At 71.0% G+C, this 55,104-nt stretch carries 53 protein-coding genes, 1 pseudogene and 1 riboswitch; of the genes and pseudogenes, 25 read left to right on the forward strand and 29 right to left on the reverse strand.

The features are described from left to right. Positions 1-125 precede the first annotated feature (125 nt). The 3 genes from ACWCPI_RS17815 to ACWCPI_RS17825 all read left to right on the forward strand — a co-directional run bounded on the left by ACWCPI_RS17815 (position 126) and on the right by ACWCPI_RS17825 (position 1,937). Positions 126-1,001: an undecaprenyl-diphosphate phosphatase gene (locus ACWCPI_RS17815; RefSeq protein WP_451038995.1), complete on the forward strand. Its 876-nt coding sequence runs from the start codon at positions 126-128 to the stop codon at positions 999-1,001. A gap of 141 nt (positions 1,002-1,142) precedes the next feature. Then, positions 1,143-1,322 (forward strand): hypothetical protein, encoded by a 180-nt coding sequence (locus tag ACWCPI_RS17820; RefSeq protein WP_388794044.1) that lies wholly within the window; start codon positions 1,143-1,145, stop codon positions 1,320-1,322. A 30-nt stretch (positions 1,323-1,352) separates the two neighbouring features. Further along, positions 1,353-1,937, forward strand: a complete 585-nt coding sequence (locus ACWCPI_RS17825; RefSeq protein ID WP_451038996.1) for a chloramphenicol phosphotransferase CPT family protein — start codon at positions 1,353-1,355, stop codon at positions 1,935-1,937. A gap of 15 nt (positions 1,938-1,952) precedes the next feature. Here the strand turns inward: ACWCPI_RS17825 and ACWCPI_RS17830 are convergent, their stop codons facing one another. Further along, positions 1,953-2,606 (reverse strand): DUF4291 domain-containing protein, encoded by a 654-nt coding sequence (locus tag ACWCPI_RS17830; RefSeq protein ID WP_451038997.1) that lies wholly within the window; start codon positions 2,604-2,606, stop codon positions 1,953-1,955. A 60-nt stretch (positions 2,607-2,666) separates the two neighbouring features. Between ACWCPI_RS17830 and ACWCPI_RS17835 the strand changes: the two genes are divergently transcribed. After that, a complete protein-coding gene (locus tag ACWCPI_RS17835) occupies positions 2,667-3,152 on the forward strand; it encodes a nuclear transport factor 2 family protein (RefSeq protein ID WP_451038998.1) in 486 nt (161 codons plus the stop codon). 70 nt (positions 3,153-3,222) lie between these two features. Continuing rightward, positions 3,223-4,803, forward strand: coding sequence for an apolipoprotein N-acyltransferase (gene lnt, locus ACWCPI_RS17840; RefSeq protein ID WP_451038999.1), 1,581 nt, complete (start codon positions 3,223-3,225; stop codon positions 4,801-4,803). Here the strand turns inward: lnt and ACWCPI_RS17845 are convergent. Both ACWCPI_RS17845 and ACWCPI_RS17850 read right to left on the reverse strand, forming a co-directional pair. Beyond that, positions 4,727-5,632, reverse strand: coding sequence for a Gfo/Idh/MocA family protein (locus tag ACWCPI_RS17845; RefSeq protein ID WP_451039000.1), 906 nt, complete (start codon positions 5,630-5,632; stop codon positions 4,727-4,729). The genes lnt and ACWCPI_RS17845 overlap by 77 nt on opposite strands. Next, on the reverse strand, positions 5,604-6,830 hold the full coding sequence (locus tag ACWCPI_RS17850) for an FAD-dependent monooxygenase (RefSeq protein ID WP_451039001.1): 1,227 nt from the start codon (positions 6,828-6,830) through the stop codon (positions 5,604-5,606). Before ACWCPI_RS17850 ends, ACWCPI_RS17845 begins: the two co-directional genes overlap by 29 nt. A gap of 91 nt (positions 6,831-6,921) precedes the next feature. On the opposite strand from ACWCPI_RS17850, the gene ACWCPI_RS17855 reads away from it, so the two are divergent. Together ACWCPI_RS17855 and ACWCPI_RS17860 are read left to right on the forward strand one after the other, a co-directional pair. Continuing rightward, entirely contained in the window at positions 6,922-7,557 is a 636-nt protein-coding gene (locus ACWCPI_RS17855) for a TetR/AcrR family transcriptional regulator (RefSeq protein WP_451039002.1), read from the forward strand. A gap of 14 nt (positions 7,558-7,571) precedes the next feature. Further along, positions 7,572-8,081: a DinB family protein gene (locus ACWCPI_RS17860; protein ID WP_451039003.1), complete on the forward strand. Its 510-nt coding sequence runs from the start codon at positions 7,572-7,574 to the stop codon at positions 8,079-8,081. Between the two features lie 781 nt (positions 8,082-8,862). Here the strand turns inward: ACWCPI_RS17860 and ACWCPI_RS17865 are convergent. The 5 genes from ACWCPI_RS17865 to fabG form a co-directional block, all read right to left on the reverse strand. Then, on the reverse strand, positions 8,863-9,318 hold the full coding sequence (locus ACWCPI_RS17865) for a hypothetical protein (RefSeq protein WP_451039004.1): 456 nt from the start codon (positions 9,316-9,318) through the stop codon (positions 8,863-8,865). 121 nt (positions 9,319-9,439) lie between these two features. Next, positions 9,440-10,123: a uracil-DNA glycosylase gene (locus ACWCPI_RS17870; protein ID WP_388794011.1), complete on the reverse strand. Its 684-nt coding sequence runs from the start codon at positions 10,121-10,123 to the stop codon at positions 9,440-9,442. 139 nt (positions 10,124-10,262) lie between these two features. After that, complete coding sequence (locus ACWCPI_RS17875; protein ID WP_451039005.1) at positions 10,263-11,843, reverse strand: ABC transporter substrate-binding protein; 1,581 nt, start codon at positions 11,841-11,843, stop codon at positions 10,263-10,265. A gap of 205 nt (positions 11,844-12,048) precedes the next feature. Then, a complete protein-coding gene (locus tag ACWCPI_RS17880) occupies positions 12,049-12,810 on the reverse strand; it encodes an SDR family oxidoreductase (RefSeq protein WP_451039006.1) in 762 nt (253 codons plus the stop codon). Positions 12,811-12,829: 19 nt separating this feature from the next. Then, on the reverse strand, positions 12,830-13,591 hold the full coding sequence (fabG, locus tag ACWCPI_RS17885; RefSeq protein WP_451039007.1) for a 3-oxoacyl-ACP reductase FabG: 762 nt from the start codon (positions 13,589-13,591) through the stop codon (positions 12,830-12,832). 297 nt (positions 13,592-13,888) lie between these two features. Here fabG and ACWCPI_RS17890 point away from each other — a divergent pair, with 297 nt between their 5' ends. Further along, the gene (locus ACWCPI_RS17890) at positions 13,889-14,398 is read left to right on the forward strand and encodes an excalibur calcium-binding protein (protein ID WP_451039008.1); all 510 of its coding nucleotides are present in this window, start codon (positions 13,889-13,891) and stop codon (positions 14,396-14,398) included. Between the two features lie 34 nt (positions 14,399-14,432). Here the strand turns inward: ACWCPI_RS17890 and ACWCPI_RS17895 are convergent, their stop codons facing one another. Beyond that, positions 14,433-14,849 carry a DUF3037 domain-containing protein gene (locus ACWCPI_RS17895; protein ID WP_451039009.1) on the reverse strand — a complete coding sequence of 139 codons (417 nt, stop codon included), beginning with the start codon at positions 14,847-14,849 and terminating at the stop codon, positions 14,433-14,435. Then, the gene (locus ACWCPI_RS17900; protein ID WP_451039010.1) at positions 14,846-15,610 is read right to left on the reverse strand and encodes a HipA family kinase; all 765 of its coding nucleotides are present in this window, start codon (positions 15,608-15,610) and stop codon (positions 14,846-14,848) included. The genes ACWCPI_RS17895 and ACWCPI_RS17900 overlap by 4 nt, the downstream gene beginning before the upstream one ends. Before the next feature lie 220 nt (positions 15,611-15,830). Between ACWCPI_RS17900 and ACWCPI_RS17905 the strand changes: the two genes are divergently transcribed. After that, complete coding sequence (locus ACWCPI_RS17905; RefSeq protein WP_451039011.1) at positions 15,831-16,322, forward strand: Rieske (2Fe-2S) protein; 492 nt, start codon at positions 15,831-15,833, stop codon at positions 16,320-16,322. Here the strand turns inward: ACWCPI_RS17905 and ACWCPI_RS17910 are convergent. Beyond that, positions 16,309-16,959, reverse strand: coding sequence for a cysteine hydrolase (locus tag ACWCPI_RS17910; RefSeq protein WP_451039012.1), 651 nt, complete (start codon positions 16,957-16,959; stop codon positions 16,309-16,311). The genes ACWCPI_RS17905 and ACWCPI_RS17910 overlap by 14 nt on opposite strands. Positions 16,960-17,097: 138 nt before the next feature. Between ACWCPI_RS17910 and ACWCPI_RS17915 the strand changes: the two genes are divergently transcribed. Further along, on the forward strand, positions 17,098-17,565 hold the full coding sequence (locus tag ACWCPI_RS17915) for a pyridoxamine 5'-phosphate oxidase family protein (RefSeq protein ID WP_451039013.1): 468 nt from the start codon (positions 17,098-17,100) through the stop codon (positions 17,563-17,565). Between the two features lie 19 nt (positions 17,566-17,584). Here the strand turns inward: ACWCPI_RS17915 and ACWCPI_RS17920 are convergent. Then, a pseudogene (locus ACWCPI_RS17920) lies at positions 17,585-17,734 on the reverse strand (IS5/IS1182 family transposase); the annotation flags it as partial. A 181-nt stretch (positions 17,735-17,915) separates the two neighbouring features. Between ACWCPI_RS17920 and ACWCPI_RS17925 the strand changes: the two are divergent. Continuing rightward, the gene (locus tag ACWCPI_RS17925) at positions 17,916-18,329 is read left to right on the forward strand and encodes an alpha/beta hydrolase (protein WP_451039060.1); all 414 of its coding nucleotides are present in this window, start codon (positions 17,916-17,918) and stop codon (positions 18,327-18,329) included. 301 nt (positions 18,330-18,630) lie between these two features. Here the strand turns inward: ACWCPI_RS17925 and ACWCPI_RS17930 are convergent, their stop codons facing one another. Further along, the gene (locus tag ACWCPI_RS17930; RefSeq protein ID WP_451039014.1) at positions 18,631-18,894 is read right to left on the reverse strand and encodes a hypothetical protein; all 264 of its coding nucleotides are present in this window, start codon (positions 18,892-18,894) and stop codon (positions 18,631-18,633) included. A 756-nt stretch (positions 18,895-19,650) separates the two neighbouring features. Between ACWCPI_RS17930 and ACWCPI_RS17935 the strand changes: the two genes are divergently transcribed. Continuing rightward, on the forward strand, positions 19,651-20,619 hold the full coding sequence (locus ACWCPI_RS17935) for an SGNH/GDSL hydrolase family protein (RefSeq protein WP_451039015.1): 969 nt from the start codon (positions 19,651-19,653) through the stop codon (positions 20,617-20,619). A 285-nt stretch (positions 20,620-20,904) separates the two neighbouring features. Here the strand turns inward: ACWCPI_RS17935 and ACWCPI_RS17940 are convergent, their stop codons facing one another. After that, positions 20,905-21,807: a LysR family transcriptional regulator gene (locus tag ACWCPI_RS17940; protein ID WP_451039016.1), complete on the reverse strand. Its 903-nt coding sequence runs from the start codon at positions 21,805-21,807 to the stop codon at positions 20,905-20,907. A gap of 74 nt (positions 21,808-21,881) precedes the next feature. On the opposite strand from ACWCPI_RS17940, the gene ACWCPI_RS17945 reads away from it, so the two are divergent. Beyond that, positions 21,882-22,817, forward strand: coding sequence for a DMT family transporter (locus tag ACWCPI_RS17945; protein WP_451039017.1), 936 nt, complete (start codon positions 21,882-21,884; stop codon positions 22,815-22,817). Positions 22,818-22,921: 104 nt separating this feature from the next. Here the strand turns inward: ACWCPI_RS17945 and ACWCPI_RS17950 are convergent, their stop codons facing one another. Then, entirely contained in the window at positions 22,922-24,253 is a 1,332-nt protein-coding gene (locus ACWCPI_RS17950; RefSeq protein ID WP_451039018.1) for an aminotransferase class I/II-fold pyridoxal phosphate-dependent enzyme, read from the reverse strand. A gap of 35 nt (positions 24,254-24,288) precedes the next feature. Between ACWCPI_RS17950 and ACWCPI_RS17955 the strand changes: the two genes are divergently transcribed. After that, positions 24,289-24,972, forward strand: a complete 684-nt coding sequence (locus ACWCPI_RS17955; protein ID WP_451039019.1) for a pyridoxamine 5'-phosphate oxidase family protein — start codon at positions 24,289-24,291, stop codon at positions 24,970-24,972. Further along, complete coding sequence (locus ACWCPI_RS17960; protein ID WP_451039020.1) at positions 24,972-25,625, forward strand: FMN-binding negative transcriptional regulator; 654 nt, start codon at positions 24,972-24,974, stop codon at positions 25,623-25,625. Before ACWCPI_RS17955 ends, ACWCPI_RS17960 begins: the two co-directional genes overlap by 1 nt. Before the next feature lie 48 nt (positions 25,626-25,673). Here ACWCPI_RS17960 and ACWCPI_RS17965 read toward each other — a convergent pair whose 3' ends face one another. The 3 genes from ACWCPI_RS17965 to ACWCPI_RS17975 form a co-directional block, all read right to left on the reverse strand. After that, positions 25,674-26,621, reverse strand: a complete 948-nt coding sequence (locus tag ACWCPI_RS17965) for a DMT family transporter (protein WP_451039021.1) — start codon at positions 26,619-26,621, stop codon at positions 25,674-25,676. A 207-nt stretch (positions 26,622-26,828) separates the two neighbouring features. Next, positions 26,829-27,833 carry an EamA family transporter gene (locus tag ACWCPI_RS17970; RefSeq protein WP_451039022.1) on the reverse strand — a complete coding sequence of 335 codons (1,005 nt, stop codon included), beginning with the start codon at positions 27,831-27,833 and terminating at the stop codon, positions 26,829-26,831. Between the two features lie 228 nt (positions 27,834-28,061). Continuing rightward, positions 28,062-28,619, reverse strand: a complete 558-nt coding sequence (locus ACWCPI_RS17975) for a Clp protease N-terminal domain-containing protein (RefSeq protein WP_451039023.1) — start codon at positions 28,617-28,619, stop codon at positions 28,062-28,064. A 326-nt stretch (positions 28,620-28,945) separates the two neighbouring features. Between ACWCPI_RS17975 and ACWCPI_RS17980 the strand changes: the two genes are divergently transcribed. Next, complete coding sequence (locus ACWCPI_RS17980; protein ID WP_451039024.1) at positions 28,946-29,377, forward strand: type II toxin-antitoxin system Rv0910 family toxin; 432 nt, start codon at positions 28,946-28,948, stop codon at positions 29,375-29,377. Between the two features lie 128 nt (positions 29,378-29,505). Here the strand turns inward: ACWCPI_RS17980 and ACWCPI_RS17985 are convergent, their stop codons facing one another. Both ACWCPI_RS17985 and ACWCPI_RS17990 read right to left on the reverse strand, forming a co-directional pair. Beyond that, the gene (locus ACWCPI_RS17985) at positions 29,506-30,123 is read right to left on the reverse strand and encodes a PadR family transcriptional regulator (protein WP_451039025.1); all 618 of its coding nucleotides are present in this window, start codon (positions 30,121-30,123) and stop codon (positions 29,506-29,508) included. Between the two features lie 279 nt (positions 30,124-30,402). Then, positions 30,403-33,384, reverse strand: a complete 2,982-nt coding sequence (locus tag ACWCPI_RS17990; protein ID WP_451039026.1) for a BTAD domain-containing putative transcriptional regulator — start codon at positions 33,382-33,384, stop codon at positions 30,403-30,405. A 165-nt stretch (positions 33,385-33,549) separates the two neighbouring features. On the opposite strand from ACWCPI_RS17990, the gene ACWCPI_RS17995 reads away from it, so the two are divergent. From ACWCPI_RS17995 to ACWCPI_RS18005, 3 genes are all read left to right on the forward strand, one after another. Further along, positions 33,550-34,752, forward strand: coding sequence for a tryptophan dimethylallyltransferase family protein (locus tag ACWCPI_RS17995; RefSeq protein ID WP_451039027.1), 1,203 nt, complete (start codon positions 33,550-33,552; stop codon positions 34,750-34,752). A 33-nt stretch (positions 34,753-34,785) separates the two neighbouring features. Further along, positions 34,786-36,153, forward strand: coding sequence for a tryptophanase (locus ACWCPI_RS18000; RefSeq protein WP_451039028.1), 1,368 nt, complete (start codon positions 34,786-34,788; stop codon positions 36,151-36,153). A gap of 378 nt (positions 36,154-36,531) precedes the next feature. Then, positions 36,532-37,341: a PhzF family phenazine biosynthesis protein gene (locus ACWCPI_RS18005; RefSeq protein ID WP_451039029.1), complete on the forward strand. Its 810-nt coding sequence runs from the start codon at positions 36,532-36,534 to the stop codon at positions 37,339-37,341. A 74-nt stretch (positions 37,342-37,415) separates the two neighbouring features. On the opposite strand, the gene ACWCPI_RS18010 is transcribed toward ACWCPI_RS18005, so the two are convergent. After that, positions 37,416-38,216, reverse strand: a complete 801-nt coding sequence (locus ACWCPI_RS18010) for a CPBP family intramembrane glutamic endopeptidase (RefSeq protein ID WP_451039030.1) — start codon at positions 38,214-38,216, stop codon at positions 37,416-37,418. Between the two features lie 314 nt (positions 38,217-38,530). Continuing rightward, on the reverse strand, positions 38,531-40,048 hold the full coding sequence (locus tag ACWCPI_RS18015) for a glutamate--cysteine ligase (RefSeq protein WP_451039031.1): 1,518 nt from the start codon (positions 40,046-40,048) through the stop codon (positions 38,531-38,533). Between the two features lie 562 nt (positions 40,049-40,610). On the opposite strand from ACWCPI_RS18015, the gene ACWCPI_RS18020 reads away from it, so the two are divergent. Together ACWCPI_RS18020 and ACWCPI_RS18025 are read left to right on the forward strand one after the other, a co-directional pair. After that, the gene (locus tag ACWCPI_RS18020; RefSeq protein WP_451039032.1) at positions 40,611-41,222 is read left to right on the forward strand and encodes a hypothetical protein; all 612 of its coding nucleotides are present in this window, start codon (positions 40,611-40,613) and stop codon (positions 41,220-41,222) included. 491 nt (positions 41,223-41,713) lie between these two features. Then, positions 41,714-41,920: a DUF5999 family protein gene (locus tag ACWCPI_RS18025; protein ID WP_451039033.1), complete on the forward strand. Its 207-nt coding sequence runs from the start codon at positions 41,714-41,716 to the stop codon at positions 41,918-41,920. A 157-nt stretch (positions 41,921-42,077) separates the two neighbouring features. Here the strand turns inward: ACWCPI_RS18025 and ACWCPI_RS18030 are convergent, their stop codons facing one another. From ACWCPI_RS18030 to ACWCPI_RS18045, 4 genes are all read right to left on the reverse strand, one after another. Then, entirely contained in the window at positions 42,078-43,121 is a 1,044-nt protein-coding gene (locus ACWCPI_RS18030; protein ID WP_451039034.1) for an endo-1,4-beta-xylanase, read from the reverse strand. 53 nt (positions 43,122-43,174) lie between these two features. Continuing rightward, positions 43,175-43,939, reverse strand: a complete 765-nt coding sequence (locus tag ACWCPI_RS18035) for a carbohydrate ABC transporter permease (RefSeq protein WP_388797175.1) — start codon at positions 43,937-43,939, stop codon at positions 43,175-43,177. 74 nt (positions 43,940-44,013) lie between these two features. After that, a complete protein-coding gene (locus ACWCPI_RS18040) occupies positions 44,014-45,012 on the reverse strand; it encodes a carbohydrate ABC transporter permease (protein ID WP_451039035.1) in 999 nt (332 codons plus the stop codon). A 6-nt stretch (positions 45,013-45,018) separates the two neighbouring features. After that, the gene (locus ACWCPI_RS18045; protein WP_451039036.1) at positions 45,019-46,314 is read right to left on the reverse strand and encodes an extracellular solute-binding protein; all 1,296 of its coding nucleotides are present in this window, start codon (positions 46,312-46,314) and stop codon (positions 45,019-45,021) included. A gap of 1,107 nt (positions 46,315-47,421) precedes the next feature. Here ACWCPI_RS18045 and ACWCPI_RS18050 point away from each other — a divergent pair. Beyond that, positions 47,422-47,940, forward strand: a complete 519-nt coding sequence (locus ACWCPI_RS18050; RefSeq protein ID WP_451039037.1) for a hypothetical protein — start codon at positions 47,422-47,424, stop codon at positions 47,938-47,940. Here the strand turns inward: ACWCPI_RS18050 and ACWCPI_RS18055 are convergent. After that, positions 47,918-48,520: a DUF1707 SHOCT-like domain-containing protein gene (locus ACWCPI_RS18055; RefSeq protein WP_451039038.1), complete on the reverse strand. Its 603-nt coding sequence runs from the start codon at positions 48,518-48,520 to the stop codon at positions 47,918-47,920. The two genes, ACWCPI_RS18050 and ACWCPI_RS18055, sit on opposite strands and share 23 nt — an antisense overlap. Before the next feature lie 130 nt (positions 48,521-48,650). Between ACWCPI_RS18055 and ACWCPI_RS18060 the strand changes: the two genes are divergently transcribed. Continuing rightward, positions 48,651-49,046, forward strand: coding sequence for a TOBE domain-containing protein (locus tag ACWCPI_RS18060; RefSeq protein ID WP_451039039.1), 396 nt, complete (start codon positions 48,651-48,653; stop codon positions 49,044-49,046). A gap of 89 nt (positions 49,047-49,135) precedes the next feature. Then, positions 49,136-49,555 carry a TOBE domain-containing protein gene (locus ACWCPI_RS18065; RefSeq protein ID WP_451039040.1) on the forward strand — a complete coding sequence of 140 codons (420 nt, stop codon included), beginning with the start codon at positions 49,136-49,138 and terminating at the stop codon, positions 49,553-49,555. A gap of 100 nt (positions 49,556-49,655) precedes the next feature. Here the strand turns inward: ACWCPI_RS18065 and gcvP are convergent, their stop codons facing one another. Continuing rightward, positions 49,656-52,541: an aminomethyl-transferring glycine dehydrogenase gene (gene gcvP, locus ACWCPI_RS18070; protein WP_451039041.1), complete on the reverse strand. Its 2,886-nt coding sequence runs from the start codon at positions 52,539-52,541 to the stop codon at positions 49,656-49,658. Positions 52,542-52,717: 176 nt separating this feature from the next. After that, positions 52,718-52,813: riboswitch (glycine riboswitch) on the reverse strand. 114 nt (positions 52,814-52,927) lie between these two features. On the opposite strand from gcvP, the gene ACWCPI_RS18075 reads away from it, so the two are divergent. After that, positions 52,928-53,299: a PRC-barrel domain-containing protein gene (locus tag ACWCPI_RS18075; RefSeq protein ID WP_388793903.1), complete on the forward strand. Its 372-nt coding sequence runs from the start codon at positions 52,928-52,930 to the stop codon at positions 53,297-53,299. 298 nt (positions 53,300-53,597) lie between these two features. On the opposite strand, the gene ACWCPI_RS18080 is transcribed toward ACWCPI_RS18075, so the two are convergent. Continuing rightward, the gene (locus tag ACWCPI_RS18080; RefSeq protein ID WP_451039042.1) at positions 53,598-55,004 is read right to left on the reverse strand and encodes a DNA polymerase IV; all 1,407 of its coding nucleotides are present in this window, start codon (positions 55,002-55,004) and stop codon (positions 53,598-53,600) included. Between the last annotated feature and the right edge of the window lie 100 nt (positions 55,005-55,104).

Genomic DNA, 55,104 nt, shown 5'->3' on the forward strand with positions numbered 1-55,104 from the left:
ACCCCCTGTGGCGGAGGCGTCACCACGGGGCGCTACGCTGCCCCTCGACACGCGCGATCACTGTGCCGCCGACGCGGTGTCCTCACCACTCCTTGTCACGATCAGCACTTGGACTCCGTAACTTCATGTCTTGGTTTGAATCGCTCATCCTCGGACTCGTTCAGGGGCTGACCGAGTTCCTCCCCGTGTCCTCCAGCGCGCATCTGCGGCTGACAGCGGCGTTCTCAGGTTGGGAGGACCCGGGCGCGGCCTTCACGGCGATCACCCAGATCGGTACGGAGACCGCGGTACTGATCTACTTCCGCAAGGACATCGGCCGGATCCTCTCGGCGTGGACGCGGTCGCTGACCGACAAGGAGATGCGGCGGGACCACGACGCCCAGATGGGCTGGCTGGTGATCGTCGGCTCCATCCCGATCGGTGTGCTCGGCCTGACACTCAAGGAGCAGATCGAGGGCCCTTTCCGCGATCTGCGCATCACGGCGACGATGCTGATCGTCGTCGGCATCATCATCGGCGTCGCCGACCGGTTGGCGGCCCGGGACGAGTCGGGCGGCCGGCACCGCGCCGCCAAGCAGCGCAAGGGCCTTGAGGAACTGAACGTGAAGGACGGCCTGATCTTCGGCCTGTGCCAGTCCGCGGCACTGATCCCCGGAGTCTCCCGTTCCGGGGCCACCATCAGCGGCGGCCTCTTCATGGGCTACACGCGTGAGGCCGCGGCCCGCTACTCCTTCCTCCTCGCGATCCCGGCCGTCCTCGCCTCCGGCCTGTTCGAGCTCAAGGACGCGATGGAGAGCGGCCACGTCTCGTGGGGTCCGACGATCTTCGCCACGGTGATCGCCTTCGCGTCCGGGTACGCGGTGATCGCATGGTTCATGAAGTTCATCTCGACGAAGAGCTTCATGCCGTTCGTCTGGTACCGCATCGCGCTCGGCATCGTCATCATCGTCCTGGTCACGATGGGGGTTCTCAGCCCGCACGCGGCCGAGTCGGCCCACTGACGGACGGGTCACCCCCGGCCGTTGGGCCACTGACCGACCGGTCAGCAGGAGGAGTCCTCGCGGAAGCCCGTGACCAATCACATACGTTCTGCGTAGCGGTCCGGTAGCGCAGGGTCAGTCCTTGCCCCTAGGCTTGTCCGCATGTCCCCCCATTCCTTAGGCCCTGGTTCCGTGCGCTCTGCTGCCGAGGTGAACGAGGAGATACGCGCCCTGTGGATGCGCGCGGGCGGCTCGCTGTCGGCCCAGGAGCGCGCGGAGTACGAACTGCTGGTGGTCGAGTGGGCCGCCGCCATCCGTGACGAGGTCATCGAAGCGGCCTGAACTGCGGACCCGGTGCGTAGGATCCACCTCGTGGATCATCTTGATCACGTCCCTGCCCGCCGCGGTCTCGTCATCTTCCTGAACGGCACATCCAGTTCGGGCAAGTCGAGCATCGCGGGCGAGTTGCTGCGAACCCTCGACGAGCCCTGCTTCCACATGCCCGTCGACGCCTTCCACGCGATGCGCTCCAGCAGCCCCGTCCCGCCGGACCAGCTCGCATCGGTCCTTCACCGCACCTGGCAGGGCTACCACCGGGCGGTCGCCGGTATGGCCGCCGCCGGCAACAATGTCGTCGTCGACCATGTGCTGAGCGCCGAGTGGCGGCTCAGGGACTGCCTGTCGCTCCTCGTCCCGCAGGACGTCGTCCTCGTCAAAGTGCACTGCGCCCGCAAGGAGCTGGAACGCCGGGAACGCATGCGGGGCGACCGGCCGCCCGGCCTCGCGGTGAGCCAGTTGGAGCAGGTGCACGCACACGGCGTGTACGACCTGGAGTGCGACACCGGTGACACCACACCGCGCGAATGCGCCCGCCGCATCAAGGACTTCCTGAGCGCCAGGACCAGACCCACCGCCTTTGAGCGTCTGCGGAACGCGATGGAGCGGCAGTCGCTCTGAGGTCTGCCGTTCGGATCAGGCCCGCAGATGCGCGAGGACGTCGTCCTCCAGCGGATACGGCCGTTCCTGAGGCAACAGCTCGGCGGCGCGCGTCAGTTCACCGGCCCGCACGCGCGCATGGATCTCCGTGGCCAGCGAGGTCACGTCCTCGATACCGACGATCCACTCGTCCGCGTACCGGGCGGTCGCCTCGCCGCCGAGCCCCAGCTGGAGGGACCGGTACGGCAAGGGGTTCAGGCGGAGATCGCGTTCCGGATCCCACTGCACGCGCGCGGGTGCCGTCCTCAACTGCCTTTTCCAGGCGGACTGGTCACCGTGCAGGGCGGGGACATGGTGCGAGAGGCACGCGTGGCGCAGCGCCCATGTGAAGCCCTCCCGGGTGATCTCGACGGCGAGGACGGTCTCCTGGTTCTCCTTGGTCGCCCAGCCGCAGCGGTACATCATCCACAGGAACGACGGCTTGATCCAGGTCATCCGGTCCCGGCTCCAGGAGGACGGGAAGCGGCCGTCGCGGGCCGCCGCCCGACCGATCTTGGGCCGGTAGGCCTGATAGACGGTGAGCGTGGACTCGGTGTGGCGGGCGCGCACCCGGAATCGGGGTTCGGGCAGGACGGTTCGGTCGTTCTGTTCTGTCACAGCGGACAGCGTCACCGAAGGCCCCGCCGACATCCACCGAATATCGCCGCACGCCCTCTTGGCTCCGCTCATCCCATGCCCAACACTGAGCCGATGACGCAGCGTGTGGAGCTCGCCACCCTCAGGGACCGGCTTACGGTCGACGCCTTGATCACCGAGTACGCCGGGGCCGTGGACGACGGTGACTGGGACGCGTACCGAAGTCTGTTCACGCCCGACGGCCGGGCGGACTACCGCTCGGCCGGTGGCATCGAGGGGGACGCCGGGAGGGTCGCCGGGTGGCTCGCGGAGAGCATGCGGATGTTCTCGATGCGGCAGCACCTCATCGTCAACCGCCGGGTGGGCTTCGGGATCCTGGAGCAGGACATCGGTGACACGGCCACGGTCCGGGCCGACTACGTCAATCCGATGCGGTTCGCCGGGAACGGCGGGCACTCCTCGGCCCCCGACTTCGTGTGCGGCGGCCGGTACGTCTTCGAGCTGCTGCGGACGGAGGACGGCTGGCGGCTGCGCGAGGTCGTGGTGCAGGAGAAGTGGCGCCGGGTGCCCGACCTGGCCGCGACCGGGGTGAGCGACTGAGCGGCCGTCCGGTGTCCCGTTGTCAGTGCCGACGAGCACACTGGAAGGACCACGGGGTAGGAGGTGATGCATGAAGACGATCAGCCGCTGGCTCACCTCCCCGTGGCGCCGTTCGCTCGCCGCCGTCCTGGCCGGCACGCTGCCGGTGCTGGCCTTCCCGGAGCCGTCGTGGTGGTGGTTCGCCTACGTCGCCCTGGTCCCGTGGATGGCGCTGCTGCGCTCCGCGCCGACCGGGAAACGGGCGATGTACGACGGCTGGTGGGGCGGGTTCGGCTTCATGCTGGCGATGCACCACTGGCTGCTGCCGAACCTGCATGTGTTCACGTTCGTCATCGCCGCCCTGCTCGGCGCGTTGTGGGCCCCGTGGGGCGGGCTTGTGCGCCACTTCCTGGCAGGGAGGCCGTCCCCCGGCCGGGTCGCGGCGGCCGTGGTCGTCGTGCCGTCGGGCTGGCTGCTCATCGAGCTCGTCCGCTCCTGGCAGGGGCTCGGGGGGCCCTGGGGCGTGCTGGGGTCCAGTCAGTGGCAGGTGGAGCCCGCGCTGCGGCTCGCCTCGGTGGGCGGGGTGTGGCTGCTCAGCTTCCTCGTGGTGGCCGTGAACGTGGCCGTCGCCGTGCTGGTGACAGTGCGGGGCGCCTGGATCCCGGCGGTGGCCGGCCTCCTCGCCACGGCCGTCGCCACATCGGCCGCCTGGGTGTGGTCCCCACGCCCGGAGGTGGAGGACGCGGCCCGGATCGGCGTCGTACAGCCCGGCGTCATCAAGGGCCCTGCCGGGCCGGACCGGCGATTCGACCGCGAGGTCCAGCTCACCCGTGAGCTGGCCGGTCAGGGTGCCGATCTGATCGTGTGGGGCGAGAGCAGCGTCGGCCATGACCTCGAGGACCGGCCCGGCCTCGCCCGGCGGCTCGCCGCGCTCTCACGCGAGACGGGGACGAACATCCTGGTCAACGTGGACGCGCGGCGTTCCGACAAGCCCGGCATCTACAAGAGCTCGATCCTCGTGGGCCCGGACGGCCCGACCGGCGACCGCTACGACAAGATGCGGCTGGTGCCCTTCGGGGAGTACATACCGGCCCGGTCGCTGCTCGGTTGGGCGACCTCCGTGGGCAAGGCGGCGGCGGAGGACCGCAGGCAGGGCAACCGGCAGATGGTGATGGACGCCGGGCGGGGGCTGCGGATCGGCCCGATGGTGTGCTTCGAGTCGGCGTTCTCCGACATGAGCCGCAACCTGGTCGACGACGGGGCCCAGGTGCTGATCGCCCAGTCGGCGACCTCGACGTTCCAGCAGAGCTGGGCGCCCGAGCAGCACGCCTCGCTCGCCGCGCTGCGCGCCGCCGAGACCGGCCGGCCGATGGTGCACGCGACGCTGACGGGCGTGTCGGCGGTGTACGGCCCGAGCGGGCAGCGCGTGGGGTCCTGGCTCGGGACGAGCATGAGCACGAGCGCCGTCTACGAGGTGCCGCTGGCCGACGGTGTCACTCCGTACGTCCGCTTCGGCGACTGGCCGGTACAGGCGGCGCTGCTGATCGTCGCCCTGTGGGCCGTCGGCGAGGGCACCGCGGCCTTGCGGTCGCGGCTCAGGCGGCCCGGTCCTGAACCGCGCGTACCACCCGCTCACACAGCTCGTGAGTCGCCAGCGCGTCCCGGGCGCTGAGCGCCTTGCCCGCGCGGACGGCACCGAGGAAGGCCAGCACCGCCTGCTCGATGCCGCGCTGCCGGGCCACGGGCACCCAGTCCCCGCGTCGGCGCACGGTCGGCTGGCCCTTGTGGTCGATGACCTCGGAGAGGTTGAGGACCTGGCGTTTGGTGTCCTGCCCGGACACCTCCAGGACCTCCTCGGCGGAGCCGCTGAGCCGGTTCATCACGCCGAGCGCCGTGAACCCGTCCCCGGCGAGCTGGAGCACGACATGGTGCAGCAGCCCGGCCTCGACACGGGCGCGCACGGTCACGTCGTCGATCGGGCCCGGCGCCAGGAAGCGCAGCGTGTCCACGACGTGGATGAAGTCGTCCAGGATCATCGAGCGCGGCTCTTCGGGCAGACCGATCCGGTTCTTCTGCATCAGTATCAGCTCGCGCGGATGGTCGGCGCACTGCACATAGCCGGGCGCGTACCGCCGGTTGAAGCCGACGGCGAGGCTCACCTCCCGTCGCTCGGCGAGGGCCACCAGCCGTTCGGACTCCGCGAGGTGGTAGGCGAGCGGCTTGTCGACGTACGTCGGCACGCCCGCCTCCAGCAGGCGGGTCACGATCTCGGGGTGCGCGACGGTGGGCGCGTGCACGAAGGCGGCGTCGAGGCCCTGGGCGAGCAGCGAGTCGAGGTCCTGGTGCCGCTGCTGCGTCGGCAGGTGGAGGCCGTCGGCGACCCGGGCGAGCGTCGCCGGTGTGCGGGTCTGCAGATGCAGTTCCACGCCGGGCTGGACGCCGAGCACCGGCAGGTACGCCTTCTGCGCGATGTCACCGAGTCCGATGCAGCCGACCTTCACCGGGCGTTCTCCTCTGACCGTTGCCTGCCGGGGTCTTTCCCGCAGCATACGGGGCCTGTGGCGGCCGCCAGCCGGCGATGTCCTCGAAGCCCCGCAGAAACAGCAGCGGCGCGGCCTTGGACAGCGCGGCCGTCGCCGTGTTCCGTACGGCGACCCCGGTACGGCCTCTCATCATGCCGAGGCGGCCCACCTTCACGGCCCGGCGTGCGATGGCCGTCGTACGCGGGAGGCGGGCGGCGGTATAGGCGGCGAGGTCGGCGTGGTGGTGGGCCAGTACGACGGCGTCCTCGACGGCCTGGTTGCCGCCCTGCCCCAGCGTCGGCGGCATGGCGTGCGCGGCGTCCCCGACCAGGGCGACCCGGCCGCGGTGGTAGGCGGGCAGCGGCTCGGCGATGTGGTGCACGTCGTGCCGCAGCACGTCCTCGGGGCGGGCGGCGGCGAGGACCGCGGGGATCGGGTCGTGCCAGTCGCCGTAGCGGCGCAGCAGTTCGGCCTTCTCGTCGTCGCTCGCGCGCTCCCCGGCGGGCGTGATCGCGGCGGCGTACGCGTAGACCCGGCCGTCCTTGAGGGGGTGCGAGCCCCAGATGCGGCCGCGGCCCCAGGTCTCGTGCGAAGCGAACTCCACGCCGGGCAGCGGGATGACGACCCGCCATGAGGTGAAGCCGGAGTAGACGGTCCCGGGGTGGTCCGGGAACAGCACCCTGCGCACGGCGGACCTGATGCCGTCGGCGGCCACCACGAGGTCCGCCTCCATCTCGCCGTCCGGTGTACTCACCCGTGCGGGGCGGCCGGCGTCGCCCGGGTCGGCGACGGTCGCGGCGACCCCCGTGCGTACGGCGTCCTGCGGTACGCGCCCGGCGAGGCAGTTGATGAGCGTGGCCCGGTGCAGCATGACGAGGGGGTCGCCGAAGCGTGCGGTCACGGCGGCGGCATCCGTGCGGGAGAGCCAGCGCCCGGACGGGGTGCGCAGGCCGCCGTCGCCCTGCCAGGCCGCGAGGTCGCGGATCTCGTCACCGAGCCCGAGGACGTCCAGGGCGCGCAGGGAGTTGGGGGCGAGGGAGATGGCCGCGCCGATCGGCTGGAGGGACGGCGCCCGCTCCAGCACGGTCACGTCCCAGCCAGTCCTGTGCAGGGCGGCCGCGGCCGTCATGCCGCCGATGCCGCCGCCGATCACGACGGCCCGCTTCGACTCCGCCATGGCTCCTCCTCGGATCGGACCGCACTACAGGTGTAGTACAGCAGTGGCTCGAATGTACTACAGATGTAGTGCGCGGGGTAGGTTGACTGCCATGCCCGTAAGCACCGCGCCCGGCGGCTCCCGCGCCGAACTCGTCGCCGACACCGCCCTCACCCTGCTTGCCGAACGCGGAATGCGCGGGCTCACGCACCGGGCCGTCGACGAGGCGGCCGGGCTCCCCCAGGGCTCCACCTCGAACCTCGCCCGCACCCGGCAGACCCTGCTGGAACTGGCGGTCCGGCGGCTCGCCGACCGCGAGGCGCGCGTCCTGGGGCTGGAGGAGCTGCCGGACCCGCACGGCGACCTCGACTCCCTGGCGCACGCCCTCGCCCTGGCGACCCACCGTTCCCTGACCCGGGGCCGCGAACTGACGCTCGCCCGCTACGAGCTGGCCCTGGAGGCCACGCGCCGCCCCGAGCTGCGCGCCTACTTCGACGCCACCGGCGCCCGCTTCCGCGACCGGCTCACGGCCCTCGTCACGGCGATGGGCTCGACCGACCCGGCCCGGCACGTGCTGTCACTCATCGCCTGGGCGGACGGGCTGATGTTCAGCTGTGTCGCCGGCTCCTACGGCAAGGAGGTGCCGAGCCTGGAGGAGGTGCGCGCGGGACTGCGCGAGCTGCTCGACGGAATGTTCGGCCGAGGGGCCGACCATCACGAAAACTCCTCGTCAGCGGGCCCGAGTTGAGCAAGGATGCGGGCATGACGAACGAACGCCATGAACCCGCCACCACCGCCGACGAGCGCACGATGCTGGAGGGCTGGCTGGACTACCACCGGCAGACCCTCGCATGGAAGTGCCAGGGCCTGACCGACGCCCAGTTGCGGACCGCCTCCGTGGAACCGTCCGAACTGACCCTGATGGGGCTGGTGCGGCACATGGCGGAGGTGGAGCGGTACTGGTTCCACGAGATTCTGCTGGGTGAGGACCTCGGGGTGCTCTACGCCAGCGAAGAGGACCCCGACGGCGAGTTCCACCTCACCGACGCCGACACCTGGGAGGAGGCGCGCACCACGTGGCAGGCCGAGATCGACAATGCCCGTCGTAACGCGGCCGGCTTCGGGCTGGACGACGTCTCCAAGGGCCGGAGCCGGTCGGGTGAGCCCTTCAACCTGCGCTGGATCATCACGCACATGATCGAGGAGTACGCCCGCCACAACGGCCACGCCGACATGATCCGCGAGCGCGTCGACGGCACCACCGGCGACTGACGTCAGCCGCGGCGGGCGTGCGCCGCCCGTAGGTGGTCAGAGATCACCCGTGCGGTGCAACCTGTCCTCGTCCGCTGTCCAACGGCCGCCGGAACCAGCAGAGTTGCGCGCGTGCATCGAACGACGACCACCGCAACGCTTCTGGTCACCGTGGCCGTCTCGGCCGCCCTCTCGGGGTGTATGACGGTCCGGCACCCGCCGACGGCGGGACCACCCGCACCGGCCCCGCCACCGGCGCCCCGCCCGAGCGACTCGCCTGAGCGACCGATCGTGCAGGCGCCGGCCCGCGAGGCCCTGGCCCTCATCGGGCCGTCGCGCCGACCGGCCCCCGCGCCGTCCACCGCACGGTCCACGTCCGCCCCCACGCCACCGGCACAACGCCCGCCACAGGCCCAGGCCCCCCGCTCGCACCCGCACGGACGTCCGGAACATCCCGCGCCCCGCCGTCCGGCCGTCGACGACGCGCACCGGCCACCCGTCGACCCGCCCGATGTGCCGACGCCGGTGCGGCCGGAGGTCCCCAGGAACACGGACGTCTGCGCACTGGGCCGGAAGTACGGCGGTTGGCGGGCGGACAGCCCGGAGTCGACGATCTGCGATCAGACGTACGGTCACTGACAGGGCCGGGGCGGCGCACCGGCCGGCCTCTGCGTCCGGGTACACCCGTGGGGGCGGACGCCCGGCGCGCGGCCAGGGTGCCACGGGGGCACCCGCGCCCACCGTGCAGCCCAGCGACCCGACCGCCCGCAGCCCGCAATACGACCGCCCGCAGCCCGACGCCCTACCGCCCCTCCCCCAGGCACGCCTCCAACCGCCGGATCTCCGCCCGCACCCCGTCCCCGTATCTGTCGTCCCGCAAGGCCCCCGCCGCCCCCCGGGCCCGGCTCAGATGGACGCGGGCGGCCTCCGTGTGGTCGAGCTTCACGTAGTCGGCGGCGAGATTCAGGTGCAGGGAGGGGTACAGGGCGCGTACGGCAAGCGCGCCTCTGGCCGCCTCGGCCTCCGTCAGCGCCCGCAGATCCCAGGCCAGCTCGTCCGAGGGGTCGTCCTGTGTGTCCGCCAGGTAGTGCGCCAGCGTGCACCGGTGCAGTGGGTCGCCGCCTTCCCCGAGTTCCGTCCACAGGTCCAGCAACCGGCGGCGCGCCTCCTCGCGGTCCCCCGCGTGGTGGAGGATGACGACCTGCCCGATCCTCGTCAGCACCGCATCCGGCGCCGCCTGCCTCTGCTGCTCCGCCACCGCGCCCTCCGGACCCTCGTCGGCTGCTCCCTCCCGACGCTAACGGCCCTCACCCGCGATCCGGGGCAGGCGGCTCCGTACGACACCGGGCCGGTCCGGGGAAGGACCGGCCCCGCCGAGGTCAGCCCAGGTTCGGGATCCGCCAGTCGATCGGCTCGTGCCCCTGCCCGGCCACCGCCTCGTTGATCTGCGTGAACGGGCGGGACCCGAAGAACTTTTTCGCCGACAGCGGCGAGGGGTGCGCCCCCTTGACCACCACATGGCGCGTCTCGTCGATGAGCGGGAGCTTCTTCTGGGCGTAGTTGCCCCACAGCACGAACACGGCGGGATCGGGACGGCCGGCCACGGCCTTGATCACCGCGTCGGTGAACTTCTCCCAGCCCTTGCCCTTGTGCGAGTTGGCCTCACCACCGCGGACCGTCAGCACCGCGTTGAGCAGCAGGACGCCCTGCTCGGCCCAGGGCATCAGATAGCCGTTGTCCGGGACGGGGTGGCCGAGCTCCTCCTGCATCTCCTTGTAGATGTTGCGCAGCGAGGGCGGCGTCTTCACCCCGGGGCGGACCGAGAAGCACAGCCCGTGTCCCTGGCCCTCGCCGTGGTACGGGTCCTGGCCGAGGATCAGGACCTTCACCTTCTCGTAGGGCGTCGCGTCCAGGGCCGCGAAGACCTCCTCGCGCGGCGGGTAGACGGGACCCTTCGCCCGCTCCTCCTCGACGAACTCCGTCAGCTCCTTGAAATAGGGCTGCTGCAGTTCGTCGCCCAGAACCCCGCGCCAGGACTCGGGCAGCATGGCGGTGTCGGTCACGTCAACTTCCTTACGGTGTACGGCAGACATGTGCGGTCCACGACCTGAGGTCGTTCCCAGGCCTCAGAACCTACAGGCGACCACTGACAATCGCCCCGCGGACCGCACATCCCGACCGGCGCCCCGCCGGAGGGTGCCGCTACCAGCTGGTCTTGCGGTACAGCTCGCCCACCATCATGATCGTCGACGGGTCGAGGGCCCGCTCCGCGCCGGAGATCTCCGCGCTCGCGGCCACGTACTGCCGGCCCTGCCACAGCGGCAGCAGCCGCGCGTCGTCGACGAGGATGCGCTGGGCCTCCTCGAAGTCCTTGACGACGTTGGCCCGGTCGCTCTGAGCGCGGGAGCTGGGCAGCAGCGTCTCGGTGATCTTGGGCGCCACGTAGGGCGTGCCGAGCGCGTTCTGCTCGCCGACGAAGGGCGCGATGAAGTTGTCCGCGTCCGGGAAGTCGGGGAACCAGCCACGCCCGAACACCGGGTACTCGCCCTTCTGGTATCCGGCGACGTACGTCTTCCAGGGGCGGCTCTTGAGGGTGATCTCGAAGAGACCCGACTCCTCCAGCTGGGCCTTCAGCTCCTCGAACTCCGCCTTGGTGGCGGAGCCGTAGCGGTCGCTCGTGTACCAGAACTCGAGCGAGACGGGGGCCGTCACACCGGCCTGCGTGAGGAGCTTGCGGGCCTTGCTCACGCTGGGGTCGCCGTAGTCGTCGAAGAAGCCCGTGGTGTGCCCGGTCAGGCCCTTGGGGACCATGGAGTACAGGGGCTCGACGGTGTCCTTGTAGACCTTGTGGGCGATCGCCGGGCGGTCGACGACCTGGGCGATCGCCTTGCGCACGGCCGACTTGCCGGCCACGGGGTCCTTCGGGTTGAAGACCAGGTAGTTGATCTCCGTGCCGGAGCCCTCGACCAGCTGCAGCTCATCGTCGTCGTCGGCCTGGATGTCGACGATGTCGTCGGCGGACAGACCACGGAAGGCGACGTCGAGCTCCTTGTCGCGCAGGGCGCCGACCATGGTGGGCGAGTCCTGGAAGTAGCGGATGGTCACCGCGTCGTTCTTGCGCTCCGCGTAGCCCTTGTACTCGGGGTACTTGGCGAGCTCGGCCTGCTTGCCCTCGTCGTAGGACTGGAGGGTGTACGGGCCGGACCCGACGACTCTGCCGTCCTCGCGCAGTCTGTCGGCCGGGTACTCCTCGGGGTCGACGATCGACATGGCGGGCGTGGCGAGCACGAACGGGAAGGTCGCGTCGGCCTTGTTCAGATGGAAGACGACCTCGCGGTCGTTCAGCACCTGGACGCGTTCGAGGCTGCCCAGCAGTCCGGCGGGGCCGCCGTTGACCTTGATCTTCCGGATCCGGTCGATCGAGTGCTTGACGGCCTTCGCGTCGAGGGTGCTGCCGTCCGAGAACTTCAGGCCCTCGCGCAGCTCGCACCGGTACTTCATGTTCGAGCTGTCGGTGAACTGGCAGCTCTCGGCCGCGTCCGGCTCGGGTGCGGTCGAGCCGGAGGGGTAGCTGAGCAGCGTCTGGTAGATGTTCCGGAACAGCTCCCAGGAGCTGTCCCAGGACGCGGCGGGATCAAGGGTGCTGGGGGCGGCCGTCGTCCCCACGACGATCGGGCCCTTGTCCTCCGTCGAGTCGGACGAGAGGACTCCGCATCCCGCCACGAGTGACGATATGGACGCGATGGCCGCCACCTGCCGCAGGCGTCGGATCCGGTTGAACACGCGCACGCTCCTCGATCTGCCATACCAAGGGTCGGCAAAACATACCGCAGTGTTCCGGCCGCTGGGCCTCCCGTCTCAGGAGCACTTCTCCGCCTCTGCCGTGACACCGTTGTCAAGGGCCGTTGATCTCCCGAAACGTCGACACGGGCGCCGCTGGTGTCCAGCGGCGCCCGTGTGCCGAGACGTGTGATCTGCGTCCCGTGGGTCAGCCGACGCCGGCGTTGAGGAAGATGCCGCCGTCGACGACGAGCGTCTGCCCGGTGACCCAGTCGGACTGGTCCGAGGTGAGGAACGCGGTGGCGCCGCCGATGTCGGACGGCACGCCGAGCCGGCCCAGCGGGTAGGCGGCGGCGGCCTCGTCCTCACGGCCCTCGTACAGGGCCTGCGCGAACTTGGTCTTCACCACGGCCGGGGCGATCGCGTTGACCCGCACCTTGGGTGCGAACTCGTGCGCCATCTGCTGGGTGAGGTTGATCATCGCGGCCTTGCTGACGCCGTAGGCGGCGATGAACGGCGAGGGCGCGATGCCGGCGACGGAGGCGATGTTGACGATCGCGCCGCCGTTGTCCTTCTGCCAGGCGTGCCAGGTCTTCTGCGCGAAGCCCAGCGCCGAGATCACGTTGGTCTCGAAGACCTTGCGCGCGACCCCCAGGTCGAGGTCGGCGAGCGGCCCGAAGACCGGGTTCGTACCGGCGTTGTTGACCAGGAAGTCGACGCGGCCGAAGGCCTCCATCGCCCGCTCGACCGCGAGGGCCTGGTGGGCCTCGTCGTGGGCCTTGCCGGCCACGTAGACCGCGCGCTCGGCGCCCAGTTGCTCGACGGCCTCCTTGAGGGCGTCCTCGCCCCGGCCGGTGATGACGACGCGGTCGCCTCGGGCGACGAGCGCCTCGGCGACGCCGTAGCCGATGCCGCGGCTGGCGCCCGTGACGAGGGCGACCTTGCCGGAGAGTTCAGGCAGTGCAGTCATGTCCGTGTGTCCCAGTTCCCTAGTCGAGCGGTCCGCCGGCGACGTACAGCACCTGGCCGGAGACGAAGCCGGCCGCCTCGCCCGTGAAGAAGGCGATCGCGTTGGCGATGTCCTCCGGTTCGCCGACGCGCGCCACCGGGATCTGGGTGGCGGCCGCGGCCTTGAAGTCCTCGAAGCCCATGCCGACGCGGTCGGCGGTGGCCTTGGTCATCTCGGTGGCGATGAAGCCGGGGGCTACGGCGTTGGCGGTGACGCCGAACTTGCCCAGCTCCTTGGCGAGGGTCTTGGTGAAGCCCTGGAGGCCGGCCTTGGCGGCGGAGTAGTTGACCTGACCGCGGTTGCCGAGCGCGGAGGACGACGACAGGTTGACGATGCGGCCGAAGCCCGCGTCCACCATGTGCTTCTGGCAGGCCTTGGACATCAGGAAGGCGCCGCGCAGGTGCACGTTCATGACGGTGTCCCAGTCGGAGACGCTCATCTTGAACAGCAGGTTGTCGCGGAGCACACCCGCGTTGTTGACCAGGATCGTCGGGGCGCCGAGTTCCTCGGCGATCCGGGCGACGGCCGCCTCGACCTGCGCCTCGTCGGAGACGTCGCAGCCGACCGCGATCGCCTTGCCGCCGGCCGCGGTGATCTTCTCGACGGTGTCCTTGCAGGCGGCCTCGTCGAGGTCGATCACGGCTACCGCGCGGCCTTCGGCGGCCAGTCGTACGGCGGTGGCGGCGCCGATGCCGCGCGCTCCGCCGGTGACCACGGCGACCCGCTGCTCAGTGGTGGACATTCGTTGGTTCTCCTCGCCCTAGAGATGCGGCTCATACGGCGCGCCCGGTGATGAGCGACCGCTTAGTACCTTCACCGGACGTGACGCTAGAAGCCCTGGCACCCGGTGTCAACGGCCGACCGGCCGCGTGTGATCGATTCCCCGTACGAGCGGCGCGAACCGGTCACGCCCGCCGGGTTTCGCCCCCATGGCGCCTCGTGCGCGGGCACCCGAACGGTCTATGGCCGCGAGCCACCGCGCATGGGGGCCCATAGCGTCGACGTGCGAAGCCACTGATGGCCGGAAAGGAGGCGCTCCATGCGCCGTCGCACCGGTGCCGTCGGCACGCTGTTCGCGATCGCCGCGATAGTGCCGTTCGCCGAAACCGCTCACGCACAGGACCTGAACTGCCGCGACTTCACCTACCAGGAGGACGCCCAGGCCCACTACAACGCGGATCCACGTGACCCCGACCGACTCGACGAGGACCAGGGACCGGATGACGGTGTCGCCTGTGAGGGGCTGCCTCCCCGCGGCGGCGGAGGGCAGGGTGGGGACGGGGACAGGGACGACATCTCCTCCACGCACCGCCCCAAGGCCCCCGACACCCCCGACGCCCCCGTCGCGCCCGTCGCGCCTGTCGCTCCGGTCACTCCAGTGACGCCCGCGACGACTCCGGCCACGCTCGCGCCGACCCGGGGCACGCGAGGCGGGCTGGGCGGCTCGTCGGCGTCCGGGCCGAGCGAATGGGACATCGCGGTCGGACTGGCCTTCGTCACCGGAGCCGCGCTCACCACCGGCTACGTGGTGAGGCGCCGCAGAAGCTGAGACCGGCGGCGGCACCTCGCCGCCGTCAGGTCGGTCACCGCACGAGCAGGTCCAGCAGCCGCTCCGTCTCGGCCGCCGGATCGGCGGTGAGCCCGGTGTGCACCGGCCCCGGCTGTACGACCGTGGACCTGGGCGCGATCAGCCAGCGGAAGCGGCGTCCGGCGTCGTCGCCGGCGGCCTGACCAGCCGCCTCGCCGCCGGCGCAGACCCCCTCCACGGCGCGCAGCGCGGCCCGTACGCCGGCCACGTCCGCCCGCGGGTCGAGGGCCAGGAGCCGGGCCTCGTCGAGGTGGGTGCGCGCGCCGACGAAGGCTTTGGCACGGCAGTACACGAGGACGCCGGCGTTGATGCACTCGCCGCGCTCGACACGGGGGACGACCCGCAGCAGGGCGTACTCGAAGACGTCCCGCTCACCGCCCCGGGCCGGCTTGATGAAGTGACGGTCGCTCACTCGGTTCCCTCGATTCCGCCGATGCGCTCGTGGACGTCGGCCGCCCGCGCCAGCAACGGCCGGGCGTAGGCCCGCCGCAGGTCGTCGGTGCTGTCGAAGCCGGGCTCTCCGGCCAGCCAGGCGTCCGGGATCTCGGCGGTGACCTCGGCGAGGAGGTCCTCGGTGACAAGGGGGGCCAGTTGCGCGGCGGCGCCCGCCACGTCCGGCGCGAAGGGGCGCAGGGCGTGGTCGGAGGCGTCGTAGGGGCGCGCCGCTGAAGCCTCGGCGCCGGGCCAGTTGTGCTGCCAGATCATCGTGGCGCCGTGGTCGATGAGCCACAACTCGCCTTGGCGGACCAGCAGGTTGGGGTTGCGCCAGGACCGGTCGACGTTGTTCACCAGCGCGTCGAACCACACGATCCGCCCGGCCTCCTCGCGGCTCACCGTGAAGGCGAGGGGGTCGAAGCCGAGCGCGCCGGAGAGGAAGTCCATACCGAGGTTGGCGCCGCCGCTGGACCTGAGCAGTTCCTGCACCTCCTGGTCGGGTTCGCCGAGCCCGAGCACCGGGTCGAGCTCCACCGTCACCAGCCCGGGCACCCTGAGGCCCAGCCTGCGGGCGAGTTCACCGCAGACGACCTCGGCGACCAGCGTCTTACGGCCCTGACCGGCGCCGCTGAACTTCATGACGTACGTCCCGAAGTCGTCGGCCTCGACGAGTCCCGGCAGCGAGCCGCCCTCACGCAACGGCGTGATGTAGCGGGTCGCGATGACTTCCTTGAGCATCGCCCCAGGTTACTGGCGTTCGGGCAGGTGCCGGGGGCGCGCCCCGGCGAGCGGGGGCGGGTGGGCCGACAGCGGATCGACAGCCCTGGACAGGGAACCGACAGGTCTGCTTCACCCACCTCGCCCGCGGGTCGGGGCAGGATTTCGGCAGCGACTGAACAGCCGGTCCCGAAGGACCGTACCTCTCGGCAGATCGAGCATCCGCGGAAGGAACGTCAGCATGACCAGCGAATCAGTTCAGCCGGCGTCGGGCCCGAGCCGCCGTACCGTCGTGGCGGCGGTCGGCGCGGCGGGGCTCTCCGTCGCGCTGACCGCGTGCGGCTCGGACGACGGCGCGTCCGGTTCGTCCACCGAACAGGGCGCGGCCGGCGGTGGCGCGTCCACCGCCACGGGCGGCTCGTCGCCCGGGGCGGGCGCGGGCGGCGGTGCGGCGCTCGCGAGGACCGCCGACATCCCGGAGGGCGGCGGCAAGGTCTTCAGCGACGAGAAGGTGGTGGTCTCGCAGCCGGCGGCGGGTGACTTCAAGGCGTTCTCGACGATCTGCACCCATGAGAAGTGTCCGATGACGGACCTCAAGGAGGACACCATCACCTGCGCCTGCCACGGCAGTCAGTTCTCCGTACTGGACGGCAGCGTGAAGAAGGGACCGGCGCTGAAGCCGTTGGCCGCCCGGCAGATCAGCGTGTCCGGGGACTCGATCACGCTCGCGTGACGGGACCCGGACGCCCGAAGCAGCCCAGCACCTCGTCCGTGGTCACGACCGTGGCGACCAAGGCGAGGGTGTTGCGGATCATCGCGGCAGCGTAGTCGGGGGGCACCCCCGCGATGGCGTCCGACGGAACGACGGCCGTGTAGCCGCGGTTGACCGCGTCGAACACCGCGTTGGGTACGGCCACGTTGGCCGAGACACCGGTGATGACGAGCGTGCGGCAGCCCAGGTTGCGCAGCAGCGCGTCGACGTCGGTGCCCTGGACCGGTGAGAGGCCGTGCAGCCGTCGTACGACCAGGTCCTCCTCGGCGACCTCGATCGGCGCCGCCACGCGTACCGCCTCGGTGCCGGACAGCTGCTGGACGGGGAGCCGTGCGGCGGCGCGGAAGAGGCGGGCGTTGCGACTCGCGCCCCGGCCGTCGGAGCGGCGTTCGGCGATCGCGTGGATCACCTGGACCCCGCTGTCGTGGGCCGCGGCCACCAGCCGTGCCACATTGCGGATCGCGCCCGAGTCCCGTGCCACCTCGGCGAGTTCGGGCAGGGCGCTGTCCGGTCCGACGACGCCCTGCTGGCACTCGACGGTGAGCAGCACGGTGGTCGCGGGGTCGAGCGGTTCACTCGGTTCGGCGTACGACGGCATGCAACCCCCTGGGCCCGGCGGCGGCGTGGGCGGCGAGCGTAGCCACCATTGCGTGCGGGCGGAAGAGGACTCATCCTTTTCTGACGTGATGTCAGAGGATCTCTGCCTCTGGCACGACGTGAGAGAAGAGGGGGCCGTATGACCGTCACTCAGCGCCGGGGCCGCAAGATCATGATGACGCCCGGTGAGCTGGACGAGTTTCTCACCAGCCAGCGCACCTGCCGGGTCGCCACGGTGTCCGCCGACGGCTTTCCGCATGTCAGCGCCCTGTGGTTCGCCTGGGACGGCGACTCGCTGTGGCTCTACTCGGTCGTCCGCAGCAAGCGGTGGGCCGATCTGCGCCGCGATCCCCGGGTGGCGATCGTGGTCGACACCGGTGAGGAGTACGAGCAGCTGCGCGGTGTCGAGCTGTCCGGCACGATCGAGTTCGTGGGCGAGATCCCCCGCGTGGGCGAGCTGCGCGCCGAACTCGACGTCCCCGAGATGCTGTTCGCCCGCAAGAACTTCGGTCTGGACGAGATGCCGCACGACGGCCGGCACGCGTGGATGCGGCTGACGCCCGAGAAGATCGTCTCCTGGGACTTCAGGAAGCTGGGGTCCGTCTAGGGCGCGTATTGAGTCGTGATCAATGGGCGGTCCGGGTGAGGTCTTTGATCCAGATCGTCCAGGCGCGCAGGTGGAGGCCGGCGAGGTAGCTGTGCGGGGCCTTGTCGTATCGGGTGGCGATGCCTCGCCAGGCCTTGAGCTTGTTGATCAGGCGCTCGACGGTGTTCCGTCCCTGTAGGGGTCAGAACCCGGTGGGGACGCAGCCGGCAGGCTGGGTGAGGGTGGTCTATGGGGCCGCCGTCGGGTGACGCTGCTGTGTGGTGACTGGAACATGGGCAGCGGGTCCCAGCGACAGGCAGCCGCGCTGTGGGCCACCAGCACCAAGGGCGCCCACCGTGCTGGGCAGCCCGATGCACTTGGAGCGGGCCGCCGCATGCGCCGGTTGGCCGGTTCCACCTGCCAACCCTCAGCGGCCCCTCCAGGCTCATGGCGCACCCGCCGCGTTGGTCGTCAACGCCCGCTACGACGTCTCCACCCCCTACACGCAGGCCAAAGCTGTCACCGCACAGCTGCCCGGCGCCCGGCTGCTGACCTGCAACGGTGCCGGACACGCCGTCTACGGAGTCCTGGGCAGCCCTTGCGCCAAGGCCATCACGGACGGCTACCTGACCACCGGCCGGCTCCCGGCAGCAGGAGCCGACTGCCCGAGCCGGTACCCGCCCGCTTCCAAGCCGAAGCCCACACCCACCAGCGCATCGTCCAGGCCGACGCATCCGCCCTCCAGCGCACCCGGGGCTGGGCCGGGCCGTCCGTCGGCCACCTGATCAGTGCCGGCGTCGGCAACTGCGCGCCCCATCAGGGGCGCCCTGTCCGAGACCGGCAGCCATGCTTTGGTCTGAGCCGCTGCGGCCGGAGCATTCCTGTTGTGGAGGGCATCGTGTGGGAGTGGGCGACACAGCCGGGACGATGCCGTGCATCCACACCGCGCATTTCTCCTCGACCCCGGCCCGTGTCGAGGAGAAACGCGCCGCCTCACCGGCCCGCTCCACCGCACCGAGTCCACCCGGTGCGCTCCACTCCCGCCGCTGGCCGCACCGGTGCGTATCCACTCCCACGGTGGTGCGGCTACCGGTGCGCACCGGGTGCGGAGTGCACCGCGTGCGCCAGCACCAGGCGCTCGTTGCGCATCGCCTCCAGGGTGTCGGCGGTGTCCGCGTGGTCGGGGCCCGGGATGACGTTCGCGGTGAACCGGATGATGCTGCGGGCGATGCCCACCACCGCTGTGGCGGGGGAGTCCCGCGCCCAGTCCCGCAGCGCGGACAGCAGGACGCACCCGACCTCGTCCAGAGCGAAGGAGTCCGCGCACGGATCGGTGGTCTCCCCGTCCACGGCCGTGACGGGCCAGACGATGTCCTCGGCCGGCCGCGGCAGGACGAACGCCAGCTCCGTCCCCTTCCGACCGGTCGGCCGGCAACAGCGTCGTCGCCACCCATCCGCAGCGCCAGGAGGTAGTGGAAGACAGGCTCCACCTGCTCCGGCGTCAGCGGTGTACGGGACGGGATCAGGTACGGCGTCACGCTCTCCTTGCGATGGCCGCCGCGCGACTCGCGGCGTCGTTCCCGCATGGTCGACGCGCTGACCTGTGGACAGAGGACAGGAAGCGGGCGAACTCGCTGATGAGCATCTTCGGGGTGGAGGACGGCGGCACGGTGATGAACAGCACCGGCAGCCGCCCGTGCCGTCGGCGCCAACCCGGCCGCTGCGCCCCGCTCCAGCCGCACCCTGGGCGCCGGCGGCCGCAGAGACGACGTGCCCGCGTGATCGGGCCGGCCGGGAGGCAGGTCACCGGGCAGCCGCCGTAGCGTCGCGTGCCCATGCGGGGACTCAGGGTGCCTCGATGGCGAGAACAGGACAGTCAAGCGGAAGGCAGGCGTCCGGCGGGACGCCCTCGGTCGATCAGTAATCGCTCCGGGGTTGCCCAGGCACGGCTGTAGTGCGGTCACCCGTATAGGGCGAGTGGTCGACATGCCGATCGGCGGTCACCCACAAGGCCGCTCCTAGTGACTGTCTGTATCGGATCTAGTGCCGTGAGTAACTGCCTTTCTAGGGTCGAGGTAACGCCAACGCCGTATCCCTGGAGGATTCGTGGCACGCTTCCGCACTCGTCTGGCCCTGCTCTGCTCGGCTGCCGCTCTGACTGCCGGCGCCTTCATCCCGGCGCAGTTCGCCGGAGCCCCGTCCGCCGCCGCGGCCGAGGACTACCAGTGGGTGGCCCTGGGCGACTCCTACACCGCCGGGGTCATCCGGGCCGCGGGCAACATCTTCGAGGTCCCGCGTGACGGCTGCGAGCGCACCGACCGGTCCTACCCCCAGGTCATCGACCGCGACTTCGGCGGCCTGTTCGAGCTGACCAACGTCAGCTGCGGCGCCGCCACCATCGACAACGTCACGGACACCCCCCAGGAGCCGATCGGCCGGCACATGCCGCCCATCTCCGAGGACCCCGACTACCCCTTCCCCGCGGTGCCGCCCCAGTCCCAGGCCGTGAGCAGTGACACGGATGTCATCACCGTCGGCGCGGGCGGCAACACCCTGGGCTTCGCCGACATCCTCGCCAAGTGCCCGCAGCTGGGCGGCGAAAGCAGCGGCAAGGGAACCCCGTGCAAGGACGCCCTGGGCGACGGCCTCCCGGCCCGGCTGAAGACAGTGCGCCAGGACTACGACCGGATGCTCGAAGTACTCCACAAGCGCGCCCCGCACGCCAAGATCCTGGCCGTCGGCTACCCCGCACTCATCCCGAGCGATGCTTCCAACTGCAACTACGGCGACCTGACGCAGTTCGGCACCATCACCCAGGGCGACCTGGACTGGCTGCGCGACGACGTCCTGGAACCCCTCAACAAGGCCATCAACGACTCCACCAACACCCAGGAAGCCGCCAGCTTCGTCGACCTCTACGACTCCTCCCGCAATCACAGCGTGTGCGATGGCTCCAAGTGGGTCGAAGGCTTCGTCACCCTCCCCGACCAGCTGTCCTTCGTCCACCCCAACGCCCTCGGCCACCGCAACGCCGCCGACCACGTCGAAGAAGCGATGCTCAACGCCATCAGCTGAGCCGCCCCACCCCCGGCGACCGCGCAGCACAGTGGCCCCCGCCCTCAAGCGGGGGCCAGTTGCGCATGAGGCAGGACGTACGGTCGCCGACGCCCTACGGGCCCTGCGACCAACTGGAGATCACGCGCTCGCCATCCTCTGCACGCTCGGCGAGGACGATCCGGGCGTCTCCGATGCTGCCCCACGAGCCGATCCATGACCGGTACTGGTGCTCGGCCGTGGACTGCCTGCCCCACCAGCCCTGCATCACGCGGCTCGGGCCTTCGCCCGGGGCTGTGCGGCCCTTCAGCGGACCTTCTCGGCCGCTGACTGCAGCGCCTTCACCGCCGCCCGGATCGACGGGCGGCGGTCCGCGTCCGCGCGCCACACCGCGTAGACGTACCGGTGGACCCGCTCGTGCACCGGTACGGCCCGCACGCCTGGCGGCATCGGGTCGCGGCCCAGCCGGGGCGCGACACAGACACCCAAGCCCGCCGCGACCAGCGCGAGCTGGGTGTGGTGTTCCTCGGCCCGGTGGGCGATGCGGGGCTCGATGCCTTTGGTGCGCAACGTGTAGAGCAGCCACTCGTGGCAGAACGCGCCCTCCGGCCAGGCGACCCACTCGTCGTCCGCGAAGTCCTCCAGGGCGACTTCGCCGCGGTCGGCGAGCGGGTACCCCTCGGGCATGGCGATCTCCACGCGGTCGTCGAGGATCGGCGCCTTCGCCAGCCCTTCCGGCATGGGCAGCGGCTTGTTGTACCAGTCGAGAACGACGGCCAGGTCGACGTCGCCGCGCAGCACCGCGTCGACCCCGTGCTCCGGCTCCAGCTCGCGCGACCGCAGCCGCAGCGCCGGGTGGTCGGCCCGCAACTGAGTGAGCGCGGCGGGGAACAGCCCGCGCAGTGCGGTGGGGAACGCGGCGAGCCGCAGCTCGCCGACCACCTGCCCGCGCTGCGCCTCCAGGTCGGACTGGGCCAGTTCCACCTGCGACAGGATCCGCGCGGCGTGCTCGGCTAGCAGCCGGCCCGCGTCGGTGAGCCGCACACCCCGCCCGTTCTTGGCGAGGAGTTGCTGGCCGACCTCGCGCTCCAGCTTGGACATCTGCTGCGACACGGCGGAGGTCGTGATGTGCAGCCCCTCGGCCGCGCCGCTGACCGAGCCGTGCCGGGCGAGGGCGTCGAGGGTGCGCAGGCGCTCCAGATTCAACATGTAAGCGATACTACGAGGTATCGGGTGCGAAATCTCGATTGTGCTACGAGATCGTTTGCCGCATCGTTGCTGCCATGACCACCGTCGCCGCCTCCCCCACCCCGGCCGAGGCCCCCGCCCGCCCTCACCCCCGCGCCCGGCTCGACTGGCGCCTGCGCTTCGCCGTGCTCTCCCTGATCTGGGGCTTCAGCTTCCTGCTCATCAAGGTGGGCACCGAGGGTTACGCCCCCTTCCAGGTCACGCTCGGGCGGCTGGTCTTCGGTACGGCGGTACTGGCGGCCGCCATGGCGGTCAGGCGCGAGCGGCTGCCCCGCGGGGTGCGCACCTGGGGCCATCTGACGGTCGCCGCCCTCCTGCTGAACGCGCTGCCGTTCTCGCTGTTCGCGTACGCCGAACTGACCATCCCGTCGACGCTGGCGGGGATCTGCAACGCGACCTCACCACTGTGGGGCATGGCCCTGTCGCTGGTCGCCCTCTCGGAGGACCGGCCGACCCGGGTCAGGGTCGCGGGGCTCGGCATCGGTTTCCTGGGCGTGCTGACGGTGCTGGGGGCGTGGCAGGGCTTTCACGGACTGGACGCCTCGGGTACGGCCATGGCGTTGCTGGCCTCCCTGAGCTACCCGATCGGCTGGATATACGTCCGCCGTACACTGGCGGGCTCCAGTGCGTCGCATCTGTCGCTCACCGGCGCGCAGTTGCTGCTGGCCACGATCCAACTGGCCGTCGTCACACCGCTGTTCACCGCCCTGCCGACACGGTTCTCCCCGCTGCCGCTGCTGGCGATCGTGGCGCTGGGAGCGCTCGGGACCGGTGTCGCCGTGCTGGTGCAGTACGGGCTGGTCGCCGAGGTCGGGCCGACGACGGCTCAGATGGTCACGTACTTCATTCCCGTGATCGCGACGGCCGCGGGGGTCGCCGTGCTGGGCGAGTCGCTTCGCTGGAGCACGCCGGTCGGGGCGGTGATCGTCCTGGTCGGAGCGGCGCTCACCCAGGTGAGGAAGGGCGCCTGACGGGGCGGTGCGCCAGGAGGGCCGGCGACTGCCGGTCCGTGGACCGTGCGCTCCCCCGAGGCCGCCCGGCGCATCCGGATTTCGCACATAGCTCCGTGCCGGTTTCACACATAGCTCCGTGCCGGGCCCGGCCCCAGGGCCGTGGCCACCGCCTCCGCCAGGGGCCCGGTCTCCTCCTGAGTGAGTGTCGAGACGGTGATCCTCACTCCGGGGGGTGCGCTCGTCCGGAAGCGGGCCCCCGGGGCGACCGCCCAGCCGGCGTGCAGGAGCCGGGCCACGACGCCCGTCTCGTCGGGGACCGGGATCCAGACGTTCATGCCGCTGCGCCCATGCGCCGTGACCCCACGCTCGGCCAGCGCCCGGAGCAGCAGCTCGCGGCGTCTGCCGTACATCGCCGCCGCCTTAGCCGGGTCCGGGACGCCGTCGCTCCACAGCCGCACCACCGCCCGCTGCAGCAGCCGGCTCACCCAGCCGGGCCCGAGGCGCTGACGGCCGCGCACCCGGTCGAGGGTGACAGGGTCGCCGGTGAGCACGGCGAGCCGCAGGTCGGGCCCGTAGGCCTTGGCGACGGAGCGGACGAAGGCCCAGCTGCGGGTGACGCCCGCCAGCGGACTCAGAGGCTGGTCGACGATGCCGTGGCCGTGGTCGTCCTCGATCAGCAGGACCTGCGGGTGGTCCCGGAGCACCGAGCGCAGGGCACGCGCGCGTGCGGCACCGACCACCGCCCCGGTGGGGTTCTGCGCCCGGTCGGTGACGATCAGGGCGCGCGCCCCCGCGCCGAGGGCACGCCGCACATCGTCCGGCAGCGGCCCCTCGTCGTCGACGCCGACCGGGGCGATGCGCAGACCGAGCGCCGGGACGAGGTCCAGCAGGCTGCCCCAGCCCGGGTCCTCGACGGCGACGGTGTCGCCCGGTCTGAGGTGGGCCGCGAGGACGCGCTCGATGGCGTCGAGGGAGCCTGAGGTGACGGCGAGGGGCCCGTCCGGCACCCCGTCGGCGTCCAGGCCGGCCCGCGCGACCCGCGCCAGCTCCGGCTCCACGGGGTCGTCCCCGTACAGCACGGGCTCCCGGTCGCCCTGCTCGGCCGCGGCCGCGAAGGCCTTCGCCAGCGACGGCAGCAGCGCCGGGTCGGGGTTGCCGCTCGCCACGTCACGGACCCCCTCGGGCACATCCACCCTGACGTACTCGCGGCCGGTCGTGGCCGGCCTGGGCCGTACCCGGCTCCCCCGGCGGCCCGCCGTCTCGATCACCCCGCGCTCGCGCAGGATCCGGTACGCGGCCGCGACCGTGTTGGGATTCACCCCCAGCTCGACCGCCAACTCCCGCATCGGGGGCAGCAGTCGACCCGGCTCCAGTTCCCCGGAACCCACCGCACGCTCGACGCTCGCCGCGATATCCGCCGCACGGCGCCCTTCGATCCGATATCCTCCTAGCACAAAGCCAATTATGCACTAGTACAACGGAGGGCGCAATGCAGGGGACCCGGCAGCCGACGTCGCCGACCGCCGCCTACACGCCGACCGACCGCACCGTCCCCACCCGTTCCGCGGAGCGGGCGTCGTACGACAAGGAGTTGGTGCACGCGATACTCGACGCGGCCTATGTCTGCCATCTCGGGTTCGTACGCGACGGCGCACCCGTCGTGCTGCCGACGCTGTACGGCCGGGTCGGCGAGACGCTGTACGTGCACGGGTCGACGGGTTCGCGCCCCCTGCGCATGGCGGGGCAGGCCGAGCCGGGGCTGCCGGTGTGCCTGACGGTCACCCATGTCGACGCGCTGATCCTGGCGCGCTCCGCCTTCCACCACTCGATCAACTACCGGTCCGTGGTGGTGCACGGACCGGCCTACGACGTGACGGACCCCGAGGAGAAGCGGATCGCGCTCGACGCCCTGGTGGACCACGTGGTGGCGGGGCGGTCGGCCGACTCCCGTCCGGCGAACCGCAAGGAGCTGGCCGCCACCGCGGTGATCCGCCTCGACCTGGACGAGGTCTCCGCCAAGCTCCGCACCGGCGGTGTGAACGACGAGCCCGAGGACCTCGCCCTTCCCCACTGGGCCGGCGTCGTCCCGCTGCGCAAGGGCTACGAGACCCCGGTCCCGGACCCGTCCCTGGCGCCCGGCACCGAACTCCCCGGTTACCTCGGGTCCCTGTGATGCTGATCCACCCCTGGGACGCGCCCCGCGACGACGCCGAGTGGCAGCGATGGCTGGCCGTCCACGACTTCGGTCAGCTCGTCGTCAACGGCGTCGGGGGCGAGCCCCCGCACGTCCAGCCGCTGCACTTCACCTACGACGCCGAGCGCGGTGAGGCCGTCACGCATCTGGCCCGCCCCAACCCGCTGTGGCCGGCACTGCTCGCCGCCCCCGAGGCCGTGCTGAGCGTGGTCGACGACTACGTGTACGTGCCGGGCCCCTGGCAGGCGGCTCCCGAGCAACGGCCCGAGCACGGTACGCCGACCAGCTTCTACGCCGCGGTCCAACTCCGGTGCCGGGCCCATGTCGTGGACGACCCGGCCGAGAAGGCGGAGTTGCTCAACCGCCAGGTCGGGCACTTCCAGCCGGAGGGCGGCTCGGCCCGCGCCGCGGTGGGCGAGGAGCCGTACGGACGCCTGCTGTCCGGGATCCGGGGGGTGCGGCTCGAAGTGACCGGCGTGCGCGCGAAGTTCAAGTACGCCGGTCGCCGGACGGCAGAGGTCCAGGACGCGATCGCGGCCCGACTCGCGGAGCGTGGCGGTCCGCGCGACGCGGCGGCACGGGAGCACCTGGTGCGACGGCGCCCGGACCGAGGCACGGACGACCAGGGCTGAGCCGGGGGACGAGGCCCCGCGCCCCTGTGGGCGCGGGGCCCGCCGCCCTCACGCCGGGCGCGGCTCGCGCCTCCTCGCCCCGCGCGTCTCCGCCACGGCGAGCCCCGCGACCGACCCGAGCATCAGCAGGGTGCCGGCGAGGGTCGGGGCCGTCAGGTGTTCACCGAGCAGGACGACGGCCAGCACCGCCGCGCCGACCGGCTCCAGCAGCATGATCACGGAGACGGTGGCCGACCGTACGGCCGCCGCGCCCGCGAAGTAGAGGGCGTACGCGACAGCCGTGGGCACGGACGCGATGTAGGCGAGCAGCCAGCCGAGTCTGACGGGTTCCGCGGTGTGCGGCACGATTCCCTCGGCGAGGGCGAACGGCAGCAGGCACATGCTGGTGACGGCGAAGGCCCACACGGACGTGTCGGCGGCATCACGTCCGCCGTCGCGCCCCCATTTGCGCGTGAGCAGCGTCATCGCGCAGTACGCGGCCGCGGACAGCAGGGCGAGCAGCACGCCCCACGGTCGTACGCTCGCGCCACCGCCGCCGAACGAGAGCACCGCGAGCCCCGTGAGCGCACCAGCCACGGCCGCGACCCCCACGCCGCCGAGCCGTTCCCCCAGGGTCAGACGGGCACCGAGGGCGATGAGGACGGGCCCGGCGCCTAGGGTGACGACGGTGCCGACGGCGAGTCCGGTGGTCTCGACGGCAGCGAAGTAGGCGGTCTGGAACACCGCGAGGCCGAGCCCTGTGGCCCCGGCCCGCAGGACCCTGCGGCCGAGCGGCTCGGAGCCGGCGGTGCGCCGCGTGCGCGGACGCAGCAGGTGGAAGGCGGTCAGCAGCACGAAGCCGAGGGCGCACCGCCAGAAGGAGAGAGCGATCGGCCCCAGGTCACTGGCCCGGTAGACCAGAGACGCGGCCGCGCCCGCGGTGCCCCAGGCGGCACCGGCGACGATCAGGTAGAGAAGGCCTCGCCCGATGGGCAGGCCGGATGCAGTGTTCGACACGAGTGGTCTCCGCAGACGCGCGTATGCGCGGAAGTTCGGGAGGGGCCCCACACAGCGGGGCCCGTGGACTTCTTCTGCGGGCAGCACCGTCCAGCCCGGCGGTGCGCGGGATCGTCGTTCCCGTCAGGCACCGGGGCTCGGCTTCCGGAGGGCCCGCCTCAGGCGGCCGGAGGCGGGAGAACGCGCGTCGAAGGCATGATCGGCAGCCTAGGAGATGTGTCCCCGGGCGGACAACTCACGTTCCCGACCGCTGCCGGCCACCGGCTCGGCGGGACTCCTGGCGGGCGCGGACGACTGGGCGATGAACGCCCCGACCAGGACGATCACGCCGCCGATGATCTGCGGGGCGGAGAGGTGCTCGCCCAGCAGGAACCAGGCGAGGACGGTCGCGATGACCGCTTCGAGGCAGGCGACGACGCCGGCGACCTGCGGGGAGAGCCGTCGTACCGAGAGCACGCCGGTGACGTAGGCGACGACCGTTGCGACGAGCACGATCCAGGCCAGCAGCAGGATCGCCGCCACCGGGGTGCCGTTCATGTGGGCGGTGCCGGAGAGGACCGACCGGTCCATGGTCCACGGGCGGGCCACGACGGTCAGGACGGCGGCGCCGACGAGCAGGCCGTACGCGATCACACCGAGCGGGTCGGGTGCCTCCTCGCCGGAGTCGCTGCCCTGGTCGGACAGGACGAAGTAACCGACCTGGCAGCAGGCGGCGCCGAGCGCGAGGAGCAGCCCGAGGGCGTCGAAGCTCAGACCCGACCAGACCTCAACGACGCAGGCGAGGCCGCCGACCGCCAGGACCACCCCGAGCGCGGCGGCACGCGTCACCGGCCGCCGCTGCACGAACCGCACCCAGCCGAGGACCAGAGCGGGTGCGAAGTACTCGACGAGCAGGGCGACGCCGACCGGGATCCTCGATATCGCGGCGAAGTAACAGGCCTGCACGCCGGCCACACCGAGCAGACCGAACCCGGCGAGCAGTGCGGGGCGGTCGCGCAGCAGCGCACGGTGGCGCACGGCGAGCGGCAGCATCACGAGGGCGGCTCCGGCCACGCGCAGCCACACCACGTGGAGGGGGTCGAGTCCCGCCTCGATCAACGGCTTCGCGGCGACACCGGACCCGCCGAAGGCGACCGCGGATCCGATCGCCAGGCCGAGGCCGACGCCCTTGCCGTTGCCGAACCGACTGCTCTGTGAGATAGGCACGGGCACATGATGACAGGCGATGACATGAGCGTCACCCCCGATGACACCTGTCTCGCCGTGTGGACGGGGGCGGTGCGAGCGCGGCGGCTCGGCGCGGTCCAGGGCCCGGGGCGATGCGGTGACGGGTGGAGACACAGGGCCCGGCGCGATGCGGTGACGGGTGGGGAGACGGGAGCGACGGTTTGCGGGATCGGACGCGACACGTGGTCGGGTTCTCGGGACCGACGGCGCTCGCTAGCGGTCGCTCTCGCCGGCGGCGTTCGTGTCCGGCCGCCGGTCGATCCGTGTGCGCAGCGCGCTCGCGTCGATCCCCGCGCGTTCCAGCACCTCGACGGCCCGCGCCTCGGGGTCCGCCAGGATCGCCGCGAGCAGGTCGACGCCGCGGGCCTCGCCATCGCCACGGTGGGCGGCGCGCCGCCGGGCGTGCCCCATCGCGGCCGCCGCCAGCGGGGAGAAGCCCTCACCGGCCATGACCACGGGAACGGCACCGGAGTCCTCGACGGTGCCCTGCCAGCGCAGGCCGTAGCCGATGGTGCGCTGCACGAGGTAGCCGAGAAGGCGGGCGAGGTGCGGGCCGTCGCCGACGACGGCGTACACGTCCGGGTCGTGTTCCAGGAGCGAGTGCAGCAGATGGGCCGTGTCGATCTGCTGGTCCCCGTCCCTGACCACGCGGCGGCGGGCACCGGCGATCACCGATGCCAGCGCGTCACTGAGCCTGGCACCGTCCGCAACGGCGGCCGGGAGCCCGCAGTCCTGCTCCTGGGCCGACTGCCGGGGAATACGGGGTTGCACATCCTCTACCCCATCAGCCACGCCGGGCCGGGTCATCCCCGAGGGGGAGCATCTTCGCGTCCCACACAGAGTGGACTCGCCCCCTGGCATCTCCTCCTTACGGAGGAGATCACGCCGAAAGTCCCGAGGGCCGCTCGGGAGACGCGCGCGCCCCTTCGCACGCCCCGGGGACGCCTGCTCGCCGGCCCGTTCCGGGAGGCATGCCGGTGCTCCTCGGCCGGGCCGGCCGGGGTCTCCACGATTTCTGACGGTTCATCAGTATTGAATGTTCCTGACCCCGCCGCTACGTTCCGCGACACCGTAGCCCGAGACGAAGGGGTGGTCGCATGGCCGAAGTCAGCGCGCAGGCACGGATCGAGGCGCCGGCCGAGAAGGTCTGGGCGCAGCTGACGGACTGGTCGGCGCACGGAGAGTGGAACGCGACCCACACCGGTTTCCCGGGCGGCGGCCCCAGCGCTGTCGAAGTGGGCGCAACCTTCCAGGAGAACATGAAGCTCATGGGGTTCCCGGCCGAGGTCGAGTGGACCATCGAGGAACTGGAACCGGCGCGCGTCCTGGCCATCCGCGGCAAGGGGCCCATGGCGGTGACGGTGGCCACGCGCTACACGCTGACGCCGGTCGGCGACGGCGCCACGGACACACGGATCGACGGGGAGTTCACGGGCGCGGCGGTGTCGCTGATGGCGGGCAAGCTGAAGGACTCGGCCACGGCGGCACTGAACGAGTCGCTGCGGAGGCTGGCGGGCCTGGTGACCTGAGTTCCGGACGCACAGGCCCTTCGGGCACCCGCACACACGGGGCGCCCCGCGGACCACTCCGCGGGGCGCCCCCGCCGAAGGCCGGGAGGCCACCGGCCCACTCGCGGCGGGCGGACCTCCGCACACCCTCAGTCCTCGTCGGCGAGGATGAGGTACAGCCGCTTACGGGCGTCGTTGATCACGGCGAGGGCCTTCTCGCGCTGCTCCTTGCTCCCCGTCTTCCAGACCTGCCCGAATGCCTCCATCAGACCGAAGCCGGCCTGGCGGATCTCACCGAGCGCCTCCCAGTCGACACCGCGGGAGGCTTCCTCCCAGGGCGCCTCGGGCCCGGCGTCAGCGGCCTCGCGCCCCGCCCCGGTGAGCGAGAACAGCTTTTTGCCGCCCTCGCTCTCACTGACGATCAGGCCCTCGTCCTCCAGCAGCTGGAGAGTGGGGTACACCGAGCCGGGGCTGGGCTTCCACGCGCCACCGCTGCGCTCGGCGATCTCCTGGATCATCTCGTAGCCGTGCATGGGACGGTCCTTCAGGAGCGCGAGGATCGAAGCGCGCACGTCACCGCGCCGCGCCCGCCCTCGCGGTCCGCCCCGCCCTCGTGGCCCCCAGGGTCCCGGCCCGAAACCGGGACCGCCGAACCCGGGGCCGCCGCCGGGGCCGAAGGGCCCGAAAGCGCCGCGGAGCCCCTCGAAACCACCTCGTCCGTGGTGCCCGTGCCCGCCGTGTCCACGCTCGAATCCATGGGAACGCATCGCAATCACTCCATTCCATCGTTGATCAGTCGCGATGACTCAACGATATATCGGAATAGTTCGTACGGCAAGAGTCGTCGGGAGTCCGCGGGCATGCCCGTGCCACCTCGGCCCGTGCCACCTCGGCCCGTTCCGCTCGATGGAGTCGTGGCCGCCGGAGCACCGGACACCGGCCTTCAGAAGCACCGGAGAGTCGAACCGGCCGGCCGAAGACAGCGGACCGAGGCGGCCGGACCGGAACCGGGACGCGCCCCGGTCAGGCCCCGGCCCTCGGCTCCGTCACCCCGGGAACCCCCGCTCGTCCAGCGCGAGTCGCAGACCGTCCTCGGCCGACGCACCCCTGGACCAGGCAGCCGTGTACTCCTCGGGGTCCAGCGATGCACGTACCCGGCTCTCGGCGGTCGTGTGCGCCTCGTGGAACGGGCGCAGGCCGATCAGCGCCACCCCCGTCTCCTGCCGCATGCGATGGGCGGCCCCCAGAAGCCACGCCGCCCGGGCGCAGTCACCGGTGACCGCCACGGCCCAGGCCAGCGTCTCCAGGCCCCAGACCGGTCCCCAGCTGTCCCCGATGCCCCGTTGCCGCACCAGCGCCTCGCGCAGCGGGGCCAGCGCCCGCTTCGCTTCGCCGTGGCGCAGCTCGACGAGCCCGGTGCACCACCGGGCCCAGGTGCGTGCCCATTCGGCTCCGCTCGCCTCGGCTTCGGCGACGTACACGTCACGGGCCGAGGACGCCGAGGCGCGGTCGCCGAAGAACGCCTCCGCCATGGCCCACAGCATGGTCGCCATGTGGGCGTCGCCGCCCTGCCCGATCGCAAGGAACCGGCGCCGCGCCTCGGCCAGCAGGTCGATGCTGGCGGGGTCACCTCGTACGAGCATGGCGTGCGCGCCCTCGATGTACGTCACCGGCGCCGCCGACGGGTCGTGAGGCAGGTCCGCGGCCACGGCGCGGCATTCGGCCAGGAACGTCTCGGCGGCGGGGTTGTCGCCCTGGCAGAGCGCGATCCACGCCTTCATCGCCAGCGCCCCGGCGACCAGCGCCGGCTCCCCCGCGGTCACGACGTCCGATGAGTTCGGCGCACCCGGTGCGCGCGGCCCATCGGGGCCGGGGGCCAGCAGGCGCTCCAGCCAGTGCCGCCCCTCCCCCAGGGTGCTGCTGAAGAACCAGCATCGGGTGCGGGCCAGGTCGACGGCGATCTCGATGCCGGCCCCGACCCTGTCCGGCCGCGTCGCGCAGTAGTCGAGGGCCGCCCGGAGGTTGGGCAGTTCGGTGCGCAGCCGGATGAGCCAGTCGACCTCACGCGGCCCGCACCACTCACGGCCGGCCCGTACGGCCGTCGCCCGGTAGAACTCGCTGTGCCGCACGCGCAGTTCCGTCGTGCGCCCCTCTTCCTCGAGCCGCTGCTGACCGTACTGGCGGATGGTCTCCAACAAGCTGTACCGGGCCCGGTCACCCGAACTGTTGACCAGCACGATCGACTTGTCCACGAGCTCCGCCAGCAGGTTCAGCACATCCTCGCGGGCTACGCCCTCACCCGCGCAGACCGCTTCCGCCGCCTCCAGGTCGAAGCCACCGGAGAACACGGACAACCGGCTCCACAGCAGCCGCTCCTGTTCGGTGCACAGGTCGTAGCTCCAGTCGACGACGCCGCGCAGGGTACGGCGGTAGCGGGCCGGCGTACGCGTCTGCGGCATGGACAACAGGCGGAACCTGTCGTCGAGGCGTTCCAGCATCTCTTCGGCCGTCATGGTGCTCAGCCGTACCGCCGCCAGTTCGATGGCGAGCGGAATGCCGTCGAGCCGCCGACACAGGTGGGCGACGGCCTCACGGTTGCGGGCGGTGAGCCGGAAAGCGGGGGCGGAGCCGGCGGCACGGTCCATGAGCAGTCTCACGGCCTCCGAGCGCAGCAGCGGGTCGTCGGTCCCGGCTTCGACCGCGGCGCCGGCCGAGCCGGCCCGGCAAGCGGTGCCGTCCGGGTACGGATCGGCACCGGGCAGGGTGAGCGACGGCACCGTCAGGACGTGCTCGCCGGGTGCTCCCAGACGCTGCCGACTCGTGGCCAGGACCCGCAGCCCGGGTGCCGCACACGCCAGCCTCAGCACGAGCGCGGCGACGGGCTCCACCAAGTGCTCGCAGTTGTCCAGGACGAGGAGCAGGCGCCGGTCGCGCACGTGGTTGACGACGGCGTCCGCGGCGGGCCGCGCGGACTGGTCCCGCAGGCCGAGCGCTTCGGAGACGGCCCGGTCGAGGAGGTCCGCGTCGGTCAAGGGGGCGAGATCCGCGAGCCGGACGCCGTCGGCGAAGGACGGCGCCACGTCCGCGGCGACCCGCAGCGCGAGCCGCGTCTTGCCGACACCGCCCACTCCGGTGAGGGTGACGATCCTGGCCGAGGCCAACAGGCGCCGCGCTTCGGACACTTCGTTCTCACGGCCGACGAACGTCGTCATCTCGACCGGCAGATCGCCGTCCCGGGGCAGCGGAGCCGGCGTCACTCCCCGTGCCTCGTTCAGGTTCGGGGCGGCCGTCAGCAGCCGCTGATGCAGCTGCCTCAGCTCAGCCCCGGGCGTGATGCCCAACTCGTCGGCGAGCATCGCGGCGACCAGGCGGTAGCTCTCCAACGCCTCGCCCTGTCGTCCGCAGTGGAAAAGGGCGAGCATCCGCTGAGCCCAGAAATGCTCCCGCAGCGGATGCTCCTCGATGAGGCCACGCAGTTCCGGCAGGACGTGAGCGGCCCGGCCGAGGGCCAGATCCGCGTCGATCCGCAGCTCCAGGGCGTCCAGTCGCCGTTCGTCCAGCGCCGGTGCGACGCCCTGGAGGAGGTGCGCGGGCAGATCGGACAGCGGATCGCCCCGCCACAGCGCCAGCGCCTCGCGCAACAGGGCGGCCGCGCGGGCCGCCGCACCCTCGTCGAGGGCCGTACGGCCCTGGCGGACCAGGGCGGTGAAGCGGTACAGGTCCAAAGCGTCCGGCGCCGCCTCGATCACATAGCCGTGGGGGCGGGTGAGCACGGGGGCACCGCCCGCCGGACTGCCGAGCGCACGACGCAGCCGCAGGACGTAGTTCTGCAGCGTGTTGCGTGCGCGGCCGGGTGGATGCTCGCCCCACAGCCGGGTCACCAGCGTTTCCACGGTGACCACGTGGTTGGCTTCGGCGAGCAGCGCCGCCAGCAGCAGCCGCACCTTGGCCGCCTCGATGCGCACCGGCAGGCCGTCGCGCAGCACTTCGAGGGGCCCCAGGACCTTGAACTCGTACCGCGTGCTCACTGCTCCCCCGGTCACTCGTCCCCCCGGGCGGTCACGACGGCAAAGCGGTAAGTGACCGTCCGGACACCCATTGTAGCCATCGCGCGACCGGGAGGTGACCGGGGCGAAGCCCGAGGTGAGGACTGTGGGTCCAGCGTTCACGGCACACAGTCCTGGAGTCCGCGCATGGTCCTGAGCAACAACCGACGGCTGACCTCCTCCTCCATGGAGACGACGTCCGCGGAGGCCGTCCCCGAAGTGACCCTGGGCGAGCTTGTGGGAGGACAACTGCGTCGCGTCTGCGGTGCGGCAGGGTTCGCGGACCCGGACGGCGTCTGTGAGCTCCCGCTCCTCGACCTGCTGGACCTGCTCGGTCCCGCGGCCCGGCGTCCCCTGCGGGCCGGCCCGCCCTCGCCCTCGTTCGTCTGCGACGACCACTCCCCGGTGGAGTTCTCGCTCGCGTTCACGGCGGGGAGTCCGGCGGCCGTACGGGTCCTGGCCGAACCCGGTTGCACGGCGGGCACACTTGAGGAGAACGGCCGCCAGGGGCTGCGGGCCCTGCAGGACCTGGCCACGCGCCGGGACTTCTCGACCGAGCCGCTGCGCCGGGTGGCGGACCTCTTCTTCCCAGCGGCGATCCACGGCTCCTTCGCGCTGTGGTGCGCGATGGACCTGCGCCAGGACCGGCCCCCGGGCATCAAGGTGTACGTCAACCCGCAGGCTCACGGGCGGGAACGGGCCCCGCAGGTCACAAAGGAGGCGATGAGCCGGTTCGGGTTCGGCCGGGCGTGGCCGGCTGTGCGGGAACACGCCACGCCACACGGTCCCGAGAGGGACGAGATCCTCTTCTTCGCACTGGATCTGGGCCGGTGGGACACACCACGCGTAAAGGTCTACGTCGCTCACCACGACGTCACCGCCGCAAAGATCCGTGCCGTTTCCCGTCTGCTACCGGGGGACGGCGCCGAGCGGACGGCCGAGTTCTGCCGCGTGGCGGGCGGCGACCTGGGGCGCTTCGCTCACCGGCCCCTGGTGTCCTGCCTGTCCTACACCGAGCGGGACACGGAACGTCCCAGTGGCTACACCGTCCACGTCCCGGTCCGCGCCTACGCGCGGGACGACAGGGTCGCCCGGGACCGTGCCGAAGCACTGCTGCGGCGCCACGACATGGACGCCGCCGTCCTCGACCGCGCACTGGCCGCGATGACGTCGCGCCGGCTGGCCGAGGGGGTGGGGCTGATCGCCTACGTGTCCCTCGTTCGGAGCACCTGGCAGCCGCCCCGCGTGAACGTCTACTTCTCGCCGGAGGCTTACGAGGTCCGCCCCCCATGGCCGGCCGAGGGACGGGGCGCCGATGCCGGCGCCGGCGTTCGACGCGTCACCGGATGACAGGGCAGAGCACGCATGAGGAGGGTGAGGGCTGTGGAGCCGTACAGGATCAAGGTCGTCGAACCGATTCCGGTGACCACGCGAGAACAGCGGGAGCGCGCCCTGCGCCGCGTGCACTACAACTTGTTCGGACTGCGCGCCGACGAGGTCACGATCGACCTGCTCACGGACTCGGGAACGGGTGCCCTGTCAGCGGCGCAGTGGGCGGCGGGCATGGCCGGCGACGAGTCCTACGCCGGGTCACGATCCTTCTACCACTTCCAGGAAGCGGTACGGGACCTCACCTCCTATCCCTGTGTCCTGCCGGTCCACCAGGGCCGGGCAGCCGAGCGCATCCTGTTCTCCGCCCTCCTCACCCCCGGGCAGATCACGCTCAGCAACACCCACTTCGACACCACGCGCGCCAACGTGGAACTGACGGGCTGCCAGGCGGTGGACCTTCCCTGCCCGCGAGCTCAGGACCTGGACAGCGACGAGCCGTTCAAGGGCGACATCGACCTACGACGGCTGGAAGGAGCCCTGCGGGGCCCCGATGCCTCCCGGATCGCGCTGGTCGTCATGACGCTGACCAACAACGGGGAGGCCGGCCAGCCGGTCTCCATGGCCAACCTCGCCCGAGCCGCGGCCCTGTGCCGCGAACACTCCGTCCCGCTCTTCCTCGACGCGGCCCGCTTCGCGGAGAACGCGTGGCTGGTCACCCAGCGAGAGGCGGCCTACCGTGACATGACTCCGCGCCAGGTCGCCGAGGAGGCGTTCCGGCTGGCCGACGGTTGCCTGATGAGCGCGAAGAAGGACGGCATCGTGCACATCGGCGGCTTCCTCGGCCTTCGCGACCGCGACCTCGCCGAGCGGTGCGAACTGCTGCTCATCGCCACGGAAGGCTTTCCCACGTACGGCGGCCTGGCCGGCCGGGACCTGGACATGATCGCCCTGGGGCTGACCGAGGCCCTCGATCCCCGATACCTCCGCTCCCGTGCCGACGCGGCCCTCCACCTCGCACACCTGACCCGCGACGCCGGCATCGACATCGTCGAACCGCCGGGTCTGCACGCCCTCTACCTCAACGCCGGCCGTCTGCTCCCGCACATCCCCCCGCATCGCTTCCCCGGCCACGCGCTCGCCTGCCGGCTCTACCTCGAAGGCGGCATCCGCTCCGTGGAACTGGGTTCGCTCTACCTGGGCCGTGAGGACGACAACGGCACCCCGATCAGCACGGCACCCTACGAACTGGTCCGGCTCGCGCTTCCCCGCAGGACCTACGGCATCAGCCACCTGAACCACGTCGGCGAGGCCCTGGCGGCAACGGTGAAGGGCAGGGAGCGGATCCCCGGCTACCGTCTGGTCGAGCAGCCCGCGCTCCTGCGGCATTTCCGCTGCAAGCTGGAACCCGTCCCGGCCTGACGCCCGGACGGTCCTGGCGAACGCGCGGGCAGTCGTAGCGTGCCACCCGGCCGCAGGGCCCTGCGAGAGCGGGCGATCGACGAGTTGCGGTGGGGCCCGGAGGCAGGTGAGCGGACCGGTGCCTGGCGCCGGCCGCCGCCGTCGTCGGTGGACACGTGCTCGCCTTCACCGGGGGTGACCGGGCGTGCGCCGGTGCGGCCGCACGGGTCCGGTACGGGCCTCGCCGAGGCCGACGGCCGTGCCCTCGTCGTCGCCGGCGGTGACTTGGGCAGCGACACAGCGATTCTGGCGCCGGGCCCCCACCCAGCCCCGGAAATCGGTCCAGCACCCCCGGATTGGCCTTGGCCGCCGCCCTCCCGCTCCCCCTAGCGTCAGCGCATGCGGATTCGAATCGTCGACGCCTTCACCGATCGCCCCTTCGCCGGCAACCCGGCCGGGGTCCTGCTTCTCGACGCCTTCCCCGAGGACGACTGGCTCCAGAAGGTGGCCATGGAGGTCAACCACGCGGAGACCGCGTTCGCGCACCGGCTCCCCGAGGACGGGGAGGCCGACTGGGCGCTGCGGTGGTTCACTCCCGTCACCGAGGTGGCGATGTGCGGGCACGCCACGCTGGCCACGGCCCATGTGCTGCACAGCACGGGCGCGCACGAGGGCCCCGTCCGGTTCGCCACCCGCAGTGGCGTGCTCGTCGCCACGCCCGGCGAGGACGGCTCCCTCACGCTCGACTTCCCGACCGCCCCGCTCACGCCGGTCGAGGTCCCGGACGGGGTCGCGCGGGCGCTCGGCGCGGACCCGCTGCTCGCCTTCGACACCGGCCCCGCCGTCGGCGACCTGCTGCTTGAGATCGCCGACGAGAAGACGCTGCACGCGCTCGCCCCCGACCACAGGGCCCTCGGCACCTACTCCCAGCGCGGCATCATCGCCACCGCACGTGCCGAGAACCCCACTCGCGGCTACGACTTCGTCTCCCGCTGCTTCTTCCCGAACGTCGGCATCGACGAGGACCCGGTCACCGGCAGCGCCCACACGGCCCTCGCCCCCTTCTGGTCCGAGCGCCTCGGCCGTGCCGATCTCACGGGCCTGCAGGCCTCCCCACGCGCCGGCCGCGTCCGCACCGGGCTCCGCGGCGACCGCACGCTGCTGAGCGGCCATGCGGTGACCGTCATCGACGGCGAGTTGATCGCCTAGCGTCGTCCGGTCGACGGGGACCCAGGACTCCGAAGGGGGCGCACGAGATCGTCGTACGCCCCCTTCGGAGAAGATCACGCCGTTGGCAGCCAGCCCACCTTGCCCGCGAGCAGCGCGTACCCCACGAACGCCCCTATGTCGAGCAGGGAGTGCGCCACGACCAGTGGGCCCACCCTGCCCCAGCGGCGGTACAGGTACACGAAGACGACGCCCATCGCCATGTTGCCCAGGAAGCCGCCGATGCCCTGGTACAGGTGGTAAGAGCCACGCAGCAGGGAGCCGGCCAGCAGCGCCGAGCCGGGCGTCCAGCCCAGCTGACCGAGGCGGCGCATCAGGTAGCCGACGACGATGACCTCTTCGAGGATCGCGTTCTGCAACGCGGACAGGATCAGCACGGGGTACTTCCACCACACGTCGGGCAGCGCCTCGGGCACCACCGTGAGGTTGAAGCCGAGCCCGCGGGCGGCCAGGTAGAAGGCGATTCCGGTGCTGCCGATCACCGCCGCGACCGCCGCTCCTCGACCGAGGTCGAACCAGGGGCGGGTGCGGTCGAAGCCGAGGGCGCGCAGGCTCGCTCCCTCGCGCAGCAGGAAGTGCGCGACGAGGGCGACGGGCACCAGCGCGGTGGTGATCCCGAAGAGCTGCCACGCGAGGTCCAGCCAGGGGCGGCCGGGGGCGGCGGAGGCGTTGAGGGTGGCGGCCTGGTCCTTGAGGCCGCCAGGTTTGGTGACCGATCCGATGAAACTGATCAGGGCGGACACACCGCTCGCACCGAGCGAGAGTGCCAGGACGAGCAAGGTCTCGTCCCGGAGGGTCCGCCGTGAGGGCCGCTCATGCGGAAAGGACTCCGCCACGGGGCCTGCCTCGCCCTGCACACCTGCCTCCAGTTGAGTAATCCCGCCTCATCCTGCCGTACGGCCGGACTCCGGCACGAGACTCAACAGGGCAACAGGGACGACACCACCGCCATGAGACGTCCAGCTTGCCTGATCACCATGGGGCGAACGGCAGCGCCCCCTGTCGAGGTACGGGCGCGACGCCCTCTCACCTCTGGGCCCCGCCCCCGCCACCCCGACGACCAAGGACCGGCGGCGGGTCGGCCCCCGGCCCAGTCGGCCCCCGACCAGACCGGCTCCGACCACACCGGCCCCCGACCACACCGACCAGGGGCTCACCGGCGGGTCCCGCCTCACCCGGCCGGTACCGGCTCCAGCAGCCCCACCGGCCAGGTGTGGACCGGGTCGCCCCGGTGCATCAGCTCGCGGTAGCGGCGGGTCGTCGCGGCCAGGGCCGCCTCCCGGCTCAGGCCGCTCTCCAGCGCCCGGTGGAAGGTGGCCACCTGCCAGGACGCACCGTTCGTCCGCCGGCGGCACCGCTCCTCGATGACGCCCAGGTAGAAGTCGCGGTCGGCCGGTTCGACCCCCCATGCGTCCAGTCCCGCCTCGGCCAGCGGCAGCAGCTCGTCGCGTACGAGGCTCACCGCGTCGATCTCGGTCGTCCCTCCGTGCCGCCCCCGCCGGGGCCAGCGCAGCCGTGCCTCGATGCCGTCCTTGCAGGCCGCGTCGAAGTTGGCGGCGGCCGCTTCGAAGGGCATCCGGGTCCACACGGGCCGCGACTCCTCGGCGAGGGCGCGGACGAGGCCGTAGTAGAAGACCGCGTTGGCGACCACGTCCGTGATCGTCGGCCCGGCGGGCAGGACGCGGTTCTCCACCCGCAGGTGCGGGACGCCGTCGGCGATGCCGTAGACCGGGCGGTTCCAGCGGTACACGGTGCCGTTGTGCAGGACGAGCTCGGCGAGTGTGGGCACCCCGCCGGCGTCGAGGACCTCCAGCGGATCCTCGTCGTCGCAGATCGGCAGCAGAGCCGGGAAGTAGCGGAAGTTCTCCTCGAAGAGGTCGTACGCCGAGGAGATCCACCGTTCCCCGAACCAGGTGCGCGGCCGCACGCCCTGGGCCTGGAGCTCGGGCGGGCGGGTGTCGGTGGACTGCTGGAACAGCGGGGGCCGCGACTCGCGCCACAGTTCGCGTCCGAAGAGGAACGGCGAGTTGGCGCCCACGGCGACCTGGGCCGCGGCCACCGCCTGGGCCGCGTTCCACACGTCGGCGAAGCGGGCCGGGGTGACCTGGAGGTGCAGTTGCACGGAGGTGCAGGCAGCCTCGGGGGCGATGGACTTCGACGTGCACATCAGACGCTCGACGCCGTCGATGTCGAGCGTGAAGTCCTCGCCCCGCGCGGCCACGATCTGCTCGTTGAGCAGGGCGTAGCGGTCGACGTCGGAGAGGTTCGAGGAGACCAGGTCGTCCCGGTCGAGGGTCGGCAGAATGCCGATCATCACGATTCCCGCGTCGAGCTCACCCGCTTTTCGATCGGCATATGCCAGCGACGTGCGGAGTTCCTCGGCAAGCCGGTCGAATACCCGCCCCTCCAACCTGTGCGGGGCGATGTTGACTTCCAGATTGAACATGGCGAGTTCTGTTTGGAAATCGCGACTCGCGATCCGCTCCAGTACCTGCCCGTTCAGCATTCTCGGCATGCCCTCGGCGCCGGTGAGATTCAATTCGATCTCAAGCCCCATGAGATTCTTGGGGCGATCGAACCGCTTCTCCTCCAGCAGCCGCTCCAGGCCCGTCAGGCACCGCCGCAGCTTCCTGCGGTAGTGCTGCCGATCGGACAGATCGAACCGACCTGCCACGACCTTCTCCCCCATCGAAGCTTCCCTCCTCGGATGGGCGGGCCGAAGTCCGGCCACCAGTGTCCCGGGTCAGGTGCAATGATGCCCAGCCGAAGCGATCGATAACGTCCCGAGCCGGCCCGGTGCCCGCTACTCTGTGGGACGTGACCGGCGGCACATTCGCCAGGCATGGAGCACGGAGCAGTTTCCGGCCGCTCACACACTCGTGAAAAACGCCGATGAGAATTGGCCGACCGCACCCGGGTTGTTTATCGAGGTCATCGCCGTACGACCGGCCGGGAATCGGGATGTTTCCCGCATATCACCGGCCGATTGAACCCTTGCCGAGTGCGCCGAAAGCGGCTAGTTGAAACATGGCCTGAACACTCGTCGTATAAACTCCGCAATCAAGGCAGAGGGTAGGCGCCCACGGTCTTGGGCCTGCCGCCAGGTCATGCGCGGCAGGCACCACTCATCCCCCTTCGCGCTCCCTGACCCCGGCCCCTCCTCTCTGACCTCCGTGAGCAGACAGCGCCGTCCGCCCCCGCTTCCACCCCGCCCTCGCGCCACTGTGCCTGTCAATGAGAGGCGACCCACCATGCCGCTGCATGTTCCCCCGGCTCCCGCGCCCGCACTTCGCTCCGTCCTGACCGCGCTCGGCTCGCCCACCGCCGTCCGCGAGGCCCGAACTCCGTCCCTGCGGGCCGCCCAGGGTCCCGCCACCCCCGAACTCCCGCTGCCCGTGCACATCGTGGACGAGATCACCCCGGCGGGCGTGTCCGCGACCCGGCTGGCCGGCTGGCGTTTCCTGATCAACTGCGGTGAGCGCTCGGTGGCCGCGGCCGAGACGCGGCTGACCCCCGACGGGTGGGCGTTCTCGCACTTCTTCGAAGGCCCCTACATCGCCTCCACCGAACGGGCACTGCGCCAGGCCGAGGCGTTCCAGCAGCCGTACCAGCCGCGACTGCTGTCGTTTCCCCGCCTCTACATGCTCACTCTCTGGCTGCACGGCGACTGCACGGCGGACGGCACCTCGGGCCACCCCGACGCCGCCGACATCCTCATTCCACTGGCCCCGGCCCCTCCCGGCATCGCTTCCCATCTGCCGCACCGCGTCGCCGAACTGCTCCCGGTACTGACCCTTCGGGCGACGCACACCACACTGCCCCCCATGCCTCCACTGCCGCCGCTGCTCGGCTCGCCCGCCTGAGAGCACCCGCGCGAGCGCCCGCGTACCCCGTCGCCCTGTCCCGGGCCGCGGGGTACGACGCTGTTCGCGACGGGGCTAAGCTCGGACCGGACAACAGGAGAACACACACGCACGAGCCGTCGCGGTGCTCGCAGGAGCGGAAAGCACTCGCCTGAGCGTGAAATGGCGTGACCACGGGAAAAGTCTCGCTCGCACGAGCGAGAATACGCTCGAACGAGCCCCTCAAGGTCCCCGGCCCGTCCGGACTAGCCCCATCCGGCCATCCCGAACCACCCGAAGGGACAGGGGAGTTGGGATGAACCGTCCGGCCGGCGGATGCGTCATCAATCTGTGAGAAGCGGTGCTGCAAAATCCCTGCGGATCGACGGCCGTGGGGCAACACTGGGTTCCGACCGACTTATCAACGGGGGGCGGCCATGAACGAGTCTTCACGCCGCGAAACAGACCAGACAGCCATCTCATCCATCACGACAGAGCGAAAGATCCCCTCCATGTGCCAGCACCAGCCACCGTGCCCTTCAGCCGACTCCGCCGACCGGGAATCCGCCCGTCTCGCGGCGCACCACCCGGAGCAGGGATGGAGCCTGCTGTGCAACGGCGTCCTGCTCTTCGAGGACACCGGTGAGCTCCTGCCGGACGGCCAGATCATCGCCCCGCACCGCCCGCTGGGCACCGCCACGGTGATGACCGCCGCGTAATCCCTGCCGGCGGACCCCGCCGACAGGGCCCCGCACCACCGGGCAGCACGACGGACGCCCGCGTACTCCCAGGGGCCGGTCGCAGACCACTGCTGCGAGCCGGCCCCGACATGCGTCCGGGGACGATCACGCAACGTGACCCTCTGGTCGCACCGGCCTACTCCAGTGCCTCCCGCAGCGCGAAGTACGCGGGCTTCGGGCGCAGCTCCTCGTCCCAGGGCAGTGCCGCGCCTTCTCCCGGGAAGACCGCCGGGATCCACGAATACCGGTCGGTGTAGTCCCACACCGTGATCCCCACGCAGCGCCGCACCGCGAGGCACGCCTCGGTCATCCTCCGGTACCAGTCGGCCTGCTGCGCCAGCTTCTCCTCGGTCGTCGGCAGCAGCATCCGTACGTCGACCTCGGTCAGCGCGGTGTCCAGACCGAGTCGGGCGAAGCGGCGGAGGTTGTCCTCCAGGGTGGTCGGATAGCCGTACTGAAGCGCCAGGTGGGCCTGGAGGCCGAAACCGTGCAGCGGGACGCCCTGCGCCTTCAGCTCCTTGGCCAGCTTGTAGTAGGCGTCGCTCTTCGGACCGATCGCCTCGACGTTGTAGTCGTTGAGGTAGAGCCTGGCCTTCGGGTCGGCCTGATGGGCCCAGCGCAAGGCATCGGCGATGTAGCCGGGGCCCAGCGTCTTGTAGAAGATCGTCTCGCGGTAGGTGCCGTCCTCGTTGAACGCCTCGTTGACGACGTCCCAGGCGAAGATCTTGCCGCGGTAGTGCCGGACCTCGGTCTGGATGTGCTTCTTCAGTACGGCCCGCAGCTCGGGCGCCGTCCACTCGCGACCGGTGAGCCAATCGGGCAGCTGACTGTGCCAGACGAGGGTGTGACCGCGCACCTTTTGATGGTTGGCGCGGGCGAGCCGCACGATCTCGTCGCCCTTGGCGAAGTCGAACACGCCCTGCTGGGGTTCGGTGGCGTACCACTTCATGGTGTTGCCGGGTGTGAGCTGGTCGAACTCGCTGCCGAGCAGGGCCTTGTACGGCTCGTCGGTCAGCTCGGGGTTGTCGGTGGCGCTGCCGAAGTACCGGCCGTGCCTTTCGGCGAGGTCGGCGAGGGTGGGCTGCTGATGGCCCGCCCGGGCGGGAGAGCCGGCGCCCACAGTGGCGGCGACCAGGAGCGTGGCGACGGCGCCTGCGAGTCTCAGACGGTTCTTGCGCATGGTGCGACTCCTCACGTTTCGGATGGTGGGTGAGCCGTACGTCCGGCCGCGCGTCAGCCCTTCGTGGCGCCGGCGGTGAGGCCGCCGACGAGCTGGCGCTCGGCGACCGAGTAGAAGGCCAGGGCGGGGACCATGGCCAGGACCAGGTAGGCGAAGACGCGGGCGTATTCCGCGGAGTACTGGCCCTGGAACTGCTGGACACCGATGGGGATGGTCCACCACGTGGAGTCGGTGAACACCAGCAGCGGCAGGAAGAAGTTGTTCCAGCTGGTGACGACGGCGAGGACCGACACGGTGCCCAGCGCGGGCCGCGCCATGGGCAGCAGCACCCGCCAGAAGAAGCCGAAGGAACTGCATCCGTCGAGCGTGGCCGCCTCCTCCAGTTCACCGGGGATCTGCCGGAAGAAGCCGCGCAGGATGATGATCGTCATCGGCAGCCCGAAGGCGGCCTGGGGAAGGATGACGCCGAGCGGGTTGTCCAGCAGGCCCATGGAGCGCAGCAGCAGGAAGAGGGGCAGGGCCGCCACCGCGAAGGGAAACATCAGCCCCATCGTGAACAGCGTGAACAACGCTTCCCGTCCGCGGAAGGCGAAGCGCGCGAAGGAGAAGGCCGACAGTGCCGAGACCGCCACCACGAGCACGGTCGTGCCGACGGCGATCAGGGTGCTGTTGCCGATCAGCCGCCAGAAGTCCCCGGAGCCGAGGATGCCCGTGTAGTTGCCGGTCACCCAGGACTCCGGCAGCCCGACCGGGTTGCGGGAGAGCTCGTCGGTGGTTTTGAAGCCGGACAGCACGGCGTAGAGCAGCGGCACGACCATCACCGCGCCGACCACCACGAGGATCACATGCAGCGGCAGGTTCTTCCTGCCGGTCCTCCTGCCCGACCTGGCCGTCACGCGAGGCCTCCCCGCATCGTGGTGGTCGCTCCTTCGAGGTCGCGGCGGAGCACGAACCGCTGGTAGGCGAGGGCGAAGACGAGGCTGATGCCGAACATGACCACGCTGATCGCGCTGGCGTAGCCGACCTGGTAACGCTTGAAGCCGTACTGGAACATGGTCACGGCCATGGTCTCGGAGTGGTGGTCAGGGCCGCCCGCCGTGGTCACCCAGACCAGGTCGAACAGTTGGATCGCCCCGATGACGGACAGGAACACGCTGATCCGCAAGGTGGGCGCGAGCAGCGGCAGGGTGACGTTGCGGAAGCGCTGCCAGGCGCTCGCGCCGTCGATGAGCGCGGCCTCGGTCAACTCCCTTGGGACGGCCTGGAGTCCGGCCAGGTAGAGCATCATGTGGAAGCCGAAGTACTTCCAGGTCATGACCAGGAAGAGGGTGGCCATGACGGTGGACGGGTCGGCGAACCACTCCCCGCCCAGCCCGTCCAGCCCGATACGGCCGAGGAGTTGGTCGGCGAGCCCGTCGTCGGGCGCGAAGATCATGCTGAACAGCACGCCGGTGATGGCCTCGGACAGCACGTACGGTGCAAAGAACAGCATCCGGTACACGGCCCGGCCCCGCAGTCGCTGGTTGAGCAGCACCGCCATGGCCAGCGCGAACGGCAGTTGCACGGCGAGCGACAGCACGACCAGGACCAGGCAGCGCCAGAGGTCACCCAGGAAGACGGGGTCCTGCACGAGCCGGGTGAAGTTGTCGCCGCCGATGTAGTCGGACGGCATTCCGAAGCCGCCCCAGCGGAAGAAGGCGGCGTACAGGGCGAACAGGATCGGCAGCAGCACCAGGACGAGGAACAGCACCAGGGCGGGCACCTGGAAGCCGACCGCGGTGAACCAGTGCAGCGCGCGTCGCCGGGCCCGTTCCCGATCCGCCCGCGTGGACGGAGGTGGCAGGTCGGCGCCGGTGCCGGTGCGCTCGTCCGGCAGGAACGTGGAGGTCATCGCCGGCTACTGCTCTTCCTTCGCGGTCTTCGTGATCGACTCGGCGACCTGCTGGGGGGACTTGGAGCCGGCGATGAGCGCGCCGACACTGTCGTTGACCTCCTGGCCGACCGCGGGCGCGTATGCCTGGTCGAGATAGAGCTGGAAGCCGGTGGCGCTCCTCAACTGCGCCTGTACGGCCTTGATGTTCGGGTCGGTGAGGGCGCTCTCGGCGGCCGGCACCACCGGCAGGACACCGGTCTTCTTCACCAGTTCCACGTCCGTCGCCTCCGAGGCGAAGAACTTCAGGAAATCGACGGCGGCCTGCGGAGCCCCGGTGCGCAGGGCATGTCCGCCGCCCCCGCCGAACACCTCGGTGATCGCGCCCTTACCGCCCTCGACCTCGGGGAACGGGAAGAAGCCGAGGTCGTCCCCGAGGCCCTTGCCGGCGTCCGCCTGGACGACGGGCGCCCACTGGCCCATGAGTTCCATCGCCGCCTTGCCGTTGCCGACGGCCGCGGCCTGGCCGGTGGGACTGGAGTAGGCGGCCCCGAGGAAACCCTTCTGGAACGGCTGGAGATCGACGAGTTCCTGGAGGTGCTGCCCGGCCTGGACGAAGGCGTCACCGGTGAAGTCCTTGTCGTCGTACGCCTTCTGGAGGGCGGAGGCTCCGGCCGTGCGCATCGAGAGGTAGGCCCAGTAGTACATGCCGGGCCACTTCTCCTTGCCCGCGAGGGCGAGCGGAGTGATGCCCTTGGCCTTCAAGTCGCGTACGGCGTCCAGGAAGCCGCTCCAGGTGGTCGGCGGCTCGGTGATACCCGCGTCCTTGAAGAGCGCCTTGTTGTACCAGAAGCCGATCATGCCGATGTCGAACGGGATGCCGTACACCTTCTCGTCGAGGAGGTACGGCTGCTTCGCCACGGGCAGCAGACCGTCGGCGAAGTCCTTGGTCCGCTCGGTGAGGTCCTCCACGAGCCCGGCGTCGACCTGTTGCTTCAGTACGCCGCCGCCCCAGGTGTGGAAGATGTCGGGCAGCTTCCCGGAGGCGGTCAGCGCGGTCATCTTCGACTTGTAGGCGTCGTTCTCCAGTTGGACGATCTTCACCTTGACCTTGGGGTTCTGCGCCTCGAACTTCTTGGCCAGCGCCGCCCAGACGCCCTTCGTCGGCTCGGTGGTGGAGATGTTCCACCACTCGATGGTGGTCGTCCCGTCCGACGACCCTCCGTCCGAGTCCCCGCCACAACCGGTCAGTGCCGTCATGCCCACACCGGCCGCGGCGGAGGCCGCCAGGAAGCCGCGGCGGGACAGTGCCGGGTCGCCCATCATGCGCTCCTTGGGTACGGGACGACCTGTTCATGGTCCGCCCCTGAGATCGAAAGTTTCGGAAGTGATTCAGAAAGCTGCGTTGATGCCGCACCCTAGAGACAGCTGCCAAACGCTGGCAACCCCTTGTACGAGGTGAATCTGCCGCCAACCATCCCTGCCCGCAGAGCCCTTGAGGCGCACCACACACCAGGGCGCCCGAAACATTCGATTCCAGCAGCGAACATTACGTAGAGGATGGGGCCAAGTTTCCGACAACAGGTCTCCTCGACCAGTTCCTTGACACCTGCATGGCGGGTGGGGCGGCCGCCATGACGTCACACCCGCTCCGGCGACGGCACGTCGGCCCGCTGCACGGCACTCGAAACCTCGCCGGACCAGGGGCACTCAGGGTCTTCAGGGCCTCAGTCAGCACTCGTCCCATGACCCTGAGTGTCCACCCGGCCCGGAGTCGCCCCCGGGTCACCGACACCGCCCCGCGGGGGGGCCGGATCCCCCCGAGCTCGGAGTTTCTGCGCGGCCGACTGCGCCGCAGCAACTCTCAACGGAAGCTTGACGCCCGCAAGCCGCACATCCAAAGGCCCATGCGTCACTCTCTGCTTACGCTGGTGCGGCCGTACGCGTGAGGCCGGACCACACGCCGATTCGCACCTCTGGAGCACGTCCGTCGATGGCCGCCACGACCTAACACCCACCGCCCAGTCGGCTCCGCGTCTGGATGCTGCAAGGTCTGACAGACATGGGCAAGGGCCCCCGGTCCCCAAAACTTCGAACTGCCAACTCTCTGCTCGCTCCGGTCACCCGCGAGGTACTCCGCGAAGCCGAACCGGACCGCACCCGCCGACCGCGCGTGCACACCGGCTGAACGGACAGGTGGAACCGAGAGCCCGTGAACGGGCGGCCGGCCAGAACCAACGACTGCTCAGACGACCCTCACCATCCGCCAGGAGGGCACCTGACTGCGCTCTCGCAGTGCCGTCGACCACCGCGCCACCGCCCCCGGTCACCGGTCACTCTCGGCCGCAATCCCGTCAATTTTCAGGTGTACGCGGTCAGGGTCCCGTCGGCGCCGGTTACAACGACCCGCGCCCGCCTTACCTTCCCTTCATGGGAGGGAGCGGACCGCACGGGCCCGTCGGCGACCGCCACTGGGGTGGCAGCGCCCGGTTCGCGGTGGGCTGCGCTCTCGGGTTCGCCACCATGGCCGAGCTGGTCGACTGGGACGCGGGCACCCTGACTGCGCTGCGCACGCTGCTCTGGCTGACCCTGGCCGCGACGCTGTTCGTGGTGCTCCTGCCCCCGCATGTCACCGCGGGCCCGGGCTGGTTGGCCGTCCAGGGCACGTTACGCCGACACGTCGTGTGCACCGACGCGCTGGTGACCGTACGGCAGTACGGCGGCGTCTCCCTGCACCTGGTCCTGCGCGACGCCTACGGTCATCGCCTGGAGCTCGACCCCCGGGTCCTCGTCGCCAACCCGCTGCTCTGGCACGAACTGGACACGGGCATGCGCCGCTCGCTCGAACGCGGCACACTGCGCGAGGGCGCCGAGGTGCTGAGGCGCATCGGCCACCGGATCGACGACGAGACCGCCCGGTCGGTGCTCAGGACCTCGAGGCTCTCCTGAGGAAGAAGCGCCGAGGCGGCCGTATGACAATCTGACCGAAGTCGATCTCGCCGGCGAGGACCACCCGCAGGACGAGCGGGGCATCGGCGCCACGCCCTCCTCGGGCCTTGACCTTGGCGTAGTGCGTCACGAGGGAGTCCGTGTCCACCACGATCCCCGGCGGGGTCACGAGCTTCAGCGTGCCGCCACGCATGTCGAGGTCGATGTGCAGGGTGTCCCGCGTGATCACCGCCTGACTCAGGTCGAGCGTCACGTCGCCCCACTCCGAGTGGATCCCCAGGCAACTGGGCACCACCCAGCCCTCGCCGCGCCGGACCGAGCCGCCCTGCTGCTCGATGCGCACGACGTCCTTGACGTCGCCCCCGGTCACCCCCGAACCGACCGGAAGGTCCCTCAGCAGCCCGTCCAGTTCCCGCACCGTACGTGCGGTCAGGGCCGCTTCCACCCGCTCGTCCAGCTCCTCGACCGTCAGCCGACCGTCACCCGCGGCCGTCCGCAACACGTCGACGACCTGGTCCCGATCCGCATGCGAAGCCCTCAACGCGGACGCCTCGCCCCCGCCCACCAGCCCAGCCGACATGACCCTCACCCCGTTCGCATCCCCATCGACGACACTAACGCTATATCGCGTCATACGCGTTTGCCAAGCCCTGGCCAAGGCTGCCCGCCCGCCCCTCACCCGCGTCACTTCCGGCCCTATGGTGATGCGCATGCAGTCCTACACAATCGGCCAGGCCGCCCGGCTGCTCGGCGTGAGCCCCGACACCGCGCGCCGCTGGGCGGACGCGGGCCGAGTGGCCACCCACCGCGACGAGGCCGGCCGTCGGCTCATCCACGGCAAGGACCTCGCCGCGTTCTCGGTGGAACTCGCCCACTCCGGCTCCGGCGAGGACGAGCCGGCGCACACCTCCGTCCGCAACGCCTTCCCCGGCATCGTCACCGCGATCAAGCTCGGCGACGTAGCGGCCCAGGTCGAGATCCAGGCCGGCCCGCACCGACTGGTCTCCTTGCTGACCCGGGAAGCGGTCGAGGAACTGGGCCTGGAGGTCGGAATGGAGGCCACCGCCCGCGTGAAGTCGACGAACGTCCACATCGACCGCGCGTGAGCGCGCGGCCGACGCGCTTACGGTGGGGGCCTGAACCCAGAAACAGCCCAAAGGCCCCATACCCACCACCCTCTGTGAGGCGCACCCCCATGAGCCTGAGCATCCGCAACCAGCTCCCCGGCACCGTCACGGCCATCACCCCGGGCGAGGTCATGGCAACGGTCAAGGTCCGCCTCACCGGCGGCCAGAACCTCACCGCGGCGATCACCCTGGAGGCCGTCGAGGACCTGGGCCTGGCCGAGGGCACGTCCGTGACCGCTCTCGTGAAGTCGACGGAGATCTCCCTGGCCACCGGCCCGATCGAGGGATTGTCCATCCGCAACCAGTTCCCTGGCACGGTGTCAGGCATCGCCACCGGCGGCGCCATGGCCTCGGTCAAGATCGCACTGGAGGGCGCGGCACTGACCGCGGCGATCACCCGGGACGCCACCACCGACCTCGCCCTCTCCCCCGGCGTCCCCGTCGTGGCGCTGATCAAGGCGACCGAGGTCGCCCTGACAACGGCGTGAGCCCCGCCCGGCCGAGATCGGCCGAGACGGGGCTCACCCACACCACCTGGTCAGGACACCCTGCAGAGCACCATGCCTCTGGGGTCTCCCGCGCGGGACGTCAGTCCTCGTACGCGTCCAGCGGCGGGCAGGAACAGACGAGGTTCCGGTCGCCGAACGCCTGGTCGATCCGGCGCACCGGCGGCCAGTACTTGTCGGCGACCGACACACCGGCCGGGAACACGGCCTCATCACGGCTGTACGCGTGCTCCCACTCGCCGCCCAGGGCACCAGCCGTGTGCGGAGCGTTCCGCAGCGGGTTGTCGTCAGCGGGCCACTCCCCCGCCCCGACCTTCTCGATCTCCGCACGGATGGCGATCATCGCGTCACAGAACCGGTCGAGCTCGGTCAGGTCCTCGGACTCGGTCGGCTCGATCATCAGCGTCCCGGCCACCGGGAACGACATCGTCGGCGCGTGGAAGCCGTAGTCGATGAGCCTCTTGGCCACGTCGTCGACGCTCACCCCGGTCGCCTTGGTCAGCGGCCGCAGGTCGATGATGCACTCGTGCGCGACGAGTCCGCCGGGCCCGGTGTAGAGCACCGGGTAGTGCGGCTCCAGTCGCCGGGCGATGTAGTTGGCGGACAGCACCGCCACCTGCGTGGCCCGCTTGAGGCCCTCGCCGCCCATGAGCCGTACGTACGCCCACGAGATCGGCAGGATCCCGGCGGAACCCCAGGGCGCGGCCGAGATCGGGCCCACACCCGTCTCAGGACCGGCCGCGGGCTGCAGCGGGTGGTTGGGGAGATACGGCGCCAGGTGCGCCCGGACCGCGACGGGCCCGACCCCCGGACCGCCACCGCCGTGCGGGATGCAGAACGTCTTGTGGAGGTTCAGATGCGACACGTCCCCGCCGAAGTGCCCCGGCTTGGCAAGCCCGACGAGGGCGTTGAGGTTCGCCCCGTCGACATACACCTGCCCGCCGGCCTCGTGCACCTGAGCGCAGATGTCGGCGACGTGCTCCTCGAACACGCCGTGCGTCGACGGGTACGTGATCATCAGCACCGACAGCTCGTCCCGGTGCTTCTCGATCTTCGCCCGCAGGTCCTCGACGTCGATCTCGCCGTCGTCGGCCGTCTTGACGACAACGACCTTCATGCCGGCCATGACGGCACTGGCGGCGTTCGTGCCGTGGGCGGACGACGGGATGAGGCAGACGGTCCGCTGCTCGTCACCGTTGGCGCGGTGGTACCCGCGTACGGCGAGCAGTCCGGCCAGCTCGCCCTGAGAGCCGGCGTTGGGCTGCAGCGACACCTTGTCGTAGCCGGTGACCTCGGCGAGACGTTCCTCCAGCTCCCGGATGAGCGTCAGATAGCCCTGCGCCTGCTCGGCGGGCGCGAAGGGGTGCAGCTGACCGAACTCCGGCCAGGTGACCGGCTCCATCTCGGTGGTCGCGTTGAGCTTCATGGTGCACGAGCCCAGCGGGATCATGCCGCGGTCCAGCGCGTAGTCACGGTCCGCGAGCCTGCGCAGGTAGCGCAGCATCGCCGTCTCGGAGCGGTACTGGTGGAAGACCGGGTGCGTGAGATACGCGTCGCTGCGCAGCAGCGAGCCCGGAAGGGTGTCCGCGCTCGCCGCGTCCAGCGCCTCGATGTCGGCCTGGACCCCGAACGCCGTCCACACGGCACCCAGCTGCGCCCGCGAGGTGGTCTCGTCGCAGGCGATGGACACGTGGTCCGCGTCCACGAGGTGCAGGTTCACGCCGTTCTGCCGGGCGGCGGCGACGACCTCGGCGGCCTTCGACGGCACACGCACGGTCAGCGTGTCGAAGTACGAGCCGTGTACGACCTCGACGCCGCCCGCCGCGAGCCCCGCGGCGAGGACGGTGGCGTACCGATGGGTCCGCCGGGCGATGCCCTTCAGTCCCTCGGGCCCGTGGTAAACGGCGTACATCCCGGCCATCACGGCGAGCAGCACCTGCGCGGTACAGATGTTGCTGGTCGCCTTCTCCCGCCGGATGTGCTGCTCACGCGTCTGCAGGGCCAGGCGGTACGCCTTGTTCCCGTCCGCGTCCACGGAGACACCCACGAGCCGCCCGGGCAGGCTCCGTGCGAACTTCTCCTGTACGGCCATGTAGCCGGCGTGCGGCCCACCGAAGCCCATCGGCACACCGAACCGCTGTGTCGTACCGACCGCGATGTCCGCCCCGAGCTCGCCGGGCGACCTCAGCAGCGTGAGCGCGAGCAGGTCGGCGGCGACAGTGACGAGGGCGCCGAGTTCATGCGCCTGGTCGATGACGGGCTTGATGTCCCGTACGGCACCGGAGGCGCCCGGGTACTGCAGGAGCACGCCGTTGATCTCGCGACCGGCGATCTCGGCCGGAATGCCGTCGCTGAGGTCGGCGACCACGACCTCCACGCCGGTCGGCTCGGCACGGGTCTCGATCACGGCGATGGTCTGCGGCAGCACATCCGCGTCGACCAGGAACAGCCCCTTCTTGTTCTTGCCCATCCGCCGGGACAGCGCCATGGCCTCGGCGGCGGCCGTCCCCTCGTCGAGCAGCGAGGCACCGGAGGTCGGCAGACCGGTGAGTTCGGCGACCACGGTCTGGAAGTTCAGCAGGGCCTCGAGCCGCCCCTGGGAGATCTCGGGCTGGTACGGCGTGTAGGCCGTGTACCAGGCAGGGTTCTCCATGACGTTGCGCAGGATGACCGGCGGGGTGAAGGTCCCGTAGTACCCCAGTCCGATCATCGAGCCCAGCACCTGGTTGCGGTCGGCGAGCGACCGCAGCTCGTCACACACCTCGGCCTCGGTGCGCGCCCCGGGCAGTTCGAGGGAGTCGGCGTTCTTGATCACGTCCGGCACCGCGGCGGCGGTGAGCTCGTCCAGCGAGCCGTACCCGACCTGCGCGAGCATCTTGGCCCGAGCCTCATGATCAGGGCCGATGTGACGCTGCTCGAAGGGGATTCCCTGCTCGAGCTCGGAGAGCGGAATGCGGTGGGCGGTCATTGCGGAGGCCTCCTGGTCTGACGCGACCTTCGAGGGGCACCACGGCACGGGTACCCGAACGGCCTCCCCCTCTGTCATCTCAACCTGAGAGCTTCACCAGGTCGCCACAAGGCTCCCGGCTTTCACCGTCGGTGAGAGCGGAAGCCGTCGACACCCGCCCTGCTTTCCAGAGTGACCTCGTCCGAGCGGTACGTGTGCCTGAGAGATTCCGGGGAGGATTTGCTCCTTCGGCGCCTCCGATGGTGTCTGGAGGACTCTCCCGCACGGGGTCAGCAGCCGTCTGCAAGCCTACCAGCGGGGTCAACGCACGTACCTTCGAGTGGCCACTCTCACCAAAGTGCCTTTTCGTAGTGCTTACGGATGAGTTGCGACCAAGTGGAGGGCCCGTGCAGACCGACATCGATCCGCGCAACCTGATCGGCCGCAAGGCCTTCGACCGCAACGGCACCAAGATCGGCACCATCGACGAGGTCTATCTCGACGACGCGACCGGAGTACCGGAGTGGGCGGCGATACGCACCGGCCTGTTCTCGCGGGACGCCTTCGTCCCCCTGGAGCCCAGTGAACTGGTCGAGGGCAGCCTCCGGGTCCCCTTCGACCGCGCCCTGATCAAGGACGCCCCCGACTTCGGTGTGGGCCGCCACCTCTCCCCGGAACAGGAACTCCAGCTCTACCACCACTACGGCCTGAACGTGGCCCCGCCGCCCTCTGTGCCGGACCGGGACTTCGGCAACCTGGCGGGCTCCGAGGACACCTGACCCCGCGCGCACCGCGAGTACCCCGGCCCGCACCCACAGCAGCCTCACTCAGCCGCCCCCTGTACCCCTGTTGCCCCTGTCCGCCCCCACTCCACCGAGCCGACCTCCTGTGCATGGCCCGAGCCACCCTCGGCCAGCCATCCCACCGGCCCCGAGAGCTCCCCTGACCCACCGATCCTGTAGCAGGTCAGGGCGCCACGGGCCGCGACGGACGGCACCCCGGCAGCGCACGAACGCCGGACCCACCCCGCCCAGGGAGGACGGGTGCGCCGTCACGGGTACGACTGGCCGCAGCGCCTCAGCCCGCCTGGCCCGGCGCCACAGGCTCCACGCCCGCTGCCGCACCCTCAGCCGGCGCGCCCCCGGGTCTTCGCGCCCGCAGCGGCAACGGATCCGCCGTTTCCAGCGCCGGATCATCGACCCGGAACGTCCGCACCCGCCCCGGCTCCGACTCGGGCGTCTCGAACCGCACGGTGACCCGCCCCAGCCCGCTCCCCTGCACCCACCCATGTCCGAACTCGGCGTGCCGCACATCGTGCCCGGCAGCCCACCGCCGCTCCACGGGCGTCACCTCCCGCTCCTGCGCGGTCTGCTCGGGCTCCCCCTCCTCCTCGGCGTGCTCCACCCGTTCCCCGGCCGCCTGCGCGAAGAGATCCTCTTGCGTGTAGTCGGCGAGGCCCGTCACCCCGACGCCCAGCAACCGCACGCCCCCCGTCGTGTCCACGGAGTCCAGCAGCCGCGCAGCGGCCTCCCGCACCACGGCGGGGTCGTCCGTCGGTCCCCGCAGCGTCTCGGACCGGGTCAGGGTGGAGAAGTCGTACCGCCGTACCTTGAGCACGATCGTCCGACCGGACAACCCGGCCCCACGTAGTCGCCGCACACACCGGTCGGCCAGCCGCTGCACCTCCACACCCACCCGAACCCGGTCATGGATGTCCACGTCATACGTGTCCTCGACCGACACCGACTTGGCCTCCCGCTCAGCCACCACAGGCCGCTCGTCGTGCGCCAACGCCATGGCGTACAGGGCGTGCCCATGGGCCTTGCCCAGCAGCCGAACGAGTTCGTCCTCCCCCGCCTCGGCGATCTCGTCCACCGTATGGATTCCGGCCCGCCTCAGGTGGTCCCCTGTCGCAGGCCCCACCCCCGGCAACGTCCGCACCGGCATGGGCCCGAGCAACGCCCGCTCGGTCCCCGGCTCGATCAGGACCAGCCCATCCGGCTTGGCCTCCTCGGAGGCGATCTTCGCAAGCATCTTGGACGCCGCCAGCCCCACCGACCCCGCGAGCCCGGTGACCGCGCGTATGTCGGCCCGCAGCTTCATCCCCACCAGGCGCGCCGACTCCTCGTCCCAGGCCGCTCCCCCGGCCTCCAGATCCACGAAGGCTTCGTCCAGGCTCAACGGCTCCACCAGCGGCGACAGCTCCCGCAGCAGCTCCATCACCTGCTCGCTGATCTCGCGGTAGATCCCGAAGCGTGGCACGAGGTACGCCGCGTTCGGCGCCAGCCGGCGCGCCTGAGCCATGGGCATCGCCGAGTGCACCCCGAGCACCCGGGCCTCATAGGACGCGGTTGCGACGACTCCCCGCGGCCCCAACCCGCCCACGATCACGGCCTTCCCGCGCAGGCTCGGCTTGGATGCCTGCTCCACCGAGGCGTAGAAGGCATCCATGTCGAGATGCAGGATCGTGGGCGCGTTTCTCACATCTCCGATGCTGCCTCACGCCACTGACAATGCCCTGCCCAGCGCACCGGAGCCGCCCCTCCGACCAGGGCGGAACCACTCGGCCTGCGGCCGCGGGCCG

This window comes from Streptomyces sp. NPDC001920 (genome assembly GCF_053594495.1).

Bases quoted from the DNA above. Each gene is read 5' to 3' on its own strand.
- ACWCPI_RS17815 (WP_451038995.1), top strand. From the start codon at position 126: ATGTCTTGGTTTGAATCGCTCATCCTCGGACTCGTTCAGGGGCTGACC.
- ACWCPI_RS17820 (WP_388794044.1), top strand. From the start codon at position 1,143: ATGTCCCCCCATTCCTTAGGCCCTGGTTCCGTGCGCTCTGCTGCCGAG.
- ACWCPI_RS17830 (WP_451038997.1), bottom strand. From the start codon at position 2,606: ATGTCGGCGGGGCCTTCGGTGACGCTGTCCGCTGTGACAGAACAGAAC.
- ACWCPI_RS17835 (WP_451038998.1), top strand. From the start codon at position 2,667: ATGACGCAGCGTGTGGAGCTCGCCACCCTCAGGGACCGGCTTACGGTC.
- lnt (WP_451038999.1), top strand. From the start codon at position 3,223: ATGAAGACGATCAGCCGCTGGCTCACCTCCCCGTGGCGCCGTTCGCTC.
- ACWCPI_RS17850 (WP_451039001.1), bottom strand. From the start codon at position 6,830: ATGGCGGAGTCGAAGCGGGCCGTCGTGATCGGCGGCGGCATCGGCGGC.
- ACWCPI_RS17855 (WP_451039002.1), top strand. From the start codon at position 6,922: ATGCCCGTAAGCACCGCGCCCGGCGGCTCCCGCGCCGAACTCGTCGCC.
- ACWCPI_RS17860 (WP_451039003.1), top strand. From the start codon at position 7,572: ATGACGAACGAACGCCATGAACCCGCCACCACCGCCGACGAGCGCACG.
- ACWCPI_RS17880 (WP_451039006.1), bottom strand. From the start codon at position 12,810: ATGACTGCACTGCCTGAACTCTCCGGCAAGGTCGCCCTCGTCACGGGC.
- fabG (WP_451039007.1), bottom strand. From the start codon at position 13,591: ATGTCCACCACTGAGCAGCGGGTCGCCGTGGTCACCGGCGGAGCGCGC.
- ACWCPI_RS17890 (WP_451039008.1), top strand. From the start codon at position 13,889: ATGCGCCGTCGCACCGGTGCCGTCGGCACGCTGTTCGCGATCGCCGCG.
- ACWCPI_RS17900 (WP_451039010.1), bottom strand. From the start codon at position 15,610: ATGCTCAAGGAAGTCATCGCGACCCGCTACATCACGCCGTTGCGTGAG.
- ACWCPI_RS17905 (WP_451039011.1), top strand. From the start codon at position 15,831: ATGACCAGCGAATCAGTTCAGCCGGCGTCGGGCCCGAGCCGCCGTACC.
- ACWCPI_RS17910 (WP_451039012.1), bottom strand. From the start codon at position 16,959: ATGCCGTCGTACGCCGAACCGAGTGAACCGCTCGACCCCGCGACCACC.
- ACWCPI_RS17915 (WP_451039013.1), top strand. From the start codon at position 17,098: ATGACCGTCACTCAGCGCCGGGGCCGCAAGATCATGATGACGCCCGGT.
- ACWCPI_RS17925 (WP_451039060.1), top strand. From the start codon at position 17,916: ATGCACTTGGAGCGGGCCGCCGCATGCGCCGGTTGGCCGGTTCCACCT.
- ACWCPI_RS17940 (WP_451039016.1), bottom strand. From the start codon at position 21,807: ATGTTGAATCTGGAGCGCCTGCGCACCCTCGACGCCCTCGCCCGGCAC.
- ACWCPI_RS17945 (WP_451039017.1), top strand. From the start codon at position 21,882: ATGACCACCGTCGCCGCCTCCCCCACCCCGGCCGAGGCCCCCGCCCGC.
- ACWCPI_RS17955 (WP_451039019.1), top strand. From the start codon at position 24,289: ATGCAGGGGACCCGGCAGCCGACGTCGCCGACCGCCGCCTACACGCCG.
- ACWCPI_RS17960 (WP_451039020.1), top strand. From the start codon at position 24,972: ATGCTGATCCACCCCTGGGACGCGCCCCGCGACGACGCCGAGTGGCAG.
- ACWCPI_RS17980 (WP_451039024.1), top strand. From the start codon at position 28,946: ATGGCCGAAGTCAGCGCGCAGGCACGGATCGAGGCGCCGGCCGAGAAG.
- ACWCPI_RS17985 (WP_451039025.1), bottom strand. From the start codon at position 30,123: ATGCGTTCCCATGGATTCGAGCGTGGACACGGCGGGCACGGGCACCAC.
- ACWCPI_RS17995 (WP_451039027.1), top strand. From the start codon at position 33,550: ATGGTCCTGAGCAACAACCGACGGCTGACCTCCTCCTCCATGGAGACG.
- ACWCPI_RS18005 (WP_451039029.1), top strand. From the start codon at position 36,532: ATGCGGATTCGAATCGTCGACGCCTTCACCGATCGCCCCTTCGCCGGC.
- ACWCPI_RS18015 (WP_451039031.1), bottom strand. From the start codon at position 40,048: ATGGGGGAGAAGGTCGTGGCAGGTCGGTTCGATCTGTCCGATCGGCAG.
- ACWCPI_RS18020 (WP_451039032.1), top strand. From the start codon at position 40,611: ATGCCGCTGCATGTTCCCCCGGCTCCCGCGCCCGCACTTCGCTCCGTC.
- ACWCPI_RS18025 (WP_451039033.1), top strand. From the start codon at position 41,714: ATGTGCCAGCACCAGCCACCGTGCCCTTCAGCCGACTCCGCCGACCGG.
- ACWCPI_RS18030 (WP_451039034.1), bottom strand. From the start codon at position 43,121: ATGCGCAAGAACCGTCTGAGACTCGCAGGCGCCGTCGCCACGCTCCTG.
- ACWCPI_RS18035 (WP_388797175.1), bottom strand. From the start codon at position 43,939: ATGGTCGTGCCGCTGCTCTACGCCGTGCTGTCCGGCTTCAAAACCACC.
- ACWCPI_RS18040 (WP_451039035.1), bottom strand. From the start codon at position 45,012: ATGACCTCCACGTTCCTGCCGGACGAGCGCACCGGCACCGGCGCCGAC.
- ACWCPI_RS18045 (WP_451039036.1), bottom strand. From the start codon at position 46,314: ATGGGCGACCCGGCACTGTCCCGCCGCGGCTTCCTGGCGGCCTCCGCC.
- ACWCPI_RS18050 (WP_451039037.1), top strand. From the start codon at position 47,422: ATGGGAGGGAGCGGACCGCACGGGCCCGTCGGCGACCGCCACTGGGGT.
- ACWCPI_RS18055 (WP_451039038.1), bottom strand. From the start codon at position 48,520: ATGTCGGCTGGGCTGGTGGGCGGGGGCGAGGCGTCCGCGTTGAGGGCT.
- ACWCPI_RS18060 (WP_451039039.1), top strand. From the start codon at position 48,651: ATGCAGTCCTACACAATCGGCCAGGCCGCCCGGCTGCTCGGCGTGAGC.
- ACWCPI_RS18065 (WP_451039040.1), top strand. From the start codon at position 49,136: ATGAGCCTGAGCATCCGCAACCAGCTCCCCGGCACCGTCACGGCCATC.
- gcvP (WP_451039041.1), bottom strand. From the start codon at position 52,541: ATGACCGCCCACCGCATTCCGCTCTCCGAGCTCGAGCAGGGAATCCCC.